General features: G+C 72.8%; 51 protein-coding genes and 2 pseudogenes (2 of these 53 cut by a window edge). 25 read left to right on the forward strand and 28 right to left on the reverse strand.

Annotated features, from left to right (window positions below):
- A protein-coding gene (locus J3486_RS16570; RefSeq protein ID WP_207821073.1) for a BMP family ABC transporter substrate-binding protein crosses the window boundary here: on the reverse strand, positions 1-703 show its 5' portion. The gene continues 305 nt to the left of window position 1, outside the view; 703 of the gene's 1,008 nt are visible here — the first part of the coding sequence; the start codon lies at positions 701-703; the stop codon falls past the left edge of the window.
- A 169-nt stretch (positions 704-872) separates the two neighbouring features.
- On the opposite strand from J3486_RS16570, the gene J3486_RS16575 reads away from it, so the two are divergent.
- Positions 873-1,592 (forward strand): GntR family transcriptional regulator, encoded by a 720-nt coding sequence (locus J3486_RS16575; RefSeq protein WP_207821074.1) that lies wholly within the window; start codon positions 873-875, stop codon positions 1,590-1,592.
- 233 nt (positions 1,593-1,825) lie between these two features.
- Here J3486_RS16575 and glsA read toward each other — a convergent pair whose 3' ends face one another.
- Complete coding sequence (gene glsA / locus J3486_RS16580) at positions 1,826-3,628, reverse strand: glutaminase A (RefSeq protein ID WP_307804835.1); 1,803 nt, start codon at positions 3,626-3,628, stop codon at positions 1,826-1,828.
- 52 nt (positions 3,629-3,680) lie between these two features.
- Here glsA and J3486_RS16585 point away from each other — a divergent pair, with 52 nt between their 5' ends.
- Positions 3,681-4,271 (forward strand): DinB family protein, encoded by a 591-nt coding sequence (locus J3486_RS16585; RefSeq protein WP_207821076.1) that lies wholly within the window; start codon positions 3,681-3,683, stop codon positions 4,269-4,271.
- Here J3486_RS16585 and J3486_RS16590 read toward each other — a convergent pair.
- The 3 genes from J3486_RS16590 to J3486_RS16600 form a co-directional block, all read right to left on the reverse strand.
- Entirely contained in the window at positions 4,259-4,690 is a 432-nt protein-coding gene (locus J3486_RS16590; protein ID WP_207821077.1) for a (4Fe-4S)-binding protein, read from the reverse strand. The two genes, J3486_RS16585 and J3486_RS16590, sit on opposite strands and share 13 nt — an antisense overlap.
- Before the next feature lie 147 nt (positions 4,691-4,837).
- Positions 4,838-5,899: a PP2C family protein-serine/threonine phosphatase gene (locus J3486_RS16595; protein WP_207821078.1), complete on the reverse strand. Its 1,062-nt coding sequence runs from the start codon at positions 5,897-5,899 to the stop codon at positions 4,838-4,840.
- A 117-nt stretch (positions 5,900-6,016) separates the two neighbouring features.
- Positions 6,017-7,813 (reverse strand): bifunctional sugar phosphate isomerase/epimerase/4-hydroxyphenylpyruvate dioxygenase family protein, encoded by a 1,797-nt coding sequence (locus tag J3486_RS16600; protein WP_207821079.1) that lies wholly within the window; start codon positions 7,811-7,813, stop codon positions 6,017-6,019.
- A gap of 186 nt (positions 7,814-7,999) precedes the next feature.
- On the opposite strand from J3486_RS16600, the gene J3486_RS16605 reads away from it, so the two are divergent.
- The 3 genes from J3486_RS16605 to J3486_RS16615 all read left to right on the forward strand — a co-directional run bounded on the left by J3486_RS16605 (position 8,000) and on the right by J3486_RS16615 (position 10,494).
- Positions 8,000-8,665 (forward strand): TetR/AcrR family transcriptional regulator, encoded by a 666-nt coding sequence (locus tag J3486_RS16605; RefSeq protein WP_207821080.1) that lies wholly within the window; start codon positions 8,000-8,002, stop codon positions 8,663-8,665.
- A gap of 142 nt (positions 8,666-8,807) precedes the next feature.
- Positions 8,808-10,163 (forward strand): MFS transporter, encoded by a 1,356-nt coding sequence (locus tag J3486_RS16610; protein WP_207821081.1) that lies wholly within the window; start codon positions 8,808-8,810, stop codon positions 10,161-10,163.
- Between the two features lie 40 nt (positions 10,164-10,203).
- Positions 10,204-10,494 carry a hypothetical protein gene (locus J3486_RS16615; RefSeq protein WP_207821082.1) on the forward strand — a complete coding sequence of 97 codons (291 nt, stop codon included), beginning with the start codon at positions 10,204-10,206 and terminating at the stop codon, positions 10,492-10,494.
- A 64-nt stretch (positions 10,495-10,558) separates the two neighbouring features.
- Here J3486_RS16615 and J3486_RS16620 read toward each other — a convergent pair whose 3' ends face one another.
- Positions 10,559-12,643 carry a choice-of-anchor P family protein gene (locus J3486_RS16620; RefSeq protein ID WP_229378100.1) on the reverse strand — a complete coding sequence of 695 codons (2,085 nt, stop codon included), beginning with the start codon at positions 12,641-12,643 and terminating at the stop codon, positions 10,559-10,561.
- 666 nt (positions 12,644-13,309) lie between these two features.
- On the opposite strand from J3486_RS16620, the gene J3486_RS16625 reads away from it, so the two are divergent.
- Positions 13,310-13,987: a TIGR00266 family protein gene (locus J3486_RS16625; RefSeq protein ID WP_207821083.1), complete on the forward strand. Its 678-nt coding sequence runs from the start codon at positions 13,310-13,312 to the stop codon at positions 13,985-13,987.
- Here the strand turns inward: J3486_RS16625 and J3486_RS16630 are convergent.
- Positions 13,974-14,264, reverse strand: a complete 291-nt coding sequence (locus tag J3486_RS16630) for a YkvA family protein (protein ID WP_207821084.1) — start codon at positions 14,262-14,264, stop codon at positions 13,974-13,976. The genes J3486_RS16625 and J3486_RS16630 overlap by 14 nt on opposite strands.
- Positions 14,265-14,368: 104 nt before the next feature.
- Here J3486_RS16630 and J3486_RS16635 point away from each other — a divergent pair, with 104 nt between their 5' ends.
- The gene (locus tag J3486_RS16635) at positions 14,369-14,539 is read left to right on the forward strand and encodes a hypothetical protein (protein WP_207821085.1); all 171 of its coding nucleotides are present in this window, start codon (positions 14,369-14,371) and stop codon (positions 14,537-14,539) included.
- A gap of 108 nt (positions 14,540-14,647) precedes the next feature.
- On the opposite strand, the gene J3486_RS16640 is transcribed toward J3486_RS16635, so the two are convergent.
- The gene (locus tag J3486_RS16640) at positions 14,648-15,187 is read right to left on the reverse strand and encodes a DUF5709 domain-containing protein (RefSeq protein ID WP_207821086.1); all 540 of its coding nucleotides are present in this window, start codon (positions 15,185-15,187) and stop codon (positions 14,648-14,650) included.
- A 348-nt stretch (positions 15,188-15,535) separates the two neighbouring features.
- On the opposite strand from J3486_RS16640, the gene J3486_RS16645 reads away from it, so the two are divergent.
- On the forward strand, positions 15,536-15,916 hold the full coding sequence (locus tag J3486_RS16645) for a Ser-Thr-rich GPI-anchored membrane family protein (protein ID WP_207821087.1): 381 nt from the start codon (positions 15,536-15,538) through the stop codon (positions 15,914-15,916).
- Positions 15,917-15,940: 24 nt separating this feature from the next.
- Here the strand turns inward: J3486_RS16645 and J3486_RS16650 are convergent, their stop codons facing one another.
- Both J3486_RS16650 and J3486_RS16655 read right to left on the reverse strand, forming a co-directional pair.
- Entirely contained in the window at positions 15,941-18,571 is a 2,631-nt protein-coding gene (locus J3486_RS16650) for an FUSC family protein (RefSeq protein WP_207821088.1), read from the reverse strand.
- The gene (locus J3486_RS16655) at positions 18,568-19,098 is read right to left on the reverse strand and encodes a MarR family winged helix-turn-helix transcriptional regulator (RefSeq protein ID WP_207821089.1); all 531 of its coding nucleotides are present in this window, start codon (positions 19,096-19,098) and stop codon (positions 18,568-18,570) included. Before J3486_RS16655 ends, J3486_RS16650 begins: the two co-directional genes overlap by 4 nt.
- A gap of 90 nt (positions 19,099-19,188) precedes the next feature.
- Between J3486_RS16655 and J3486_RS16660 the strand changes: the two genes are divergently transcribed.
- Positions 19,189-19,827, forward strand: a complete 639-nt coding sequence (locus tag J3486_RS16660; RefSeq protein ID WP_207821090.1) for a DUF6629 family protein — start codon at positions 19,189-19,191, stop codon at positions 19,825-19,827.
- Positions 19,828-20,067: 240 nt separating this feature from the next.
- Here the strand turns inward: J3486_RS16660 and J3486_RS16665 are convergent.
- Positions 20,068-20,388: pseudogene (locus J3486_RS16665) on the reverse strand (AraC family transcriptional regulator); the annotation flags it as partial.
- A gap of 358 nt (positions 20,389-20,746) precedes the next feature.
- On the opposite strand from J3486_RS16665, the gene J3486_RS16670 reads away from it, so the two are divergent.
- Both J3486_RS16670 and J3486_RS16675 read left to right on the forward strand, forming a co-directional pair.
- Complete coding sequence (locus tag J3486_RS16670) at positions 20,747-22,288, forward strand: PstS family phosphate ABC transporter substrate-binding protein (RefSeq protein WP_207821092.1); 1,542 nt, start codon at positions 20,747-20,749, stop codon at positions 22,286-22,288.
- Between the two features lie 112 nt (positions 22,289-22,400).
- Complete coding sequence (locus J3486_RS16675; protein WP_229378101.1) at positions 22,401-23,234, forward strand: hypothetical protein; 834 nt, start codon at positions 22,401-22,403, stop codon at positions 23,232-23,234.
- 25 nt (positions 23,235-23,259) lie between these two features.
- On the opposite strand, the gene J3486_RS16680 is transcribed toward J3486_RS16675, so the two are convergent.
- A complete protein-coding gene (locus J3486_RS16680) occupies positions 23,260-23,787 on the reverse strand; it encodes a helix-turn-helix domain-containing protein (protein ID WP_207821093.1) in 528 nt (175 codons plus the stop codon).
- A gap of 137 nt (positions 23,788-23,924) precedes the next feature.
- Between J3486_RS16680 and J3486_RS16685 the strand changes: the two genes are divergently transcribed.
- Positions 23,925-25,208 carry a benzoate/H(+) symporter BenE family transporter gene (locus J3486_RS16685; RefSeq protein WP_207821094.1) on the forward strand — a complete coding sequence of 428 codons (1,284 nt, stop codon included), beginning with the start codon at positions 23,925-23,927 and terminating at the stop codon, positions 25,206-25,208.
- A gap of 179 nt (positions 25,209-25,387) precedes the next feature.
- Here the strand turns inward: J3486_RS16685 and J3486_RS16690 are convergent, their stop codons facing one another.
- A complete protein-coding gene (locus tag J3486_RS16690) occupies positions 25,388-26,098 on the reverse strand; it encodes a type 1 glutamine amidotransferase (protein WP_307804836.1) in 711 nt (236 codons plus the stop codon).
- A gap of 123 nt (positions 26,099-26,221) precedes the next feature.
- On the opposite strand from J3486_RS16690, the gene J3486_RS16695 reads away from it, so the two are divergent.
- The 3 genes from J3486_RS16695 to J3486_RS16705 are packed head-to-tail and all read left to right on the forward strand — an operon-like array spanning position 26,222 to position 28,683.
- Positions 26,222-27,073 carry a fructosamine kinase family protein gene (locus tag J3486_RS16695; protein ID WP_207821095.1) on the forward strand — a complete coding sequence of 284 codons (852 nt, stop codon included), beginning with the start codon at positions 26,222-26,224 and terminating at the stop codon, positions 27,071-27,073.
- A 42-nt stretch (positions 27,074-27,115) separates the two neighbouring features.
- Positions 27,116-28,201 (forward strand): dihydrodipicolinate reductase, encoded by a 1,086-nt coding sequence (locus J3486_RS16700; RefSeq protein WP_207821096.1) that lies wholly within the window; start codon positions 27,116-27,118, stop codon positions 28,199-28,201.
- Positions 28,198-28,683 carry a carboxymuconolactone decarboxylase family protein gene (locus J3486_RS16705; protein WP_374194729.1) on the forward strand — a complete coding sequence of 162 codons (486 nt, stop codon included), beginning with the start codon at positions 28,198-28,200 and terminating at the stop codon, positions 28,681-28,683. Before J3486_RS16700 ends, J3486_RS16705 begins: the two co-directional genes overlap by 4 nt.
- 40 nt (positions 28,684-28,723) lie before the next feature.
- Here J3486_RS16705 and J3486_RS16710 read toward each other — a convergent pair whose 3' ends face one another.
- Together J3486_RS16710 and J3486_RS16715 are read right to left on the reverse strand one after the other, a co-directional pair.
- On the reverse strand, positions 28,724-30,361 hold the full coding sequence (locus tag J3486_RS16710; protein WP_207821097.1) for a GMC oxidoreductase: 1,638 nt from the start codon (positions 30,359-30,361) through the stop codon (positions 28,724-28,726).
- Between the two features lie 135 nt (positions 30,362-30,496).
- Positions 30,497-31,282 carry an SAM-dependent methyltransferase gene (locus J3486_RS16715; RefSeq protein ID WP_207821098.1) on the reverse strand — a complete coding sequence of 262 codons (786 nt, stop codon included), beginning with the start codon at positions 31,280-31,282 and terminating at the stop codon, positions 30,497-30,499.
- Between the two features lie 383 nt (positions 31,283-31,665).
- Between J3486_RS16715 and J3486_RS16720 the strand changes: the two genes are divergently transcribed.
- Positions 31,666-32,502, forward strand: coding sequence for a nitroreductase/quinone reductase family protein (locus J3486_RS16720; RefSeq protein ID WP_207821099.1), 837 nt, complete (start codon positions 31,666-31,668; stop codon positions 32,500-32,502).
- Positions 32,503-32,538: 36 nt separating this feature from the next.
- Positions 32,539-33,003: a cupin domain-containing protein gene (locus tag J3486_RS16725; RefSeq protein WP_207821100.1), complete on the forward strand. Its 465-nt coding sequence runs from the start codon at positions 32,539-32,541 to the stop codon at positions 33,001-33,003.
- A gap of 27 nt (positions 33,004-33,030) precedes the next feature.
- On the opposite strand, the gene J3486_RS16730 is transcribed toward J3486_RS16725, so the two are convergent.
- Positions 33,031-33,993 carry a D-2-hydroxyacid dehydrogenase family protein gene (locus J3486_RS16730; RefSeq protein ID WP_307804837.1) on the reverse strand — a complete coding sequence of 321 codons (963 nt, stop codon included), beginning with the start codon at positions 33,991-33,993 and terminating at the stop codon, positions 33,031-33,033.
- Between the two features lie 102 nt (positions 33,994-34,095).
- On the opposite strand from J3486_RS16730, the gene J3486_RS16735 reads away from it, so the two are divergent.
- Both J3486_RS16735 and J3486_RS16740 read left to right on the forward strand, forming a co-directional pair.
- The gene (locus J3486_RS16735; RefSeq protein ID WP_229378102.1) at positions 34,096-34,383 is read left to right on the forward strand and encodes a Rho termination factor; all 288 of its coding nucleotides are present in this window, start codon (positions 34,096-34,098) and stop codon (positions 34,381-34,383) included.
- A gap of 228 nt (positions 34,384-34,611) precedes the next feature.
- Positions 34,612-35,472 (forward strand): annotated as a pseudogene (locus J3486_RS16740) (family 16 glycosylhydrolase); the annotation flags it as partial.
- Positions 35,473-35,530: 58 nt separating this feature from the next.
- Here the strand turns inward: J3486_RS16740 and J3486_RS16745 are convergent.
- Together J3486_RS16745 and J3486_RS16750 are read right to left on the reverse strand one after the other, a co-directional pair.
- Positions 35,531-36,238, reverse strand: a complete 708-nt coding sequence (locus J3486_RS16745; protein WP_207821102.1) for a ribonuclease H — start codon at positions 36,236-36,238, stop codon at positions 35,531-35,533.
- Between the two features lie 64 nt (positions 36,239-36,302).
- A complete protein-coding gene (locus tag J3486_RS16750) occupies positions 36,303-36,695 on the reverse strand; it encodes a nitroreductase/quinone reductase family protein (RefSeq protein WP_207821103.1) in 393 nt (130 codons plus the stop codon).
- A 321-nt stretch (positions 36,696-37,016) separates the two neighbouring features.
- Here J3486_RS16750 and J3486_RS16755 point away from each other — a divergent pair, with 321 nt between their 5' ends.
- Positions 37,017-37,898 carry an endo alpha-1,4 polygalactosaminidase gene (locus J3486_RS16755; RefSeq protein WP_374194731.1) on the forward strand — a complete coding sequence of 294 codons (882 nt, stop codon included), beginning with the start codon at positions 37,017-37,019 and terminating at the stop codon, positions 37,896-37,898.
- Between the two features lie 106 nt (positions 37,899-38,004).
- On the opposite strand, the gene J3486_RS16760 is transcribed toward J3486_RS16755, so the two are convergent.
- Entirely contained in the window at positions 38,005-39,270 is a 1,266-nt protein-coding gene (locus tag J3486_RS16760) for a hypothetical protein (RefSeq protein ID WP_207821104.1), read from the reverse strand.
- A 76-nt stretch (positions 39,271-39,346) separates the two neighbouring features.
- Positions 39,347-40,681: an LCP family protein gene (locus J3486_RS16765; RefSeq protein WP_207821105.1), complete on the reverse strand. Its 1,335-nt coding sequence runs from the start codon at positions 40,679-40,681 to the stop codon at positions 39,347-39,349.
- Positions 40,682-41,201: 520 nt separating this feature from the next.
- Between J3486_RS16765 and J3486_RS16770 the strand changes: the two genes are divergently transcribed.
- Positions 41,202-41,456 carry a hypothetical protein gene (locus J3486_RS16770; protein ID WP_229378103.1) on the forward strand — a complete coding sequence of 85 codons (255 nt, stop codon included), beginning with the start codon at positions 41,202-41,204 and terminating at the stop codon, positions 41,454-41,456.
- Positions 41,457-41,548: 92 nt separating this feature from the next.
- On the opposite strand, the gene J3486_RS16775 is transcribed toward J3486_RS16770, so the two are convergent.
- Complete coding sequence (locus J3486_RS16775; RefSeq protein WP_207821106.1) at positions 41,549-42,508, reverse strand: SDR family oxidoreductase; 960 nt, start codon at positions 42,506-42,508, stop codon at positions 41,549-41,551.
- A 183-nt stretch (positions 42,509-42,691) separates the two neighbouring features.
- Between J3486_RS16775 and J3486_RS16780 the strand changes: the two genes are divergently transcribed.
- From J3486_RS16780 to J3486_RS16790, 3 genes are all read left to right on the forward strand, one after another.
- Complete coding sequence (locus J3486_RS16780; protein WP_207821107.1) at positions 42,692-44,314, forward strand: FAD-dependent oxidoreductase; 1,623 nt, start codon at positions 42,692-42,694, stop codon at positions 44,312-44,314.
- 140 nt (positions 44,315-44,454) lie between these two features.
- Complete coding sequence (locus tag J3486_RS16785; RefSeq protein WP_207821108.1) at positions 44,455-45,021, forward strand: rhodanese-like domain-containing protein; 567 nt, start codon at positions 44,455-44,457, stop codon at positions 45,019-45,021.
- Positions 45,018-45,287, forward strand: a complete 270-nt coding sequence (locus J3486_RS16790) for a metal-sensitive transcriptional regulator (RefSeq protein ID WP_207821109.1) — start codon at positions 45,018-45,020, stop codon at positions 45,285-45,287. The genes J3486_RS16785 and J3486_RS16790 overlap by 4 nt, the downstream gene beginning before the upstream one ends.
- Positions 45,288-45,351: 64 nt before the next feature.
- Here the strand turns inward: J3486_RS16790 and J3486_RS16795 are convergent, their stop codons facing one another.
- Genes J3486_RS16795 through J3486_RS16810 form a run of 4 tightly spaced genes read right to left on the reverse strand, consistent with a single transcriptional unit; the run spans position 45,352 to position 49,997 of the window.
- A complete protein-coding gene (locus J3486_RS16795; RefSeq protein WP_207821110.1) occupies positions 45,352-46,716 on the reverse strand; it encodes a GH1 family beta-glucosidase in 1,365 nt (454 codons plus the stop codon).
- A gap of 41 nt (positions 46,717-46,757) precedes the next feature.
- On the reverse strand, positions 46,758-47,657 hold the full coding sequence (locus J3486_RS16800) for a carbohydrate ABC transporter permease (RefSeq protein ID WP_207821111.1): 900 nt from the start codon (positions 47,655-47,657) through the stop codon (positions 46,758-46,760).
- Complete coding sequence (locus J3486_RS16805) at positions 47,650-48,663, reverse strand: carbohydrate ABC transporter permease (protein WP_207821112.1); 1,014 nt, start codon at positions 48,661-48,663, stop codon at positions 47,650-47,652. Before J3486_RS16805 ends, J3486_RS16800 begins: the two co-directional genes overlap by 8 nt.
- A 17-nt stretch (positions 48,664-48,680) precedes the next feature.
- Positions 48,681-49,997, reverse strand: a complete 1,317-nt coding sequence (locus J3486_RS16810) for a sugar ABC transporter substrate-binding protein (protein WP_207821113.1) — start codon at positions 49,995-49,997, stop codon at positions 48,681-48,683.
- A gap of 227 nt (positions 49,998-50,224) precedes the next feature.
- Here J3486_RS16810 and J3486_RS16815 point away from each other — a divergent pair, with 227 nt between their 5' ends.
- Positions 50,225-51,517 (forward strand): ROK family transcriptional regulator, encoded by a 1,293-nt coding sequence (locus J3486_RS16815; protein ID WP_207821114.1) that lies wholly within the window; start codon positions 50,225-50,227, stop codon positions 51,515-51,517.
- Positions 51,518-51,532: 15 nt separating this feature from the next.
- On the opposite strand, the gene J3486_RS16820 is transcribed toward J3486_RS16815, so the two are convergent.
- From J3486_RS16820 to J3486_RS16830, 3 genes are all read right to left on the reverse strand, one after another.
- Complete coding sequence (locus J3486_RS16820) at positions 51,533-52,573, reverse strand: LacI family DNA-binding transcriptional regulator (protein WP_207821115.1); 1,041 nt, start codon at positions 52,571-52,573, stop codon at positions 51,533-51,535.
- A gap of 58 nt (positions 52,574-52,631) precedes the next feature.
- Positions 52,632-55,064, reverse strand: coding sequence for a beta-glucosidase (locus J3486_RS16825; protein WP_207821116.1), 2,433 nt, complete (start codon positions 55,062-55,064; stop codon positions 52,632-52,634).
- Between the two features lie 69 nt (positions 55,065-55,133).
- A protein-coding gene (locus J3486_RS16830) for a discoidin domain-containing protein (RefSeq protein ID WP_207821117.1) crosses the window boundary here: on the reverse strand, positions 55,134-55,976 show its final stretch. 921 nt of this gene lie beyond the right edge of the window; the window shows 843 of its 1,764 coding nt (coding positions 922-1,764); the start codon falls outside the window, past its right edge; its stop codon occupies positions 55,134-55,136.

Consider the following 55,976-nt stretch of genomic DNA (forward strand, 5'->3'; position numbering starts at 1 on the left):
CGAGGTTGAGGACCTGGCCGAGGACGTCGGCGCCCGCGCCGTAGTCGGCGAGCGCGGACTGCTTGGCCTTGGCGGCGTCGTTGAAGTCGCCGACGTACTGCGGCGCGAGGACCTTCACCTTCGGGTCGGCGGCCTTGGCGCCGCGCGCGAACTCCTCGGCGGCGTTGACGATGGCGGGCAGTTCGGCGCCGCCGACGAAGCCCACGGTGTTCTTCTTCGACAGGAGTGCGGCCGCGGCGCCGGACAGGTAGGCGGCCTGCGCCTGCTGCGGGTCGTAGAGGGCGAGGTTCGCGGTGGGCTTCGCGTCGGCCGGGCCGCCGATCTCCGCGAACTTCACCTTCGGGAAGCGGGCGGCGACCTTGCGCACCGCCGCGTCGGTCTGCCCGCCGAGCGAGATCACCAGGTCCGACGAGGTGGCGAAGCGGACGAGTGCCTGCTCGTAGTCGGCGGCCTGCACCTGCTCGACCTTGCTGAACGCCACCTTGCCCGCGTGTGTCCTCGCGGCCCGCTGGTAGCCCCGGTAGGCGGACTCCATGAACCCGTCGTCGGAGAGCGAGCCGGGGAAGAGGACCCCGACCTTGAGGTCGCCACCCGCGTCCGCCGAGTCGTCCTGCGCGGAGGACGCGCCACCGCATCCGGTGAGCAGGAAGAGACAGGCGCCGGCGGCGAACGCGCCCGGGTGAAGGAGAGGGGTGAGTGCCACTGAGGTGCCTCCAGAGGGAGGGGCCCGCGAGCCCGCTAGCGGTATACCGTTACGCGCCCTCAGTCTGGGAGCCGCATGTTGCCCGTGTGTTAGCTGCCGGTTAGCACTGCGCGCACTCCCCCGCGGTCCGCTTACTGTGAGAGCAGGATCTGAGCGGAGGAAACCCTTGGTGACAGCGGCACAGGCGGCGGGCGCGGGACGCGGTTCGCTGCGCGACCGTGCGTACGACACGCTGCGACGACGCATCGTGGACGCCGAACTCCAGCCCGGGGAAAGGCTGGTGGAGCGGGACATCGCCGCGGAGCTGGAGGTGTCCCGGATCCCGCTGCGCGAAGCCCTGCGCCGGCTGGAGGCGGAAGGGCTCGTGGTCCTGGTGCCGCATCGCGGGGCGCTCGTCTCCCCGTTCACGCCCTCCGACGTCCGCGACCTGTTCGACGTACGGGAATCGCTGGAGTCGCTCGCGGCGCGGCTGGCCGCGGAGCGGGCGGACGCGGAGGGTCTGGCCCGTCTGGCGAGCCGGCTCGACGCGGCGCGCAGGGCGACCCGGCGCCGGGACCGGGCCGCGATCGCCGCCGCCAACGCCGGATTCCACACGGACATCGTGGAGCTCGCCGCGAATCCGCTGCTGACGTCGATGATGCGGCCGCTGGAGGCGCGCACCCTCTGGCTGTTCCGGCTCACCGCGCAGCGCGATCCGGCCCGGCAGTGCGCCGAGCACGAGGAGTTGTACGAGGCGATCGCCTCCGGTGACGCGGACCGTGCGGCGGCGCTCGCGCTCGGCCACGTGGCCGACGGGCGCGCCGAGTCGCTCGCGCTGGCCGAGGCGTGGTCGCATCCGGCGATCGACCCGGAGGAGGTCGCGGCCCGCAGGCGCAGGCGCGCCCCTTAGGCCCTGTCGCGACACTCCCGTCGTTAGCCTGTCGTCACACTCCTGTCGTCGCCTGTCGTCACACTCCCGTCGTCGCCCGGAGGGCGGCCTCGCGGCGTCCGGTGCGTGCGATCGCAAGGCGCCGGAAGGTCCTGGTAGCGGAGCTGCTCGGGCCTTCGGCAACGCCGCGAGCTCGCGTGCCGGACGCCGCGAGGCGGACAGGCATGTGACGACAGGCCCCAGCGGCGTCGGCGCTATCCGGCGTCCGGGCGGTCCACGGTCTCCGCGCCCTCCAGCGGCGCCCGCTCCAGGAACGCCACCGCCTCCGGCACCCGGGCCCGCAGCCGCATCAGTCCTGACGCGGTGAGGGTGCGGCAGACGCTGTCGCGTTCGGCCAGGACCCGGCGGGTGATGCGGGCCGGGAAGTCGGCGGGCGTGAGCGCGGCGCCGGGCCCCGCCGACCAGGTGCGCAGGGCGGGGACGGGCTTCGCGGTGTCGGCGCAGACGGCGAGTCGGCCCGATTCGACGTACCAGAGCACGATGCGCTCGCGCAGCTGCCGTGCCGGGGGCTCCACCGTCTCCCCCTCCGCGAGACGCAGGGTGTCGAAGGCGTCGGTGAGCGCGTCGCGCAGGTGCGGGTCGGCGCGGCCGAACAGATCGCACTCGGCGAGCGGCACCGGCGCGTCCGGGTCCAGACCGAGGTCGACGAGGAGGGCGTCCTCGCAGGTCTCCAAGGCGCGGCCGAGGTCGGGGAACTCGTCGGCGGTGCGGGCCATCGCCTGGCGCTGATCGGGGTCGGCCAGCACCATGCGGACCCCGCGCCCGCGCAGGTTCTCGCCGAGCGCGCGCAGCAGATCGGCGGCGACGGGTTCGATGCGCCCGACGCGCGTGAGGTCGAGGGCGAACCAGCCCACGGACGGGGCGAGTTCACGGGCGGCGCGCAGGGTCTGCTCGGCGGTGGCGAAGTCGAGGTCACCCTGGAGCACATGGACGCGGATGCGGTCGGGGTGGGCGTCGAGCGCGGCGCGCTGGTCGCGGGGGCGGTGGCGCAGGGAGCGCAGCGGCGCGGGGTGCAGGGAGCGGGGCGGCAGCGGCCGCCGCTCGGGCACGCTGGCGCGCATCAGGTGCAGCCCGAACTGGTCGGAGAGCAGATGGCAGGCGGCGATCCCGCGCACGCTGTTGCCCTTCTCCTCCAGCGGCGGGCTGAACACCCCGATGCCGAACTGTCCCGGCAGCGCCACCCCGATCGCCCCGGAGACACCGCTCTTGGCGGGCATGCCGACCTGGAGCATCCACTGGCCCGACGCGTCGTACATGCCGCAGGTCGCCATGACCGCGAGGACGTGCTGGGCGTGGCGCGGGGCGACGACGCGGGTCCCGGTGACGGGGTTGACGCCGCCGGCGGCGAGGGTGGCGTGCATGACGGCCAGGTCGTCGCAGGTGACGAGGACGGAACACTGCCGGAAGTAGACGCCGAGCTGCTCCTCGACGTCGCCGGTGAGGGAGCCCGCGTTGTGCATGAGGTAGGCGAGAGCGCGGTTGCGGTCCCCGGTGGCGCGCTCGGAGGCGTAGACGGCCTCGTCGACGGTGAGGGAGCGGCCGGCGAAGGCGCCGAGCCCGTCGAGGATGCGGTCGAAGCGCGCCTCGGGGGTGTCGCCGGTGACCAGCGAGGTGGTCACGATGGCGCCGGCGTTGACCATCGGGTTCGGCGGCCGTCCGGTGCCCGGTTCGAGGCGGATGGAGTTGAACGCCTCGCCGCTCGGTTCGGCGCCCACCCGGGTGAGGACCTCCTCCAGGCCCCGGTCGGCGAGGGCGAGCGCGAACACGAACGGCTTGGACACGGACTGCACGGTGAACGGCGCGGTGGTGTCGCCGCTGCCGTAGACCTGGCCGTCGAGCGCGCACAGGCTGATCCCGAACAGATCGGGGTCGACGCGGCTCAGCTCGGGGATGTAGGAGGCGGGCATACCGTCGTCCAGGTCGCGCAGGCTGCGCCGCACCTGGTCGAGGAGGCCGGTCAGAGGGTCGCCGGTCCGGTCCTGCTGGTCGTGTCGCACGCGTCCATCGAAACGCATCGGGCGCCCGGCCGCGCCCCGGCAGACTGCTCGCATGACCGAAACGGATCACAAGAACGACCTGCTGCGCTATCTGCGTGAGGCCCGCGAGGCGCTGCTGTGGAAGCTCGACGGGCTGAGCGAGTACGACGTACGGCGCCCGCTCACCGGGACCGGAACCAATCTGCTGGGCCTGCTCAAGCACCTGGCCGCCGTGGAACTCGGCTATCTCTGCGACACGTTCGACCGCCCGCACGGCGAGCCGCTGCCGGACTTCAAGGACGGGGCGGATCCCAACGCGGACATGTTCGCCACCGAGGACGAGTCGCGCGAGCAGATCGTGGAGCGCTACCGCAGGGCCTGGGCCTTCGCGGACGCCACGGTCGAGGCCCTTCCCCTCGACACGGTGGGCACGGTGCCGTGGTGGCCGAAGGAGCGTGCCGAGGCGACGCTGCACCATCTCCTGGTGCGGGTGCTGTCGGACACCCAGCGGCACGCGGGCCAGGCCGACATCCTGCGCGAGAGCCTGGACGGAGCGGCGGGCCACCGGCCGGCCGACGACAATCTGCCGTCGCCCGATCCCGGCTGGTGGGAGGAGTACCGGGCCCGCCTGGAGCGCATCGCGCAGCGGGGTCAGCCTTCCTGACCGCAGGGCCCCGAGTGGTCGCAGTACGGCTGACGGGCGCTGGCCGCGCAGCCGCAGAGCAGCGCGCGGGTCTCCCGGCGCGGACCGTCGGCCGTCTCGACCGCGAGGTCGCCGCGGACGGCGAGCTGGCCGGAGGCGGTCCGGGCGACGCTCGTCGGCTGCTGCGGCGTCTCGGCCGTGCCGTCGGTGAACCGGTAGGTCAGGGCGCCCGAGGGGCAGCGGCGCACGACCTCCGCGACCTGGTCGGCGTCGGCCGCCTCCGGGGTGATCCAGGGACGGCGGGCGGTGTCGAAGACGGCGGGCAGCCCGCCCACGCACTCGGCGGCGTGCAGACAGCGGCGCGCTTCGAAGGTGACCTCGATGTCCCGTCCTGGGTAGGTCTTCCGCACGGGGCGGGCGGTCTCGCGATCGGCGGCCATCGGCTGCACTCCAGTCCTGGCGGGGGGAACAGTGGATGAAGCGGCCATTGTCAGCGCGCGGACGGCCCGCCGCCCCGCCACGGCGGCGGCGCGTCCGCGGACATCACTCGGCCGGTCGCGGCGCCTGGCCCGTTCAAGGACAGGCTCTCAGTCCTCGCGGTGACGCAGCAGCAGCATCGCGGCGTCGTCGTGCAGGGGTCCTGCCGCGTGGTCCACGAGGTCGGTGCGCAGCCGCTCAAGGGCCGCCTCGGGGTCGGTGTCCTTGAGGAAGAGCACCCGGTCCTCCAGCGGGTAGAAGGTGCCCGTCTCGTCGCGGGCCTCGCTGACGCCGTCGGTGTACAGCAGCAGCTGGTCGCCGGGCTGGAACGGCACCGCGTACGGCACGGGCGCGTCGCCGCCGTGCACGCCGAGGCCGAGCGGCAGCGCGTAGTGCGGCGGTTCCGGGAACTCGGTGGTGCCGTCGGCGCGGGTGAGCAGGGGTGCCGGGTGCCCGAAGTTGAGGAACGTCGCCTCGCTGCGGCCCTCCGCGACCTCGACCAGGAGTGCGCTGACGAACCGCTCGCCCAGCAGCTCCCGCTCCAGGGCGCGCTCCAACCGGCCGCCGAGACCGGCCAGTTCGGGCTCGTCGTGGGCCGCCTCGCGGAACGCGCCGAGCACCCGCGCAGCCGTCTCGACCGCCTCCAGGCCCTTGCCCTGGACGTCGCCGATGATGGCCCGGGTGCTGCCCGGGGCGACCACGACCTCGTACAGGTCGCCGCCGATGCGCGCCTGGGCGACGGCGGAGGTGTAGGAGACGGCGACGCGCAGCTTGCCCGCGACGCGCGGCACCGGACGCAGCAGGACGCGCTGGGCGACCTCGGCGATGGAGCGGACGCTGGCCAGTTCGGCGTCGCGGCGCTCACGCATCGCGACCGCGCCGAGGGCGGCGGCGGTGACTCCGGCGACGCTGATGGAGGCGATGTAGACGCGCCGGTGGCTCAGCGTGCCGTCGGACGCGGCGAGCACGACGCACAGCAGCAGGGCGACGGCGCCGATCCGGGCGGTGCGCCGCTTGCCGCCGCTCAGCCCCGCGAACGCCGGGCCGAGCGACATCAGGGACAGCAGCCCGAAGCCGGTGGGCGTCACCAGTTCGGCGATGACGACGAGCCCCATCACCCCGTAGGGCAGGGCGGCGAGGGCCCGGCCGGCCCGGAACTTCGCCTGCGTCATCGCTCTCCCCGTCAGGACGGCACGTCCGCGTTTGGTTCTGTCGCGCCTTGAGCGTATGCGGGGTTTCTTGACAATGGATGAGAACGCGGCAATTCCGCGCCCTCAGGTGACTCTCCGTCAGCCGGACGTGCCGCCCGTCCCGTGCTGGGCGGCGAGGCGCACCGGCGTGTTCTGCGCGCCGTAGCCACGGTAGCCGCCATCGCGCTGGACGAGTTCGAAGAAGACCCGCCCGACGGTCTGGGTGTAACAGTGCCGGAAGGTGCCGTGGCCGTCCTCGTCGTAGAGGATGCCGAGTTCCCGGTACGTGTCCAGCTCGCCCGGGGCGAACGCGTGCCGGGCCGCGAGGTCGTCGTAGTAGTTGGCGGGCATGGCGAGCAGTTGTCCGCCGGCCGCGCGGAAGCGGCGTGCGGCGGTGACGACGTCGTCGGTGACGAGGGCGATGTGCTGGGCGCGGTCGCGGTCGTCGCCGGGCCCGGGGCCGACCCCGAGGGCGATGCGGACGGCGCCGTCGGGGGTGGAGAAGGCGCGGCTGCGCAGCAGTCCGTACGGGTCGGCGACGTCGACACTGCCCTGCGCGTCGAGGCCGAGCACGGAGCGGTGGAAGAGCGAGGCCTCGTCGAACTGGTGCCAGGGCTGGGTCAGCGCGAGGTGGTCGATGCGGTGGACGGTGCCGGGCACGGGCCGCTCCGGCCCGGTCGGCTCGAAGTCCCTCTTCCAGTTGGGGAGTTCGGGCCTGTCGGTGGCGCAGAAGAAGAGTTCGGTGCCGTCGGGTGCGGCGACGGCGTCGAGGAGGACGTCGCCGGTGGCGCGGCGGCGCGGCAGGACGGGGGCGAGCAGGGCCTCGGCGCGTCGGGCCGCGTCGGCCGGGTCCGGGCTCTCCAGGCCGACGGCGGCGAGAACGGTGCCGTCGCGGCGCGCGGCGGGCCCGGTGTTGAGCAGGACGCGGGCCTCGCCCTGCTCCCACAGGTCGACCGGCTTGCCGCGGTGGCGGCCGGTGCGGGTGAAGCCGAGGGCGGTGAGCAGGGCGGTGGCGGGGGCGATGTCGGGCGTGACGAGTTCGGCGAAGGCGACGCCCGTGGGGACGACGGGTGCGGGCAGCTCCCCCTCCCCCACGGCTTCCTGGAGCACCAGGAGCGAGCGCAGGGCGTCGACGGCGGCGGGCCCGGCCTCCGCCTGCCGGAACACGTCGTTGAAGACCTCCAGGGACAGCGGGCCGCGGTAGCCCGCGCGCAGCACGTGCCGGAGCAGCCCGGCGACGTCGAGGTCGCCCTGGCCGGGGAAGCAGCGGTAGTGGCGGCTCCACTGCAGGACGTCCATGGCGAGCTGCGGCGCGTCGGCGAGCTGCAGGAAGAAGATCTTCTCGCCGGGGATGTCCTCGATGCCCTTCGGGTCGCAGCCGCGGGCGAGGATGTGGAAGCTGTCGAGGCAGGTACCGAGCGCCGGGTGGTCGGCGGCCTCGACGATCCGCCAGGCGTGGTCGTACGTGTTCACGTGGCGGCCCCAGGCCAGCGCCTCGTAGGCGACCTTGATGCCGGAACCGGCCGCGCGGTCGGCGAGCAGGCGCAGCTGGTGGGCGGCGAGCGCGTCGTCGTCCTCGGCGTGCGGCGAGACACTGGAGCAGACCAGCACGGTGTCGGCGCCGAGCCGCTCCATCACGCGGAACTTGTGCTCGGCGCGGCGCAGATTGCGCGCGAACACGTCGCCGGGCACGGCCTCGATGTCGCGCAGCGGCTGGTACAGGTCGATGCTCAGGCCGAGGTCCGCACAGAGCGCGCGCACGTCCTCGGGGGTGAGCGGGCTCGCGAGCAGGTCGTTCTCGAAGATCTCGACGCCGTCGAACCCGGCGCGGGCGGCGGCGGTGAGCTTCTCGGTGAGCGATCCGCTGAGCGAGACGGTGGCGATGGAGGTACGCACGGCGGACTCCTGCTCCTTCGGCACGGCATGTGATGCGCGAAACTTAATGTACGAACTGGTTCGTTACTCATATCAGGCCCGCCACCTCCTGTGAAGGACCGCGGCACTTCTACAATCACCCCAGCAGCACGGCCCAGCAGCACAGGCCGGCGTCCGCCCGTCCGTCCGCGCGAAGGATCGATCCTCATGACCACTGTCGAAGAGCCGGCCCGACGCGAGGTCCGCACCCGGGACGCGGCGCGCACGAAGGCCGAGATCCTTGCCGTGGCAACCGAGGAGTTCGCCCGCGCCGGGTACACGGGCGCCCGGGTCGACGAGATCGCCGCCCGCACCCGGACCACGAAACGGATGATCTATTACTACTTCGGCGGCAAGGAGCAGCTGTTCACCGCGGTCCTGGAGCGCAGCTACACGGTGATCCGGGAGGCCGAGCAGGACGTCGACGTCGAGCATCTCGACCCGGTCGCCGCGATCCGGCGGCTCGCCGAGCTGACCTTCGACCACCACGAGGCGCACCCGGACTTCATCCGGCTCGTGTCGATCGAGAACATCCACGACGCCGAGCACATCGCGGCGTCCGAGACGCTGAGCTCCCTCAACTCGCCCGCGATCGACGTGATCCGGCGCATCCTGGAGGCGGGCCGGGCCGAGGGCGTGTTCACGGCGGAGGTGGACGCGGTCGACCTGCACGCGACGATCAGTTCGTTCTGCTTCTTCCGGGTCTCCAACCGGCACACCTTCGGCGCCCTGTTCGGCCGCGACCTGACCGCGGCCGACCGCCGTGAGCACTACCGCACGATGCTCGGGGACATGGTGATCGCGTACCTGACGGGCGCGCGGGCGGACGCGTAGCGGCCCGACGGGGCGCGGCCCACCCCTTGACAGGTCGTTAACACCGGCGCAACATCCCTAGCCATCCACTACTAACTATCCAGTGGGTTAATTAGCAACCGGATGCCGAGCCGAGTGCTTCCCGTCCCCCGAAGGAGCCCGTGTGTCCGTCCCCGCTCCCCCGCCGTCGCAGGGCCAGCCGCGCAAGGCGGCGCTGGCCGCCTGGATCGGCAGCGCCCTGGAGTACTACGACTTCTTCATCTACGGCAGCGCCGCCGCGCTCGTCTTCCCCAAGGTCTTCTTCGACGAGTCGGACCCCGCCGACGCGGCGCTGCTGTCCCTGGCCACGTTCGGTGTCGCCTACGCCGCCCGCCCGGTCGGCGCCCTTTTCCTCGGGCACATCGGTGACCGGCTGGGCCGCCGCAAGATCATGGTCTTCACGCTGGTACTGATGGGCCTGTCGACGTTCCTCATCGGCTGTCTGCCGACGCGCGCCCAGGTCGGCGGCCTCGCGCCGCTGTTCCTCGTGCTGTGCCGGGTGCTGCAGGGCATCTCGGCGGCGGGCGAGCAGGCCAGTGCCGGTTCGATGTCGCTGGAACACGCACCGGCCCGGCAGCGCGCCTACTTCACCAGCTTCACGCTCAGCGGCACCCAGGCCGGTCAGCTCCTGGCGACGCTGGTCTTCCTGCCGATCGCCGCGCTGCCGGAGGACCAGCTCCTGTCGTGGGGCTGGCGGATCCCGTTCTGGCTGAGCGTGGCCGTCGCGGTCGTCGGCTATGTCATCCGGCGCACGCTGGAGGAGCCGCCGGAGTTCGCCCGGCAGGCGGCGAAGAGCGGACGGGCCGAGCGGCTGCCGCTGGCGGTGCTGCTCACGGAGCACTGGTCGAGCCTGCTGCGGGTGATCGGAGGCGCGCTCGTCGCCTCGGTCAGCACGATCTTCACCGTGTGGGCGCTGTCGTACGCGACGAGCGACGCGGTCGGCATGGACCGCTCCGGCATGCTGTGGGTGGGTGCCGTGGCGAATCTGGTCGCGCTCGGCGCGATTCCGCTGTGGGCGCGCCTCGCCGACCGGATCGGGCGCCGCCCGGTGTACCTCATCGGCGCCGCGGGCAGCGCGCTGCTGATGTTCGGCTACCTGTGGGCGATCTCCACGGGCTCCTACCCGCTCACCTTCGTCCTCGGCGTCCTCGCGTTCGGCGTCGTGTACAGCGCGGCCAACGCGGTGTGGCCGGCCTTCTACGGCGAGATGTTCCCGACCCGGGTCCGGCTGTCGGGCATGGCGATCGGCACCCAGATCGGGTTCGCGGTGGCCGGGTTCGCGGTGACGTTCGCGGCGCAGATCGCGGGTGACGGCGGTGACGACTGGTTCGCGGTGGCCGTGTTCACGGCGGCCCTGTGCGTCCCGCCGGTGATCGCGGCGCTGACGGCTCGCGAGACGTTCCGGGTGCCGACCGAGCGGCTCGGTGAGCGGGACGCGGCGCCGGTCGCGGTGGAGGGTGCGCAGCGGGCGACGATCTGACGGCGCGGCACCGGGGAGGGCGGAGCGTAGGCTCGGGCCCGTGACGGCCCTTCTCCCCTACCTCGCCCTCCTGGCCTTCCTCGCCCTGGCCGTGGCCTGCCTCGCCCGGCTCGCCGCGCGGGTGCGCCGCCGGGGCACGGCGGGCGGCGCGGTGACGGCGGCGCTCGCCGCCTACGAGGAGGCGTACCGCGTGACGTCGCACGAGGCGTACACCGAGATGCGGGCCCGGGCCGACCGGCTGTCGCCGCTGGAGTCGCCCGACGGCCACTGGCGGTCGGGGCGGACCCGCCGGTCGCGTCGACGTTTCTCACGTGCGCGACGGGTCCGCTGACCGCTCGCGACCCACGGGCAGGTGCCCCGGCCGTCCGACGACGACCGGGGCACCTGCCCGTCCGTCAGCCGCAGTTGTGCGCCGCCGCCGTGCTGGAGGCGACCACGATGTCGACGGCTCCCGCGAGGGCCGTCAGATGCACCGCGTCGACCGTCAGTCCGTCACCGGACCTGGTCTGCTCGTTGACGACGAGCCTGGCACCCGCGCCCAGGTCGACCACCGCGTTCGGCTCGTCCCCGACGTCGACGGGGAAGCCGCCGACCCTGAGCGTGAGACCCGTGCCGCCGGTCGTGGCCGAACAGGTGCTGTGGACCTCGGACCTGACGCCGGACAGTTCGACGACGGGGAGTCCGGTGAGGCCGATGCGCACCTTGTCGACGGTCGCGCCGGCGCTCGCGCCGCTCGGTCCCGTCGTCGTCGTGACGTCGGCGCAGAGCGCCGAGGCGGACAGGACGACGGCGTTGACGCTCGCCGTGCAGGGCGGGATCTTCTTCGTCGCACCCGCCGTGCGCACCGTGCCGGTGTCCGGGGCCGGGCCGATGCTGACGGGCAGGCCGAGGGCGGACACCTTGGCGTTCAGGCCGTAGGCGCGCCCGGTGACGTACTGGAGTTTCAGCAGGGCCTCGGCCTGCGACGCCTTGTAGGCGTCGTCGCCCGCGAAGGACGCGGTGAGCGGGACCGTCGCGTCCGCGGTGAGCGGCTGGTCGACCGAGGCGACGGTGCACCTCGCCGCGCCCTGGGCGTCGGTCTTCGCCGTGCAGGTCTGCGCCGTGTCGCCGCCGAGCGCGAAGGCGACCTCCCGGTCGGCGACGGGAGCGCCGCCGTCCTTCTCGGTGAGGGTGGCGGAGAGTTCGGCGGGCGACCCGTCGGAGAGGGACGTCGGGCCGGTGTAGGTGAGCGCGGTGTCCTTCTGCTGCGGGGGCTGGACGACGCCCTGGCCCACGTCGAGCAGGTCCGCGTCGATCGCCATCGTGACGCCGCCGTAGGTCTCGGTGACATCGCCCGAGTACTGGCGGATGCGCTGGTGGTCGGCCCACATGTGGTCCGGGATCTGCGGGTCGCCGGTGTCGGCCGGCGGTTCGCCCGCCTCGCCCCCGGGAGCCACCCAGCGCGCGAAGTCGATGACGTCGGGCTGCACGTAGCCCGTGCCGTCCTGCGCCACCAGGTCGGTGATGAGGGACGAGACGCTGCCGTACACGCCGGAGACGTACCCGAGTTCGTGGAGCGTGGTGGTCCAGGACTGGATGAACGCCAGCACCCGGTCGCTGACCGCGCCGCCGCGCGTGTACTGCTCCATGTTGAAGTAGAGGACCGAGCCCTTGGCGAAGCCGAGGCTCTCGGCCTGGGCCGCCGCGTCCCGCGCCGAGGCCGCGCCCTGCGGCACCGGGTCGGTGATGACCTCGCAGTCACCGGTGCAGCTGCCCGCGCCGCGCTCGGCCTGCGGTCCCACGTAGATCGGGAAGAACCGCCAGCCGTTGTCGTACTGGGTCTGCACCCAGGCCGCGTCGAAGGAGGGCGGGCAGCCCGCGTTGACGCCGCCGATGTAGACGCCGACGGCGCTGTACGGGGAGGCGTCGTGCCAGGCGTTCAGCTGGGCGGTGGAGGGCGCGTCACACTTGTCGAAGCCCTTGCCCTGGAAGGACGTGGCGTCCGTCGGGACCGCCTTGACGGCCGGGGCGGCGCCCGCGGCGGGAGCCTCGGTGGCGTCGTCGACCGGCAGGTCGGCGCTGCGCAGCACGTTCTGCACGGTCTTCTTGTCGCTGCCGTAGGCGGCGGTGACGGTGAGGCCGTCGGCGTCGGCGCGGTAGGTCTTCGCCGTACGGTTCTCGGTGACCTGGCCGGCGGCGGAGCTCCTGCCCCGCTCCGGCTGGATCAGGACGGCTTCGGTGCGCCCCAACTCCTTGGCGGGACAGTCCTGTTGCGCGGACGGTGTACCCAGGTACACGGCGTGCCGGTCGAAGCGGACGCAGGTGTCGGGCGCCTTCGCGAGGTCGACGACGGACCAGGAGGCGGGCACGGTGAACGTGCGTCCCTGGTACGTCACTTGAGTGGTGCGAGTCTGCTCGGCCGGGGCCGCCTGGGCGGTTCCCGGGACGGCGGCCGCGGTGAGCGCGGCGGCCCCGGCGAGGGCGAGAAGGGTGGCGCGCAACGAGGTGCGCGCGCCGCGAAGTGGTCTGAGCCGAATGATGGTTCCCCCTGAGACCGGCGCCGACGGCGCGGGCCGGCGCAACTCCATCATGACGTCGGCGACAGTGCGGCACCGGCGTGGCCGCGTCAATCGAACGGGACACGTGGGGCACCCGAACCGGCCGTGGAAACAGGGGAGTTACTGCCGCGCCACCTGGGGCGGTGCGCGCAACGTGTTCGGAATGTGGTGTGAGGGCCCGGTGAAGCGGCGGGTCAGCGGACGGCCCGCCGGGCGCCCTGCGCGCGCCGCACACAGGGCTCCCACGGCGTCTTCACGCCGCCGGTTGTCCGGATCGCGGCGGCGGTCGGAGCCGTTCCGCCTCCACGAGCGCCGCGGCGGCCAGTTGCTCCCGGACCGTGCGCCGCGGGTCGCGTGTGTCGTGCTCCTGGGCAAAGCAGCCGAGACGCAGTCCGTGGCGATGACGCTCCGAAAAAGCAGAGGGACACACTTCCGGCGTGGAAGCGGGTCCTCGGCCAGGAGATTCGGGGCGTAGACATGCGTCCGCCGTGGCGGGAGCGGCTACGGCGCTGTCCAAGGGTTTTCGGCGAGCAGGCATGGCCGAAGGTCGCGGGGCCCGCGACTTTCGGCCGAGGCGGTGGGCGGGGCGGCGTCCGTAGCGTGGTCGGCATGGACATCGACGTACGACACAACCCCTCCTTCGCGGTGGCCCGCGTGCACCTGGCGCCGGGCGAGTCGGTTCGGGCCGAGTCGGGGGCCATGATGGCGACCTCGGGCGGGATCGCCGTCGAGGCGAAGGCGGACGGCGGCCTGATGCGGGGCCTGAAGCGGAGCGTGCTCGGCGGCGAGTCGCTGTTCGTCACACGGTTCACGGCGGGGTCCGAGAGCGGCTGGGTGGATGTCGCGGCCCAGTTGCCGGGCGATGTGACCGCGGTCGACGTCGACGGCGGGCTGAATCTGGCGCGCGGGGCGTGGCTGTGCTCGTCCGACGGCGTCGACCTGCAGACGAAGTGGGGCGGGTTCAAGAACCTGGCGGGCGGCGAGGGCGGGTTCCTGGTCCGCGCCGAGGGTCGGGGCCAGGTGCTGGCCGCCTGTTACGGCGCGCTCGACGAGGTCGAGCTGAAGGCCGGTGAGCAGCTGGTCCTGGACTCCGGGCACCTGGTCGCCTTCGACGACGGCGTGTCGTACACGACCCGCAAAGTGACGCGCGGGCTGATGCAGACGCTGAAGTCGGGCGAGGGGCTCGTCTTCGACTTCACCGGCCCCGGCCGGCTGTGGACCCAGAGCCGCAACCCGGGCGCGCTGGTCACCTGGCTGACCCAGAAGCTGCCGTTCAGTCGCGGTTAGCCCGTTCCAGGCCCGCCTTCTGCGCGGCGGAGTGCAGGGCCTTGAGGGCGACGAGCAGCACCCCGATGTCGTCCAGGTAGATCGGGTCGGGCAGCAGGTCGACGGGCGAGATCGTGTAGACCACCGCCGTCCAGAACAGGGCCTTGTTGCGCAGCGGGATCCCGGCGTCCATCAGCAGCCGCCGGGCCTTGAACACGCGTACGAGCAGAACCGCGGCGGCCACCAGCATCACCGCCGCGGCGATCGTCGCCAGCACCAGCCAGGTCTGTCCGTCCATACGTCTCCTTCGTGGCCGTGCCCGCCGCCCGGGTGCGCCGTGCCGTCCGCCACGCGAGGATGGAGGCCGGCCCGGGTTCCGGCCCGCACCAAGGAGGACGGTTCGTGCTCATCTACGTGGCGATGTTCCTGGGAGCGGTCAGCGTGGTCTGCATAGGTATCACGGCCCGCCAGTTCGTGGCGGACCGTGTCGCTCTCGGAGCGCCGATCGCGGCGCTGTCCACCGGATTCGTGTCGGCGGCTCTGATGCTGGCCGCGGCCGCCCTGGGGCAGTGATCACACGGCCGCACCGCGGCCCCCGCCCTCTCCCGCCGCGCCGGCCTCGAACCTCTCGAGAACGGCGACGACCACGACGACCGCGACGAACTCAATGATCCCGATGACCTAGGCGTCCTTGTCATACGCGTCGACCTCATACGCGTCGTCCTCGTACACGTCGTCCTCGTCGACCAGGTGCACAGCGGCCTCCTCCGCCGAGGCGGCGCCGCCGCCGAAGCCCACGTCCGCGGCGAGCATGTCCTTCTCGGCGTCCTCGTGGGCGCCCTCGTCGGGTGCGACCAGGCGTCCCGCCCGGCGTCCGCCCACCTCGAGGTCGACCGGCTCCCCCTCGCCGCCGCGCAGATCGCCGATCCCGTCCGCGTCGTCGTCGCCCGACTCCAGCGCCTCGTACGCGTCGATCACCGGATCCGGGCGCTCCTCCGCGAGACGTTCGTCCAGGCTCTCGCCGTGCAGCCGCTCGGCCGCCGTGACGCCCGTGTGCTCGACGCCCAGGGGCCGCTCGGGCGGTGACCAGCCCTCGTCGTACGGGTCGACGCCGCGGTCGTTGAGGGTGTCCTCCACATCGAGGATGCCCTCGTCCTCGTGGGCGTCAGGATCGCCGGGCTGGTACACCTCGTCGCCCATGCCGTCGCTGCGCTCGGTCATCCGGTCCCACCTCGTTTCCGGTCCCCCGTCGTCCTCCGTGCCTGGTTTCGGCCGGAGCTCGCGTCTGTGTCGCGTTTCCAGTCTGCGCCCGATCACGCTTGTCGGCCGTACGGAACGACCGAATCGCGGGCGCGCGGGCGCGAGGATGCGCGCGTGTCCGGGTGCTGTCCTGTCGATTCCGCCGGTTCGGGGACAGTGCCGTCCCCCATGGGGTGGGGCTGTGCGACGGCCCCTTTCGTGATCTTGTCCGGGTGGCAGACCTCTGATGTCCGTCCTCCGCTCCGCACCCGACCGTCACGGGGCGGAGGATCCGCCGTCCTGTCGTCTCCCGCGTCATGAGGTCGTCGTATGCGCCGCACCGGAATTCTGTCCCTGGCCGCCGTCCCCCTGCTCCTTCTCGCGTCCGCGGGCGCGGCCGTTCCCGACGCGGCACTCACCGTCACCGCGCCGGCCGCGGGCTCCGTCCATCAGGCGGGCGGCAGCGTCTTCGTCACGTGGCGCAACGCCACCGGGCAGGAGCTCGACATGTGGCTCGTGCACGGGGACGAGGGACGGGTGGCGCAGCTCGCGGCGAAGCTGGGGGCCGCGCCCGAGGGCGAGACGGCCACGGTGCTGCCGACCATCGTGAACGGCGAGGGGTACGCGATCGAGATGGCGGGACGCGACGGCGCCGCCAGCGCCTTCAGCGGCGAGTTCACCGTGACCCCGCAGGTGCGGGCGGCCCGCTGAGGCGCGGGCCGCCCGCCGTCCGCGTCAGCGCGCCGCCGCGATGTCGTGCCGTACGGTCCCGGACGCCGGGTCCACCGTGACCAGTTCGGCGCGCGGGGCGTGCCGGGCGGCCGAGACGACGAGTGTGTGGATGCCGGCCGGCAGGCCGTCCACCGTGTAACTGCCGTGGTGCGCCTGGGACTTGGCGAGGCGCTTGCCGCGGGCGCTGATCACGGTGATCCAGGCGGGGCAGCCCTCGGGGTGCGTGTCGCAGTGGACGGTACCGGTGAGCCGGGCCGTCGCCGTGGTACGGCCGCGGCCGTGCGGTTCCCCCCAGGCCGCCATCACCGCACGGGTGGTGCGCTGCATCGGCGAGGCCGCGGCCGGCGCCGCGCGCCCGGGGGCGGCGACCGGGAGGCCGACCTGTTCGGCGTAGGCAGCCATGGTCTCGTCCAGCGCGGCGAGTTCCCGCAGGGCGGTGCGCAGCCGGTCGGCGCGCGGTCCCGGCGCCGCGGGGGCGAGCTCGGTCTCCAGCTCGCGGACAAGCGGGCTGACGCGGCGCCAGGCGCCCTCGGGTTCGCCGGTCGCGTAGCACCGGTCGAGTTCCCTGAGGGACGCGACGAGGGTCTCGGTCACCAGGCGGGCGCGTTCGGCGAGGCGCGGCGGCAGGTCCACGTCGATGTCGGCGGCCGCCGCGAGGGTGCGGGCGTGCCCGGTGGCCGTGGCGAGCAGCGCCACCCGGTGCTCGGCGGCCGGGCCGCGCACCCCGACCGGCATCCGCACCAGGGGCCGGGCGATGCCCTGCACCTGGAGCAGCGCGGCGTCCACGGCGCGGGCCGCGCCGCGCAGCCGCACCGGGGCCTCGGGTCCGTCCCAGCGCTGCTCGACCTGGCGGATCACCTGGGCGAGTGCGTCGACGTAGCCGCGCTCGGCCTCCCTGACGACGGTGCGGCGCGAGAGCGGGAAGATCAGCGCGGCGCAGGCGGTGGCGACGAGGACACCGATGCCGTTGTCGAGGATCCGCTCCCCCAGCAGGTGGTCCATGCCGCTGTCGGGGGTGGTCATGCCGTAGAGCTGGGTGAGGGCGACGACGAGGCCGACGACCCAGCAGGCGTACGCGCGCTGCATGCCCCAGGCGCCGAAGGCGAGACCGGCGACGATGACGGCGAGCGTGGCGTAGACGTGGTCGCGGCCGACGAGGTGCAGCAGCGCGATGCCGAGGACGGCGCCGAGCGCGGTGCCGATCATGCGGTGCGCGAACTTGCGCAGCCGTTCGTGGGTGGTGTTGGTGCCGAACAGCGTGATCATCACGCCGACCAGGCCCCAGTAGAAGCGGCGCGGGTCGATGGCGTCGGCGATGGGGCAGACGACGGCGGCGGCGATCGCGGCGTGCACGGGGACCCGGATGTACGGCACGGCGCGCCGCCAGCCGGATTCCGTGCCGGCCGCGAGGACCCGGCGGGCGGGGCCCGCGGAGCCGGGCAGCCGGTTGTTCTCCAGGGCGACGGTCGGCTGGAACGGCACGTCGGCGGCGCTCGCGCAGCTGCGCCGGCCGAGTTCGAGCCAGTTGCGCAGGGCGTCGGCGAGGGTGTCGAGGAGGTCGCCGACGCGGCGGGCGAGGACGGCGGCCTCGACGTCGTCGGCGGGGGCGGCCGGGTCGCGCAGGATCGCCTCGGCGCGCTCCTGGATGTGCGCGGCCGCTGGGCGCAGGCCCTCGGCGCGGCCGAGCGGGGTGTCGCGGGCCAGGGCCAGGCCGACGGCGAGGGCCTCGCGCAGCGGCGCGGGGACGGGCAGCCTGGTCAGGTCGGCGGCGGCCTGGCCGATGCCGCGCAGGGCGAGCTCGGCGTCGAAGAGGTGCCGGTGCAGGAGTTCGGCGACGACGGGGTCGGCGGCGACCTCGGGCTGGGCGAGGCGCCCGTCGATGGTGACGGTGGTGATGTTGAGGCGGCGCAGGGCGCGGGTCATCCGGCGTACGGCGCGCTGCTGGTCGGCGTCGGGGTCGAGGGCCTCGACGGCGGCGTCGGCGACGCGCCGGGCCTCCACGACGAAGGCCCGCTGGGTGCGCAGCAGGTCCTCACGGGGCATCGGGAAGCAGAGCAGCAGCCGGGTCAGCAGGACGGCGGCCGCGGCGACGAGGGCGACGGCGAAGGTCTTGCCGACGAGGGCGGCGGGGATCCCGGCGAGCATGCCGACCATCAGGCCGTTGAACAGCATCATGCCGGTGACCAGCGCGAAGGGGCCGAATCTGGCGAGCAGGAAGGTGAGGGCGAGCGCGGCGACCATGAGGACCATCTGCGCGGTGCGGTGCCCGTCGAGGGTCGCGCACACCCACAGCACGGCGCTGTAGGGGAACGGCATCCACAGGATGGCGCGGGCGAGCCGGTCCCAGGTGTTCTCGGCGACCGCGAACGCGCTCATCAGGCCCATCATCCCGGCGACCATCATGCCGATCATGTCGGGGATGGCCAGCGCCTCGGCCATCCAGTAGCCGACGGCGAGCGAGGTGACCATGGCGACCAACGCCCGCCAACCCGACTGGTGTTGACCGAGTCCGGGGTCGGCGGCGAGCACGCCGTCCCACCATCTGCGGGGTCCGGCGACACGGTGCGGGGCCAGGCCCGCACCGGCGGGTTCGTTCGAGGTGGACAGGTCCGGCAGGGTGCCCGGGGTGGTCAACTGGCCTCCGATTCAACGGTGTTCCTGTGCAGGGCATCCACCAGGGGCATGATCGCGGCCCGCGCGGCGGCCACCGCGCGCTCCGAATCCTCGACGCCGCCGTCGAGGGCGCCGAGCAGGGCGACGGCCATCCGCTGCCTGCCCCGCTCCATCAAGGCGTGTCCCGCGTCGGTGAGCGTCGTCTCCACGGCACGCCGGTCGTCCGCGCAGCGCCGCCGCTCGACGAGTCCCGCCTCCTGCAACTGCTGCAGGATGACGGTGACCCGGGGCTGCGCCATGCCGGTGCGCACGGCGAGCGCAGTCACCCGGCACGGCCCCGACTCCAGGGCGTCGAGCACCGAGACCTGGCTGCGGGTGTACCCGAACTCCCCTGCCCTGAACAGGGCTTGGGACAGTTGCGCGATCCCGCGCAGCAGACCTCGGGCCGCGCCTTCGATGCGCCCCGTCGCGGCGATGCCGGCCGCATCGCCGGACACCGACCGGGCCGCCGCCGGCTCGTCGGCCGCCGGATCTCCAGATAGATGCATATGGAAAGAATATACATGCCGCCTACATCGACCATGGGGCGGGGCGCGCCCCGATGTCGTCGCGGGCCTCGGGAACGTAGCGTGGCCGGCATGTGCTGGAGTGCGACGGCCGATCTGGTGGCGGGCGGCGCGATCACCGCCGTGGGCATCGGCTGCGTGTCGCGCGCGGCCCGGACGCGGCGCGCCGCGCTGCCACTGGCGACGCTGCCGCTGCTGCTCGGGGCGCACCAGATCATCGAGGCGGTGATCTGGAACGACGGCGGCGGCAGCGGGCCCGCGACCATCGCGTGGGCGGTGATCGCCCTGCCCCTGCTGCCGCTGTGGGTGCCGGTGGGCGTGCTGTGCGCGGCGCCGCGGCGGGCCCGCGGCCGTCTGTGGGTCCCGCTCGCCGTGGGCGTGGCCACATCGGCGGCCCTCGCGTACGTCCTGGCGACGCGTACCGTCACGGCCGAGGTGCGCGGCCACACGATGGGGTACGCGATCGGGCTCCCGCACCCCGCCTGGCTGCTCGCCGGCTATCTGCTGGCAACGATCGGCTCGCTGCTGCTGTCCGGCGAGGCGGGCCTGGTGCTGCTCGGGGTGCTCGCCGGGACCGGTGCGGCGGTGTGTGCGGCCCTGTGGCGCTGGGAGTTCATCTCGACGTGGTGCGCCTGCGCGGCGGTGTGCTCGGTGGTCCTCTACGGCTGGCTGGGGCGCGACACGACAACCCGGCGGCCGGCGGTCGGCTGAAGCTGCGCCGGTAGGCCTGCGGGCTGACCGCCCGCGGTCCGCTTTAAGCGGTCGCGGAACGCGGTCGGCGAGCCGAAGTGGTCCGCCTGAAGCGGTCGCGGAACACGCTCGGCGAGCCGAAATGGTCCGCCTGAAGCGGTCGCGGAACACGGTCAGCGAGCCGAAATGGTCCGCCTGAAGCGGTCGCGGAACACGGTCAGCGAGCCGAAATGGTCCGCCTGAAGCGGTCGCGGAACACGGTCAGCGAGCCGAAATGGTCCGCTTGAAGCGGTGGCGGAACACGCTCGGCGAGCCGAATCCGACCTGCTGCGCGATCCGCTCGACGGGATGCCCGGCGGGACGCCCGATGGGATGCCCGACAGTCTCCAGCAGATGCCGGGCCTGCCGCGCCCGCGCCCGGTGCAACCCTTGCAGCGAAGTGGTGCCGGCCTGTTCCCGGAAGCGCCGCATGAGCGTGCGGGCGCTGACGCCGGCGCGACCGGCGATGTCGGCGAGGGTCAGGTCGCGGCCGAGGTGGTCCTGCAGCCGGCCGAGCAGCGGCTCGAACGTGGCGCTCTGCGGGGCCGTCGTGTGCGCCGTCCGCTCCCCGCGCTGCGCTTCGCAGACCGAACCGGCCTCCCTCGTAGCCCTGATGGCCCATCCGTCCACGGCGCACCTGCCGCAGCTCCCGCCCCCGGCGGGTCCGGTGCACGGCTGCGCCTGTCCGTTCACCGTCACCGCGGCCTCGCGGCACCGGCGCGCGGACCCCACCGCCAAGGCCCTCGCCCTGCTCCCCGGGGTCGGCGGGCTGCCGGCCGGGCGTCGGATCACGGCCGCGGCCTCCTCTGCCCCAGAGCCGAGTTGAACGCCCGACGAACACTGGACGAAGGACGGTTCCGGACTCTCCTGGTCTCCCGGGAGAGTCCGTACGGTCGGGGCCATGGGGTGGCTCGACATCATCTTCACCGTCGCGGGCCTGGTCCTCGGCGTCGTCTCCATGGTCATTCCGTTCGCCGCCGACCTGTGGGCCCGGCGCAGCAGACGCATCGGCTTCCGCAAGCAGATGGACATCGCCATAGGGCACAACGGCCCGGCGGACGCGGAGGATCCGCGGCTCGGGCTCTTCAACGACCTGCCGGCGATGCGCGACGCCACCCTGGTGCTGCTGCGCATCGAGAACGACGGCACCCGCCACGTCGAGGAGTCGGACTACATCCATTCACCGCGGGAGTACGGCCTGACCGCCGAGTTCACCGGGCGCCGCATCCAGGCGCAGGACGTCACACTGCCCGAGGAACACGCCAATCTGATGGGCTACTTCGAGAACGAGCCCGGTCTGCACGTGGTGGGTCCCAGCACCCTGCTCATCCCCCGGGTCCCGCTGAAGCCCGGCGCGTTCTACAAGATCCTCGTGCTGCTCACCGGCGGCCAGGAGGGCGACAGGGTCACGGTCACCGGCGACGTCCGCGACGGCACGCTGCACGAGAACCACAGCCTCACCCCCGACGAGAAGCCGCCGGTGTTCAGCACGAAGGCCCGCTGGACCACCATGGTGCTCGGCCTCGCGCTGATCGCCGCGGTGAGCCTGCCGCTGCTGCTGCCGGCCCCGCTGCCCGCCGACTGCGAGACGGGCTCGCTGCGGCTCACCGGGTCCACGGCGTTCGAGCCGGTCATGAAGGAGCTCGCGCAGAAGTACCGGGACCACTGCCAGGGCCGGCCACGGATCACGGTCGCCGCCGACGGCAGCCGCACCGGGGTGCGTGAACTCGCCCTGTCCGAGGGGGAACCGCAGCAGGGAGCGAGTGTCGTCGCGTTCTCGGACGGGCCGCGTCCGGCGAGTTACACCCGGCTCAGCGAGAGCCGGATCGCGGTGTCGCTGTTCACCCTCGTCGTCCACGACGACGTACGGCTGACGAACCTGTCCTCCGCCGACGTGCGCCGCCTGTACCGCGGCGAGATCCGCGACTGGTCGCAGCTCGGCGGGCCCCGTCTGCCGGTCGTGCTCGTCAGCCGCACCTCCGGCTCCGGCACCCGGTCCGCGCTGACCAAGCGCGTGCTCGACGGCGCCGACGAGCCGCCCGCCACGTCGGACGACTGCGTCAACCGCACCTCGCGCACGTTGTCGGTGCTGCGCTGCGAACTCGATTCGACCGAGCAGGTCCTGGAGACCGTCGCCCGGACCCCCGGCGCGCTCGGCTACACGGAACTGCGGGCCGCGTCGCCGCCGGACGCCCCGCACGGTCTGCACCGGCTCGCCCTGGACGGCCGCACCCCGGATCCGGACCGGCTCGACGCGGGTGGCTACCCGTACCGGGAGATCGAGTACGCCTACACCTACGGCCGTCCGCCCGCCGACTCGCCGGCCTCCAGCTTCCTCGCGTACGCGGTCGACAACGGCACCGGCAAGGGTGTCGTGGCCGCGCACGGGCATCTGCCGTGCGGGACGCCGGTGGGGTTGCGGGTGTGCGGCAAGGACGACTGACGGGCGCCCTCGCACCGGGCCCACCGATGCGACACCGGCGAGGTGACGAACGTAGAATCTAAGGGCATTTCGGGCATCAGGGCGTGACGGTCCGGGACGGCGAGGTGACGTCATGACACCCCTACCCACAGCAGCCGGAGCAGGGCGGACGCGCAGAACACGCGGGGCACGGGGCACGGCGGCCGCCGCCTTCGTGTGCGCGAGCGTTCTCGCGCCGCTCCCGGCGTTCGCCGACGGCGGCGGCGCCTCGGACCTCAGCGCGCAGCAGCTGGCCGACGCGGCGAAGAAGGAGCTCCTCGACGCGCACTCCCTGCACATCACCGTGACGAACCGGTCGGACACCGAGCGGGACACGCGCGTCCCGGCCTCGTTCGATCTGCGGCTCGACGAGGACGGCAACTGCGCCGGTTCCCTGCGGATGGGCGTCGGCGGCGCCGACGGCGGCAGCGTCGCCCTCGTCAAACGCGGCGACGAGGTGTGGATGAAGCCGGACACGACGTTCTGGAAGACCCAGGTCGGCGGCGGTTCGGGCGCGCTCGCGGCACAGTTGTTCGGGGACCGCTACGTGCACGGCACCACCGACGACCCGATGCTCGACGGGCTCGCCCAGACCTGCGATCTCGACGCTTTCCGGGGCCAGTTGGAGGGCGGCTCGGCGAGCGCGGCGCAGGAGAACCTCACCAAGGGCGACGAGACGAAGATCGCCGGTACGGGCGTCGTGCCGCTCACGGGGCACGAGGGCAGCAGCACGGTCACGCTGTACGTGACGTCGGACGACCCGCACCGCCTGGTCCGCGCGACGGAGAAGGGCGGCGACAAGGACGTCACGATGACGCTCGGCGACTACGACAAGCCGGTGCCCGCCAAGACCCCGTCCGCCGACGAGTCGGTCGACATCTCGCAGCTCCAGGACGTGAACCCGAACCCGTCGCCGCCGCAGTCCTGACGTACGGCCGGCCGACCGGCCGGAACTAGCCCTTCGTATACCGCACGAAGAGGATCCCGTGGACCTCTCCGTGCGGTGCGCTGTACACGTGCGGCGCGTCGGCCGGCCAGTGCGCGTGGGCGCCGGGTCCCGCGGCCCGCAGCGCGTCGGGCGGGCCGACGACGGCGGTGCCGGAGAGCACCATCAGGCTCTCCGTGGTGCGGGCGACATGCGCGGCCGACTCCTGGACGGCGCCCTCGGCGATGGTGATCCGGAAGACGTCGGTGGCCGCGTCCGCGTCCTCGTACCGCTCGATCAGGACCGCGGTGACGGCGCTTCCGGAGACGCCCTCGGTGGCGCCGTGCGGCGGGTCGTCGAGGACCGCGCTGAGCGGGCGGCCGAGCACGGTGGTCAGGGCGTAGAGGGTCTCCAGGGTCGGATTGCGGCGGCCGCTCTCCAGTTCCGAGAGGGTGCCCTTGCCGACGCCCGAGCGGCGGGCCAGCTCGGACAGGGTGAGACCGGCGTCCTGACGCAGCCCCTTGAGCCTGCGTCCCACTTCGTCGTTCAGGCCCATCGCCGCGGCTCCCGCCCGTAGCTGAACAGCTGATCCCGTATCCGGTTGACGGGCCGTCGCCCGCGTCCCTAGTGTTCCACAAACAGAACGTTCCGTTTATGGAACACCTGCCGTACGCCCCTGAAGGTGATGCTCGTATGCCCCCGCCCCTCTCCCCGCTCGCCCGCATACGTGCCGTCGCCCCGCCCACGGCCGTCGCGGCGGGGCTCATCGCCGTGCTGGTCGGCGTGACGAGTTCGGCCGCGCTCGTGTTCACGGCGGCGCGGGCCGCCGGCGCGGACACCCGCGAGACGTCCTCGTGGATGCTGGCGATCGGCGTCGGCGTGGCCCTGCTCTCCGTCGGTCTGTCGGTGCGGTACCGGGCGCCGATCGTGACGGCCTGGTCGACGCCGGGTGCGGCGCTGCTGGCGACCAGCCTGGCCGGGGTGTCCATGGCGAAGGCCGTGGGCGCGTTCCTGTTCTGTGCGGTCCTGATGATCGTGAGCGGGGTGACGGGATGGTTCGCGAAGGCGATGGACCGTATCCCGGTACCCCTGGCGTCGGCGCTGCTCGCCGGTGTGCTGCTGCACTTCGGTACCGGCCTGTTCGCCGCCATGGACGGCAGTTTCGCCGTCGTCTTCCCCGTGTTCGCGCTCTATCTGCTGGCCCGGCGGCTGCTGCCCCGGTACGCGGTCCTCGTCGCGCTCGGCGCCGGCGTCGTCGCCTCGGTCCTGGCGGGCGGCTGGCATCTGGAGCGGATCCGGCTGTCGCTCGCGCAACCGGTGTTCACGACCCCGGCGTTCGACTGGAAGGTGTTGATCAGTGTCGGTGTGCCGCTGTTCGTCGTGACGATGGCGTCGCAGAACCTGCCCGGTGTCGCGGTGCTGCGCAACTCCGGCTACGACACTCCCGTCTCGCCGATGATGACGTGGATCGGCGTCGTGCAGGCGGTGCTCGCGCCGTTCGGGGCGTTCGGGCTGAATCTGGCGGCCATCACCGCCGCGATCTGCACCGGCGAGGAGGCGCACCCCGATCGCGGGCGGCGCTATCTCGCGGCCGTGTGGTCCGGCGTCTTCTATCTGTGCGTGGGACTGCTCGGCGCGACGGTGGTCTCGCTGCTGGCCGCGATGCCGCACGCGCTCGTCATGGCCGTCGCGGGCGTCGGTCTGCTCGCCACCATCGAGGCGTCCCTGGCCACGGCCCTGAGCGATCCGACGGCGCGCGAGGCGGCGGCGGTGACGTTCCTCGCCACCGCGTCCGGTGTGACGCTGCTCGGGATCGGCTCGACGTTCTGGGGCCTGCTCGCCGGGGCGCTGACCAGCTTCGTCGCATCGGCATGGCGGCCGGGTCGCAGGCCCGCACCGGTCCCGGCGCAGAGCGAGGCCGGCCCGGAGCGGCGCACCGGACACGGGCTGCGGCCCTCGCGGCGCGCAGCGAGCTGATCCCCTGCCGAGCGACGCCGTCGCAGGAGCGGGTCAGCCCCGACGCACCCCGGCGATCAGAGCCTGTCTTTGAACCCCCGTCGTCCGCCCGGAGGGCGGGCGCAGCGGCGGTCGGTGCGTGCGATCGTCGTGCGTCGTGCCGGGCGTCGGGGCGCAGGCGGGGGTTCAAAGACAGGCTCTCAGCCCCGGCACACCCCGGCGAACCGCTCCGTGAACACCGACCACGCCGCGACGGCCGCGTCCTCGTCGGCGGCGGCCCGCGCGTACAGGCGGTCGGGATCGACGCCCCGCGCCACCAGCCCGTCCCGGTCCCAGGCGGCGACCCTGTCGGCGCCCACCTCGGGATGGAACTGGACGCCCCACGCCCGCTCCCCCACCCGGAACGCCTGGTGGGGGCAGTCGGCACTGGACGCCAACCAGGCGGCGCCCGGCGGCAGTTCGGTGATGGCGTCGACATGCCGCTCGACGGCGGGCACCACCGGGCCGAGCCCGTGCAGCAGCGGATCACCGGCGGCCTCGGGACGCAGCCGGATGTCGGTGCTGCCGAACTCGGGCGTCCCGTGCTCGCCCTCGACGCTGCCGCCCGCGACCTGCGCGAGCATCTGCCCGCCGAGGCAGATCCCCAGCAGCGGGCTGCCGTCGTCGAGGGCCTGGGCGACGAGGCCCCGGGTGGCCGGGAGCCAGGGGGCGCGCGCGTCGTCGTCCGGGAGGTAGCCGCCCCCGAGCACCAGCAGCGGCCGCCCGTCGAGCGTCTCCGGCAGCGCCTGGCCCGCGTACGGGCGCACGACCTGTACGTCGAGTCCGGCGGCCCGCAGCCAGTCGCCGACCCGTCGGAGGCCGCCCGCGGGCGTGTGCTGCACCGCGAGCACGGCATCGCGTCCATTCGGCACTCTGCTCAACTCCCCAGGCTTACGGTCGCGTTGATCACCCTGCAGCAGATCAGGGCGCGGCCCGGCCCGTCAACGCCCCGGCCGTCCGCCGATCCCGGCGCCACCCCCTCTACGCTGAGCGGCATGTCCGACGCCTCGACCGTCGCGGAGCAGTTCACCCGGTTCCCCGCCACCGGCGAGCACCGGCTCTCCGCGCATCTCGCCGAAGTCACCCTCGCCGACGGGCGCACCGTGATCGCCAAGTCCGCCGACGATCCGGGCGCCGCGCGGGCGGAGGCGGCCGGGCTGCGCTGGCTCGCCGCGGCGGGCGCGGTGCGGGTGCCGCAGGTGCACGGGCACGACGGGCGCTGGCTGGTGACCGACCGGGTCGAGGCCGGGCGGGCGAGCGCCGAGGGCGCCGTGCGGTTCGGGCGGGCGCTCGCGCGGCTGCACGCCGCGGGCGCCCCCGCCTTCGGCGCGGCGCCGCCGGACGGGCCCGTCGACGCGTACATCGGGCTCGCGCCGATGCGCAACGAGCCGGGCGACACGTGGCCCGCCTGGTTCGCCGAGCATCGCGTGCTGCCCTATCTGCGGCGGGCCGTGGACGAGGGGACGCTGCGCCCCGCCGAGGCGAAGCCCGTCGAGCGGGTCTGCGAGGCGCTGCCCGAACTCGCCGGGCCCGCCGAGCCGCCCGCCCGGCTGCACGGCGACCTGTGGAACGGCAACGTCCTGTGGGACACCGACGGCGCCGCCTGGCTCATCGACCCGGCCGCGCACGGCGGGCACCGCGAGAGCGACCTGGCGATGCTGGACCTGTTCGGCGCGCCGCATCTCGGCGCGATCCTGGCCGGGTACCAGGAGGTCGCGCCGCTCGCCGACGGCTGGCGCGAGCGGATCCCGCTGCACCAGCTCTTCCCTCTGCTGGTGCACACGGTGCTGTTCGGGCGTGCATACGCGGAGCAGGCCGTCGCCGCCGCGCGCTCCCAACTGACGTGAAGACTCTATGAACTGACAGACCATCAGGTTACGCTCCGGCGCATGACTTCCACGGTGGTCTGGGGTACAGGCAACGTGGGCCGCGCGGCGATCCGGGCCGTCGCCGCCCACCCCGCGCTCGCCCTGTCCGGTGTGCTGGTGCACGACCCGGCGAAGGAGGGCCGCGACGCGGGCGCGCTCGCCGGGCTCGACGACGTCCTCGGGGTGGCGGCGACGACGGATGTCGAGGGGGTGCTCGCGGCACGGCCCGGTGCGGTCGTGTACGCGGCCTCCGGCGAACTGCGCCCCGACGAGGCGCTCACGGACATCTGCCGTGCGCTGCGCGCCGGGGCCGTCGTCGTCACGCCGTCCCTCTATCCGCTCTACGATCCGCCGAGCGCGCCGCCCGACTTCACGGACCCGGTGCGCGCGGCGATCGCCGAGGGCGGCGGTTCGCTGTTCGTGTCGGGGGTCGACCCGGGCTGGGCCAACGACGTGCTGCCGCTGCTCGTCAGCGGTCTCGGCACCCGCGTCGACGTCGTCCGCTGCCAGGAGATCTTCGACTACTCGACGTACGACCAGGAGGACTCGGTCCGGCATCTGGTCGGCATGGGGCATCCCATGGAGTACGAGCCGCTGATGCTCGCCGAGTCGGTGCCGACGATGGTGTGGGGCGGCCAGATCCGGCTGCTCGCCCGCGCTCTCGGGGTCCGGCTCGACGAGATCCGCGAGACGTCGGAGCGCCGCGCGCTGGAGAGCGACGTGACGACGGCGACGATGGGCGACTTCGCGGCGGGCACCCAGGGCGCGGTCCGGTTCGAGGTGCAGGGCGTCGTCGACGGGGACGTGCGCCTCGTCGTCGAGCACGTCACGCGCATCCACCCGTCCTGCGCGCCGGACTGGCCGTCGCCACCCGGCGGCGGGGCGGGTGCGCACCGCGTCGTCATCGAGGGCCGTCCGCACATCGAGGTGACCGTGCAGGCCACCGACGAGGGCGGCAACCACTCGGCAGGGGGCAACGCGACCGCGGTCGGCCGGCTGGTCGGCGCGATCGAGTGGCTGGCGGCGGCGCCGCCCGGACTCTACGACGCGCTCGACGTGCCCCTGCGTCCCGCGACCGGCCGGCTCGGAAGGAAGCAGCAGTCATGACCCTGCGCATCGACATACCGGACGACAACGAACCGATCCCGTACGTGTGGGGCGAGCTGGTGCCGGGGATCGGCCCCGCGGCCGCGCAGTTCTCGATGTCGGTCTACGACCACTCGACGCTCGGGCTGCGCGAGTTCGAGGCGGCGCGGCTACGGATCGCGCAGATCAACGGGTGTCTGTTCTGCCTGGACTGGCGGACCGAGCGGGACGGGGAGAAGGTCGAGGAGTCGTTCGCCGACGCGGTCACCGAGTGGCGCACCACGGTCGCCTTCGACGAGCGGACCCGGCTCGCCGCCGAGTACGCCGAGCGGTACGCGCTCGACCATCACGGTCTGGACGAGGAGTTCTGGCGGCGGATGACCGCCCGCTACAGCCAGCGCGAGATCGTGGAGCTGAGCATGGCCATCGGCTCGTGGCTGGCGTTCGGGCGGCTCAATCACGTGCTCGGTCTCGACGCGGTGTGCGTCCTGCCCAAGCCCTGACCCCCGTGCGGGCGGCGGTACCCGGGCAGGACGCGCCGGCTCACAGGTCAGTGGCGACGATGCGCGCGATGTTGCGCTCGGCGAGCGCCGTGATGGTCACGAACGGGTTCACGCTGGTGTTGCCCGGGATCAGCGCGCCGTCGATGACGTAGAGGCCCGAATAGCCTTGCAGGCGGCCGTAGTTGTCGGTCGCCTTGTTGAGGACGGCGCCACCCAGCGGGTGGTACGTGAGGTGGTCGCCCCAGATCTTGTACGTGCCGAAGAGGTCGGTGCGGTAGATGGTGCCCTCGGTCGCGTTGATCTTGTCGAAGATGGTTTTCGCGGCGTCGATCGACGTCTGTTTCCACGCCTTCTGCCAGTCGAGGTCGACACCGCCGGTCGTCGGGTTGTACGTGAACTGCGCGCGGTGCGGGGTCTTGGTGATCGACAGGTAGAACGACGCGTAGGTCTCGATGCCGGTCGGCAGCGGGGCGACCTCGGCGAAGGCGCCGCCCGCGGCCCAGTTGTCGATGCCGCCCGTGGGGATGGACGCCTGGAGCGCGCCGGTGGGGTCCCAGAGGTGGTTGGCGCGGCCGCACATGACGTTGCCGTTGTCGCCCCAGCCCTTGCCGATCTCGTCGTTGAGCGCGGGCAGGGCTCCGGTGGCCTTGAGCCGGGTGAGCAGTTTGCTGGTGCCGACGCTGCCCGCGGCGAAGAAGACCCGGTCCGCGGTGATCTCCTTGGTCGCGGTGGTGGCGCCGGTGGTGTCGAGCTGGTCGATGCGGACCGTGTACCCGCCGCCGGCCGCGGGGGTCACCGAAGTCACCTTGTGCAGCGCCGATATGACGACCCGTCCGGTTGCCTTCGCCCGCGCGAGATAGGTCTTCTGCAGCGTCTTCTTGCCGTAGTTGTTGCCGTAGAGGATCTCGCCGGCGAGCGCCGACTTCGGCACCGTCCCCGCGGCCTCCTGTTCCATGTAGTCCCAGTCGTACACGTCGGGCACGAACACGAACGGGAAGCCGGAGCGCTGCGCCTGCTTACGTCCGACGCGCGCGTACTGGTAGCAGTCGGTGGTGTCGAACCAGGCCGGGTCGATGGTGCCGGTGCCGAGGCCCGCGTTGGCGCGCGGGTAGTACGTGTCGTACATCTCGGCCGGGTCCACGGACGGCAGGATCGCCGCGAAGTTCTCCCGCTTGGGCGTGACCGCCATCCCGCCGTTGACCAGCGAGCCGCCGCCGACGCCGCGGCCCTGGTAGACGACGATCCCGGCGAACTCCTCGGCGTCGAGGATGCCGGTGTGGCGGGGGACGTCCTTGTCGATCGGGAAGCCGAGGAAGTTGCTGATCGGTTGTCTGGTTCTGGTCCGCAGCCAGAAGGATCTGTAGTCGGGCTGGGTGGTGTTGGCGAAGATCTTGCCGTCGCTTCCCGGGGTGTCCCAGGCCATGCCCATCTCCACCATCTGCACGTCGACTCCGGCCTCGGCGAGCCGCAGGGCGGCGACCGAGCCGCCGTAGCCGGTGCCGACGACGAGCGCGGGGACATGGGCGCCGTCGGCGACGGCGGCCGTGGCGGTACGGGGCTGGGCCGCCGCCGCACGCCCGGTCAGGGTCGCGGCACCGAGAAGAGAACTTGTTCCTACGAGGAATCCGCGGCGGGTCAGCCCGTTGCGGGCGACTTCAGGGCGGGTGGCATCGGTCATGTCCGGTTCCTCACTCTCGTTGGAGGGGGAACGAGTTCTACTGCCGAGCGCTTGTGAAGTCGATGAAAACCCACGGGTAATCACAGTCCGTTTCCAGCCTGATTCTCCCGATCTTGAGGGCCCGCGCCCCGGGGGTCAGGGAATCCGCGCGACGGCCCCGTAGACGCCGCTGGCGGTGTCCTCGGGGTCGGGCGCGTCCTCGCCCCGGTGCCACTCGGAGACCATGACCAGGCCCGGGCCGACGAGGTCGAGTCCCTCGAAGAAGCGGGCGACCTCCTCCCACGTGCGCAGGGCGAGCCGGATGCCCGCCTTCTCGTACGCCTCGTCGACCTGCCGGGACAGGTCGGGGGCCCAGTCGGAGGAGGCGTTGGTGAGGACGAGATGGCTGCCCGACGGCAGAGCCGAGACAAGCCCGCGCACGATGCCGTACGGGTCCTGGTCGTCGGTGACGAAATGCAGCAGCGCGATCAGGGACAGGGCGACGGGCCGGTCGAAGTCGAGCACCGTGCGTGCGTGCTCGAGGATGGCGTCGGGCTCGCGCACATCACCCATGATGTAGTCGGTGGCGCCCTCGGGGGTGCCGCCCAGGAGCGCCTGCGCGTGCCGCAGCACGAGGGGGTCGTTGTCGGTGTAGACGACCCGAGCTGACGGCAGGACGCTCTGCGCTATCTGGTGCACGTTCGGAGCGGTGGGGATGCCCGTGCCGATGTCGAGGAACTGGTCGACGCCCTGTCCCGCGAGCCAGGCGACGGCGCGCTGCATGAACTCCCGGTTCTGCCGGGCGGCGTCGCGGGCGAGCGCGGGCAGCTTGCGGCCGACGGCCTCGTCGACCGGATAGTTGTCCTTGCCGCCGAGCAGCCAGTCGTAGACACGGGCGGGGTGCGCCCTGCTGGTGTCGATGCGGGATGCGGATGACGTCATGGGCGGGCTCCTTCGTCGCGAGGCGGGGTTTTCCGGGGGTGATCCGCCGGCAGTCTGCCACGCCAACTCCCCGTCATGATCGCTGCGTTGGGAATGTCTCCGGACACGGACTTGGCAGCGGGCCGTGTCGTCTGTTTCCATGACGGCGGTGCCGCGTGGCCCCGGCCAAAGAGAAATGGGCCGGCCGGACGCCGGGCGAGCACCCTGTCACTCAGGGACGACCCCATGAGTTCTTTCACCGCGCGGCACCGACCGCGACGTGTGCGCGCCGTCTGATCTCCGCCTCGGCCTCACGCCCACCGCCTTCCTTCGGCATCGCCTTTTTGCCGCTTTCCTCGTTCCGTTCCGGCCGCGCGCCGTTCTGTCTGGAGATCCGACTCCGCATGCCCGAAACACCTTCTTCCGCCCTCCCCCACCGCACCTCAGGTCAACTGCTGCTCACCACGACGGGGGCCCGCTCGGGCCGCCCGCACACCGTTCCGCTCGGCTGCGTCCGGCACGCGGGCCGGCTGCTCGTCGTCGCCTCGAACCTCGGCTCCGACCGGCATCCGGACTGGTACCACAACCTGCTGGCCCGCCCCGTCGTGACCGTCGAGGCCGACGGCGAGACCTTCCAGGCCGTGGCGCTGCCCGCACAGGGCGCCCGCCGCGACGCCCTCTTCGCGGCCGTCGTCCGCGCCGCTCCCGGGTACGCCGTCCACCAGGCGGCCACCTCCCGCACCCTCCCGGTGGTGATCCTCGACCGCCCCGCGACGAAGGCGACCACGACGGTGACGACGCTCGCCGGGAAACTGCTCCAGGTGCACATCTGGCTGCGCGAGCAGCTGGAGCGCGTACGCGAGGAGACCGATGCGCACTTCGCCTCACCGGACGCCTCGGTGCCGGGCCTCGGGCTGCAGATCCGGCAGCACTGTCTGGCGTTCTGCCAGTCCCTGGAGTTCCACCACGACAGCGAGGACGGGCACCTGTTCCCCGGGATCGCCCGGTGGCACCCGCGGTTGGCGGACGTCTTCGAGCGGCTGCGCGCCGAGCACGTCGAGGTGGCCCGCATCCAGCGGTCCCTGGCGGCCCTCCTCGACGACGTGGCGAACGCCGACCCGCGTGCCTTCCGCACGGAACTCGACCGGATGACGAAGGAACTGACCGCGCACCTCGACTACGAGGAGGAACACCTGCTGCCCGTGCTCACCGACGTGCCGTGGCCCCCGCGGGGCGCCTAGGCTCGCGGTGACGACGATCCTTCGGGAGGAGCCCCCTTGCGTGACTGGCAGACCGAGCTCGGCCTCGAACCGCACGGCGAGGGCGGCCACTTCCGGCGGATCTACACGGCCCCCGGGCAGATCGCGACCCCGCACGGCCCGCGCGCGGCCGCCTCGTCGATCTACTACCTGCTCGACGAGCGGCAGCCGCGCGGGCTGCTGCACCGCAATCGCAGCGACATCCTGCACTTCCTGATCGACGGCGGCCCGCTGGAGTACGTCACCGTCGACCGGGAGGGCACGCTCTCGCGCACCCTGCTCGGGCCGGACGACGAGCGGTTCCTGCTGGTGCCGGGCGGCTGGTGGAAGGCGTCACGCCTGGTGGGGCCGGCCCGGCTCGGGCTGGTGGCCGAGGTGGTCACGCCCGGGTTCGACTACGCGGACCACGAGTTCGCGACGGCCGCGGTGCTCGACGCGTTCCCCGGCCTCAGTGACGTACTGGAAGAGTTCGTACGCCGCTGAGGCCGCGGGGACGACGGGCCTTCGCCGTCAGCCGAGGATGCGCACCGGGCTGCCCGCCACATACGCCTCGATGTCCTCGACGGCGCCACGGAAGTACCCCTCGTAGTTGCGGCGGGTGACATAGCCGAGGTGCGGCAGGCCGAGGAAGTTCGGCGCGGAGCGCAGCGGGTGGTCGAGCGGGAGGGGTTCGGCCTCGAAGACGTCGCTCCCCGCGCCCGCGATCCAGCCCTCGTTCAGGGCCTGGACCAGGGCGTCCTGGTCGACGATCGCGGCGCGCGAGGTGTTGACCAGGTAGGCGGTGCGGCGCATGCGCTTCAGCTCGGCGGCGCCGATCAGGCCGCGGGTGCGCTCGCTCAGCACGAGATGCACGGAGACGAAGTCGCTGGTCTCCAGGAGTTCCTCCTTGGAGGCGGCGAGGCTCGCCCCCGCCTCGGCGGCGCGCTCCTCGGTGAGGTTCCGGCTCCAGGCGGTCACGTCCATGCCGAAGGCCGCGCCGACCCGGGCGACCTTGGTGCCGATCTTCCCGAGCCCGAGGAGTCCGAGGCGGCGGCCGTGCAGATCGGCGCCGAGCGTGGACTGCCAGGGGCCGCCCGCGCGCAGGCTGTCGTTCTCGGTGACGACACCGCGGGCGAGGCCGAGCAGCAGGGCCCAGGTGAGTTCGGCCGGCGGCTCGGAGTTGCTGGGGGTGCCGCAGACCGTGACGCCGTGCGCGGCCGCGGCGGCCAGATCGATGGCGGCGTTGCGCAGGCCCGAGGTGATCAGCAGGCGCAGCCGGGGCAGCCGGGCGAACAACTCGGCCGGGAACGGGGTGCGTTCGCGCATCACGACGACGATCTCGCAGTCGGCGATCTCGGCCACGAGGCTGTCGTGGTCGGGGATGTACCGGTCGAGGAAGCGGACGTCGACCCGGCCCGCGAGGCTCTCCCAGTCGGCCAGCTCCCCGGCGACGTTCTGGTAGTCGTCCAGCACGGCGCAACGCAGCGTGGTCACCGGTACTCCCTGTTCACTCGGCTCATGTGATCGCCGAGCACCCTAGTACGGCGCTCGTGTGGCGGTCGTGCCGCACCCGGGGTACCCAGGAAGGAGCAGCTCATGACCCGACCCCCACGGGAGGTGGCGGCTGTGCCCCGAGCGCAGATCAAGGACGAGAAGACGTATCAGGCCCTGCGACGGGAGGGGGCGAGCAAGGAGAAGGCGGCCCGGATCGCCAATGACGCGGCCCGATCGTCACGCTCCGCTACCGGCCGCAAGGGCGGAAAGGCGGGCGCGTACGAGGACCGGACGAAGGACGACCTGTACCGCGAGGCCAGGAAGATCGGCATCGACGGACGCTCGCAGATGACCAAGGACGAGCTCATCAAGGCGCTGCGCGACCACTAGCGCGAACCTCTCCCGAGCCCCGGACGCCCCTGGCGTCCGGGGCTCTTCGTCGTGCCCGACGGAATGCCGTGGGGCGGAAGTCGGTACGGACGAATCCCTTGACGCCTCTTCCACGCACCCCTTAAATCAACCCTTGAACTCATCGCACCACGCGCACCTCCCTTGTCTTCACTTTCTGGCGTGTCAGAGACAGGCACGATCCCCCTACCCGAAGTGACGTGATGCCTCATGCGCAGTTCACACCGTTCCCGCAGCGCCCTGCGCCGCAGGATTCCCCTGGGCGCGGCCGCGCTCCTGTGTCTCGGCGCGGGGCTCGTCCCCGCCGCGAACGCCGCGAACGCCGATGCCGCGAAGGCGGCCGCGGTCACCTTCTCCGACGACTTCGACGGGCCCGCGGGCTCGGCGGTCGACGGCTCGAAGTGGCAGATCGAGACCGGCGACAACGTCAACAACCACGAACGGCAGTACTACACGGCGGGCAACGCGAACGCGGCGCTCGACGGCCAGGGCCATCTGGTCATCACGGCCCGCAAGGAGAACCCGTCCAACTACCAGTGCTGGTACGGGACGTGCCAGTACACGTCGGCGCGGCTCAACACGTCGGGGAAGTTCTCCACGACGCACGGGCACGTCGAGGCGCGGATGAAGATACCCCGCGGGCAGGGCATGTGGCCCGCGTTCTGGATGCTCGGCGACGACATCGGATCGGTCGGCTGGCCGAACTCGGGCGAGATCGACGTGATGGAGAACGTCGGCTTCGAGCCGTCCACGGTGCACGGCACGATCCACGGCCCCGGCTACTCGGGCTCGGGCGGGATCGGCGCGGCGTACTCGCTGCCGGGCGGCCAGGCGTTCGCCGACGACTTCCACACCTTCGCCGTGGACTGGTCACCGAACCAGATCAAGTGGTCGGTGGACGGCACCGTGTACCAGACGCGGACCCCGGCCGACGTGGGCGGCAACCAGTGGGTCTTCGAGAAGCCGTTCTTCGTGATCCTGAATCTGGCGGTGGGCGGCTACTGGCCGGGGGATCCGGATGGCAGCACCCAGTTCCCGCAGCAGCTGGTCGTCGACTACGTCCACGTCTCGAACGGCTGAGACGACGCACGCGTGAGGGCCCGCCGCACCGGCGGGCCCGCATCCGCGCTCAGGCCGACTCGCGGCACTCCGGGTGGCCCCAGCCGTCGGGGTTCTTGGCGATCTGCTCACCGGCGGCGTACGAGCGGCCGCAGCGGCAGCGGCCGGGGAACTTCGCCTTCAGGGTGCGCGAGGACGACGAGGAGGCCGAACCGCTCGCGCCACCGCTCGATCGCCGGGCCGTCTTCGGGCGGGCCGGCTTGGCCGACGAGGGCGCCGACGGCGGCGGCTCCGGGGAGCCAAGGGCGCTGCCCGCGTCCTGCTGGACGACCGCGGCCTGGCTGGCGGCGCGGTCCGCGAAGTCGTTGAGCGGGTCGCCGTCGACCTGGTGGGCGGGCACGTACGTGAACTCGACCTTGCGCCCCTGGAGCAGTTCGTCGATGCGGGCGACGAGCTCCTGGTTGGCGACCGGCTTGCCCGACGCGGTCTTCCAGCCCTTGCGCTTCCAGCCCGGCAGCCACGTCGTGACCGCCTTCATCGCGTACTGGGAGTCCATCCGGACCTCCAGCGGGACATCCACCGGGACCGTACGCAACAGCCGCTCCAGGGCGGTGAGTTCGGCGACGTTGTTCGTCGCGGTGCCCAGCGCACCGGCCTCCCACTGGACGACCTTCTCGTCGCCGTCGGCGATGACCCAGGCCCAGCCGGCGGGCCCGGGGTTTCCTTTGGACGCGCCGTCACACGCGGCGATCACACGTTCTGCCATGCCCCCGATCATGCCAGGGCCCGGAACCGATCCCGTACAGCTGTCGTGTCCACGCTCAGTTCGGGCGGTGTCGCGGTCAGTCCAAGTCGACACGGATGGTGAGAAGTTCGGTGCCCAGGGCGCGTACGGCGGCGCTGTTGAGGAAGGGCAGCGTCTTCAGGCGGGCCCGGGCGTCGTCGTCCGGCAGGAGGTGGGCGACACCGTGGTACCAGCGGCCGCGGATCCTGACCCGCACCTTCGGGTCGGCCTGGATGTTGCGCACGTACTGGGACTTGAGGCCGAACTCCGAGACGATCCAGAACGAGTCGCCGATGCGCCGCCCGCCGACCGGGGTGCGCCGGGGCTGCCCCGAGACCCGGCCGGTGGTCTCCACGATCATCTGCCCCGGCAGTCTCCTGGTCAGCGGATTGGCGATCCGGCGCTGGAACGTGGTGACGAGCCGGTGTTGCGTGTACTGATCACGGGCCATGCCCCCGCACTGTAGTCGCCCGCGGCCGGATCGGACATGGGTCGATCATCGTCCGGCGCGCGGCAGAAGGAAGCCCCGACCGTGACGGGGGACCACGGCCGGGGCGGCTCAGGGTGGGCACGGATGGCGGTCGCCTCTCGGCGGGGGGCTCCGCAGGGCTTCAGCCGAACGATCTTCCCTGCGGGCAATAGGTGAGGCCCGGGGACACTGTTCCATCCGTGTCCACGGTGGGTTCAACGGGCAAGGCCCGCACATTGTTCCCGGCGTTGCCGGAGCGGGGCGTGAGGTGGGTCACGGCCCGGCGGCTCATAGAGTGCCGGGGTGATCTGCGCCCCGCTCGCCCACCGGTCGTCCGTCGGGCTTCCCCTCGGTCTCCCCTTCTGCCTCCGCCTCGTTCTCGCCGCTGCGCTCCTCCTGTTGGCCGCGTGCTCCCCCGGCTCCTCCTCTGCCCCTTCCGCTTCCTCTTCGGACGGCGGCGCGCGGCACGTCGTCCGTCCGACGCCGAACGTCGGCTTCGACTACCAGATCGGCGGGGCGTACCGGCCGCCCGCCGGGGTGCGGGCCGTCTCCCGCGACCGGGGCGCGGCACCCGCGAAGGGCCTCTACAACGTCTGCTACGTCAACGCGTTCCAGGCCCAGCCGGACGCGCTGCGCCGATGGCAGCGCGACGATCCCGATCTGCTGCTGCGCGACGCGCACGGGAAGCTCGTGATCGACGAGGACTGGGACGAGGCCCTGTTCGACATCTCCACTCACGCCAAGCGGACCCGGCTCGCGACCATCGTCGGCCGCTGGGTCGACGGGTGCGCGGACGACGGTTTCCAGGCGGTCGAGCCGGACAACCTCGACTCGTACGCGCGCTCGCACGGCCTGCTCGACGCCGCGGACGCCGCCGCCTTCGCGCGGCTCGTGGCGGAGCGGGCCCACGCGGCGGGCCTCGCGGTCGGCCAGAAGAACACCACCGACCTCCTCCCGAAGCGCGCCGCCATCGGCTTCGACTTCGCCGTCGCCGAGGAGTGCGGGCGCTACGACGAGTGCGGCGCGTACGCGGCGGCGTACGGCGGCCGGGTCTTCGCCGTCGAGTACCGCAGCGCGGACTTCGCCCGGGCCTGCCGCGCCTGGGGCAAGCGTCTGTCGATCGTATTGCGGGACATGGACGTGCGGCCCGCGGAAGCGAAGGGGTATGTGCGCCGGGCGTGCTGAGACCCGTGCGCCATGGGCCTCGGAGCCTGTCTTCGAACCCCCGCCGTCCGCCCGGAGGGCGGGGGTTCGAAGACAGGCTCTCAGCGCGCTCTCCGCGCCGTCTCCCCTAACCCGCGGCGGATGCCGCTCCCAGTGCCTCCAGGCGGCGCCGGATCGCTTCGAGCGCGCCGGGGCGGCGGCCCTCGACCTGGCGGCGCAGGGCCGTGAGGGCGGCGGCGTGCGCACGGGCGGCGGCCGGGTCGGCGAGCTGTTCCCACTGGTGGTGGGCACGGTCGACGGCCGCCTCGACGTCCTCGTCGGTGGCCGACTCGCCGCGGGCGAGGCGGGCCCGGGCGACCTCGGTCCACAGCGTGCAGCTGCGGCTCGGGTCCTGCGCGAGACGGGCCAGGTCGGCGCGTACCTCCAGCCAGTGGATGGCCTGCGGGGATCCCGCCCCGTGGGCGCGCAGCGCGGTGCGCTCCCAGTGCTGCGCGATGGCGGCGGCCTCGTCGTGTCGTCCGGCCTGCGCGGCGGCCAGCATCGCGGGGTGGGGGTCCTCGACGGGCGCGGCGGCGGGCGGCGCGGCCGGGACGGGCGGGATGGGCGGGATGGACAGGGGCGGGCCGGCGGCCGGCGGCGCCGGGGCGGCGGGGCGGGCCGCCGGGACGGGGGCGGGCGTCGCGGTCCCGGTCCCGGCCCCGGCCCCGGCCCCGGCCCCGGCCCCGAACGTCGTGTCCATCGCCAGGTACAGGGCGTCCACCGGAGCCGAGTGCTTGACCGCCGTCTCGTGCAGGTGGGGCAACTCGGGGCGGGCCCCGGTGCGCCAGACGTCCGCGTACGTCTTGAGGTACGCGGAGGTCAGGACCGTACGGCGCGGGGGTGGCGGAGCGACACGGCCGAACAGACGGATTCCGTGGCCGAGGCCGACGCCGCCGGCGCGCACGTGCTGCCAGGCGCTCGGGTCGGCCACGAGGTCGAGGACGACGGTCGTGGTGTGCGGGCGGCGCAGAGCGAGCTCGCCGGTCAGCCAGTGCCAGGGAAGTGCCGTGTAGCGCAGGGTCGATGGGGTGGTGCGGGCCAGCGCCAGATGGAGCAGGCGCTGGCGCGGGTCGAGGTGGAGCTGCCCGGTGACGTACACGTACAGGGGGCCCGGCAGGGCGGCGGCGGTACGTATGCGGGTGAGCACGGCCTGCGGGTCGACCGGGTCGGCGAGTTCGACGACGGTGGCCGCCGCCGTGCCGGTGAGCGCGCTGGGCGGGACCGCGGCGAGCGCGGGCAGCACTGCGGGCGCGTCGATGAGACACCCCTTCCCGGCGGGGGCGGCCGCGAGCAGCAGCGCGGTCCCCGGCTCGGCGGGTTGTGCCTGGTTGTCGCCTTGCGCATTGATCACCACGAGAGCACGGTAACCGGAATCCGCACCCTCGGGTGACCGCACACCGGACCCCAACTGGTCCGGCTACGGGTGGTTTTCAGCCTCTTTCGCCCGCCGGGTGCGGACAGCGCAGCGTGTCCCCGGTGACGGGGGCGCCCTCCACCATGCTGCGGTCGTACGTCACGCGCGTCACACCGCGGTCCGCGCTGCCGACGACCACCCGGAACACGGGTCCGGTTCCGGCCACGGGGCGCAGCTCGGCACCCGGTAGCGCGGCCGCCAACGAGGGTGCGTACCGGGCGCGTTCGGGCTCGTAGGTGACGACGGTCGGGCCGCTCGGCCGGGCGCCCGGGGCCGCGGTCGGGGTCACGTCGAAGCCGCTGGCGCGCAGGGCGTCGGCGATGCGCGGGTCGTCGACGGCGACCCGGGTCTCGGACGGCGGCATGCCCACGGGCACGGCCCCGTCGGACGGGAACAGGCCGATGAGCGGCCGGTCGGCACGGAGCGCGGCGAACATCTGCTCCGCGCGCCGCTCGTCCCAGAGCAGCGAGGACCCCCACTGCGGCACGCGGTGGTCGAAGTCGGAGACGGGGACGGTCGCGAACTCGGCCTGTTCCGGGGCGAGTTCGCGCAGGGACCGGGCCAGCGAGACGAGGGTCCGTGCGTCGGTGTGGCCGTCGGTACGCACCTGGGCGAGCAGGGCGCGGGCGGTGCGGGCGGCGGCGACCGGGTTCCGGAAGAGTCCGGCGTCGGTCATCCGCGCCAGCATGCCGAGCAGCAGCTTCTGTTGGCGGCGTACGCGGCCCAGGTCGCCCGGCGGAAGGAGGTGGCGGGCGCGGACGTAGCGCAGGGCGTGCCGGCCGTCGAGGGTGTGGGTGCCCGCGGGCAGTTCCAGGCCGGAGTTCTCGTCGGTGAGCGGCACGTCGGTGCATACGTCGGCGCCGCCCAGATCGTCGACGGCCGCGGCGAACCGGCGGAAGTCGGTCTCCAGGTAGTGGTCGATGTGGAGTCCGGTGGCGCGTTCCACGGTGCGGACGGTGAGGTCGGCGCCGCCGTGCGCGTACGCGCCGTTGATCTTCCCGCTGTGGGCGGGGTGGTCGTGCGGGGCGAACGGCACGTAGGAGTCGCGGGGCAGCGAGACGATGCTGAGCCGGTGCCCGTCGGCGGCGAGGTGGACCAGCATCAGGACGTCGGTGCAGCCGCACTCCTGGCCGCCGACGTGCAGCCGGTCGATCTCCTCGCGGGTCAGGTCGCTGCGCCGGTCGAGGCCCGCGACGAGCAGGTTGGTGCCGGTGCCGAGTCCGGCCGCCGCGCCGTCGCCCGGGGCGGGTGCGGGGCCGGGGTCGGCACCGGCGAGCCCGCCCCAGGCGCACGCCGTGGTCAGAAGGGTGGCGGCCAGGACGTGGTGGCGACGGGGGCGGTGGGGACGCATGGATGTACCTCTGCGGGGAGCGGCCGGGGACGGGGGACGCGTGACGGCTGAGGACGTATGTGTCCCGTCGCGCCCCTCGCGTCCCGCCCGCCCGCGGTGATTCACCGATTCACCGGCGTGCCCGGGGCCCGTTCCTCACCCGGACGGCGTCAGCCGCCACAGCGAGGTGAACTCGGCGGCGCGTGCGGCCCGCAACAGGTCGACACCGGTCCCGGGCACGCGGATGCCCGGGACCGGTGTCGACCTGTCCCGCGACGCGCAGCCCCGCCGCGGCGAAGGCGTCGAGCAGGCCGGCGCGGCAGCGCAGGCCCAGGTGTGCGGCCAGGCCGGCGTGGATCAGCCGGCCCTCGCCGCCCGGCGCCAGGTGGTCCGCGAGCCCGTCGAGAAAGCCGCGCGGCATGCGGCTGCCCGGGTCGTATCGGGCGCGTGTGCGCCGCGCCGCGGTCGCGCCTGGATGAACGGGCCGATGCTCGTACGGCGGCGACATGCGGCGGCGCGCCGTCACGAGGAAGCTGGGCGCATGAACGCAGAAGAAGGCCTGGGCGGCCTGGGCGGATACCCCACCGTCGTCGTGCACGCGGCCCAGCCCGGCGGGCGCAGGGTCCACATCAACGGCGAGGACGCGGGTCTGGCGACCTCGCTGGCCGACGTCGTGGAGTTCCTGCGCCGCGCCGGCCTGGAGGACGCGCCGCTCGACGATCCGAACGTCGTGGAGTGGCGCGGCGGCGGCAGCGGCCTCTGGCCGGCGCGCGTCGTCGACCCGGACGACTATTAGGCCGTGCCCGCCGGGTCGTGTCCCACCCTGGTGACCAGCGGTACCCGGAGGTGTCGGCCGGCTTGCCCGCCGGGTCGGGTCCGCCCTGGTGACTAGCGGTACCCGGAGGCGTCGGCCGGCTTGTCCGCGTCCTGCACCTCCACCAGGTACCGCCAGCAGTCCGGCCGGCTGCCGTCGAGATCGGTGAAGCCGTAGACCCGGGCGAGGCCGCCGCTGGACTGGGAGGTCCCGTTGAACCGGGCCACGTCAGGGTCGGCGGCGAGCGCCGCGACGGCACGGCCCGTGTAGCGCGGTGTCTCGGAGATGGCGAAGTGCGGCTGCGCCGTGAGCGCGTCGCGCCAGGTCTCCTCGGTGACCTCGAACGCGTCGAGCATCATCTCCGAACGCATCCAGCCGGGCGTGAGCGCCACGGCCGTCGCGCCGCGCGGGCCGAGTTCGTGGCCGAGCGCGAACGCCATGCGCAGCACGGAGCTCTTGGCGAGGTCGTAGAAGAAGGAGTTGCGGTAGTTCACCGCGTTGTACTCGGCGGTGCCGTCCGTCATCTCGACGACCAGTCCGCCGGGCGTGCGCAGCAGCAGAGGCAGTGCGAAGTGGCTGGTGATGGCGTGCGTCTCGACGGCGAGGCGGAGCAGCCGCAGCCCCTTGTCGAGGTCGTGCTCCCAGACCGGGTCGTCCCAGCCGAAGAGGTGCTCGCCGCCCCAGATGTCGTTGACGAGGACGTCGAGGCGGCCCTGTTCGGCGTCGATGCGCTCGACGAGGGCGCGCACCCGCTCCGGTTCGAGGTGGTCGGTGGGGACGGCGATGCCCCGGCCGCCCGCCGCGCTCACCAGGTCGGCGGTCTCCTCGATGGTCTCGGGGCGGTCGTACTCGGAGCGCCGTTCGCGTGTGGTGCGTCCGGTGACGTACACGGTGGCGCCGGCCGCGCCCAGTTCCACGGCGATGCCGCGGCCCGCGCCGCGCGTGGCGCCCGCGACGAGGGCGACCCTGCCCCGCAGCGGCCGCTCCCCCGCCCCGCCCTGCTCCTGCTCCTGCTGTTCCCGCTGCTCCGACATGGGCTGCCCTTTCGTGTCGATCCACCCGGTTCACTCCGAGCATCCCCGCGAATCCCGACACCTTCTGTCTGCCTTCCCGTGCCCTGTCGTGCGATCACACCCGACATGCCCGATTTGATACCCCCACGGGTACAGCTGATACCCTCGGGGGTATTGATGCCGAGGTGGGACCCGGAGGTTCTCGTGAAGGTCGTGATCGTCGGTAGCGTGGCGGGCGGCATGTCCGCGGCGACACGGTTGCGTCGGCTGGACGAGCAGGCGGAGATCGTCGTGCTCGAGCGCGGCGCCCATGTCAGCTACGCGAACTGCGGCCTGCCCTATTTCCTGGGCGGTGTCATCGAGGACCGCGACGCCCTGCTCGTACAGACGCCCGAGGCGCTGCGCGTCCGGTTCCGGATCGACGTACGGGTGCGCAGCGAGGCCGTCGCCGTGGACACGGCGGCGCGGACGGTGACGGTGCGCGACCTCGACGGCGGGGCGGAGTACACCGAGGTCTACGACCGTCTGGTGCTCAGCCCCGGAGCCCGGCCGTTCGTGCCCCGACTGCCCGGCGTGGAGAGGGCGTTCACCCTGCGGGACGTGTCGGACACCGACCGGATCTCGGGCGAGCTGGCGGCGGGCGCGGGCTCGGCCGTGGTCGTCGGCGCCGGGTTCATCGGGGTGGAGGCGGCGGAGAACCTGCGCCACCGCGGTCTGGACGTGACGCTCGTGGAGCTCGCCGATCAGGTGCTGCCGCCGCTCGACCCGGAGATGGCCGCACCGCTCGCCGCCGAGCTGCGCGCGGGCGGCGTCGACCTGGCCCTCGGCACTCAGCTCAAGGAGGTGCGGGAGCACGACGTCCTCCTGGACGACGGCCGGACCGTCCCCGCCGACCTGGTCCTCATGGCGATCGGCGTCCGCCCCGACGTGGACCTGGCGCGCGCCGCGGGCATCGCGATCGGCCCGCGCGGCGGCATCGCCGTCGACGACAGCGGCCGCACCAGCGACGAGGCCGTCTACGCGGTGGGCGACGCCGCCGAGAAGCGCGACGCCCTCAGCGGCGAGAGCACCCTCGTCCCGCTGGCCAACCTCGCCAACCGGCACGGACGGCTCGTGGCCGACGCCATCGCCGGGCGCCCGGTGTCGGCGCGGCCCGCGACCGGCACCGCGGTCGTCCAGGTCTTCGGCCTGACCGCGGCGGCGACCGGGTGGAACGAGAAGCGGCTGCGCGCGGCGGGCCGCCCGTACCAGGCACTGCACCTGCACCCCGGTTCGCACGCGGGCTACTACCCGGGCGCCTCCCCCATCGCGCTCAAGGTCCTCTTCGACCCGCGGGACCTGTCCATCCTCGGCGCGCAGGCGGTCGGCGCGGACGGCGTCGACAAGCGCGTCGACGTGCTGGCCACCGCCATCGCGGGCGGACTCACCGCGCCCGAACTCGCCGATCTGGAGCTGGCGTACGCGCCGCCGTACGGCTCGGCGAAGGACCCGGTGAACATGGCGGGGATGATCGCCGAGAACCTGGTCACCCGTACCGACCGCACCGTCCAGTGGCACGAGCTGGAGGCCGTCCGGGAAGCGGGGGCCGCGCTCGTCGACGTCCGGACGGCGGCCGAGCACGCCCGGGGCGCCATCCCGGGCGCGGTGAACATCCCGTTGGACGAGCTGCGCGAGCGGGCGGCCGAACTGCCCGAGGGCGATCTCGTCGTGCACTGTCAGGTCGGTCTGCGCGGCCACACAGCGCTGCGACTGCTCGCCGGAATCGGCCGGGACGCCGCCAACCTCGACGGCGGGTACGCCACCTGGTCGGCGGGCCGGGCCGCCTGACCCGGCTCGCGCACGACGCTCGCGGCACACCGGTGCACACCAGTGCACGTCGGCTCCAGAACTCGACACCACACCCTCGTGGCTCACGCGCCCCGCTCGTGGACCACACTGACTCGTACACCACGCACCCAGGGAGAACCATGAGCACCACCCTTGCCCCGGCGGAGCTCCACGCCCGCCCCGTCGACAGCACCCTCGTCGTCGACGTGCGGGCACCCGGCGAGTTCGCGGCCGGCCATGTGCCGGGCGCGGTGAACGTGCCGGCCGACCACCTCGACGCACTCCTGCCCGACCTGCGCGCCGCGGCCGAGCGGCGCCGGATCGTCGTGGTGTGCGCGGCCGGTCAGCGCTCCGCCGCCGCCTGCGCCAAGCTCGCCGACGCCGGCGTGGAGGCCGTCGGCCTCGACGGCGGGACGCACGCCTGGACGGCCGAGGGTCTGCCGGTCGACACCGCGCCGCGCGAGGGCCGCTCCGTGTGGGCGATGGACCGCCAGGTCCGCTTCACCGCCGGTGCGCTCGTGCTGGCCGGGCTCGCGCTCGGCACCCGCGCGCCGAAGGGCCGGCTGCTCGCGGCGGGCGTCGCCTCGGGCCTGGTCTACTCGGGCCTGAGCAACACCTGCGGCATGGCGGCCGTGCTGGGCAAGCTGCCCTTCAACCGGCCCGCCCCCGACGCCCTCGACGCGGCCCGCGCCGCGCTGCGCGCATGAGCGGCGTCACCCCTGAGGCGACGGACGCCGTGCTCAAGCGGCTGCGCCGCGCGCAGGGCCAGCTCGCCGGCGTGATCGCGATGATCGAGGCGGGCCGCGACTGCAAGGACGTCGTGACCCAACTGGCCGCCGTGTCCCGGGCGTTGGACCGGGCCGGCTTCAAGATCATCGCGTCGGGCATGCGTGAGTGTATGAACGCGGCGGACGACGAGCAGCCGCCGCTGAGCGAGGACGAGCTGGAGCGGCTGTTCCTCTCCCTCGCCTGATCCCGGGCACACTGCACCGTCCCGGTGGGGCCGCTTCCGGTCGGCCCCACCGGGACGGCGTCTTTCAGGCGGCGCTGCGCACCCGCGCCCCGTGCCGACGCACGATGTCCGCGTAGCGGTGGCCGCTTCCCTTGATGGTCCGCACCTGCGTCTGGTAGTCGACGTGGACGAGGCCGAACCGCTTGTCGTAGCCGTAGGCCCACTCGAAGTTGTCGAGCAGCGACCACGCGAAGTACCCGGCGAGCGGGGCACCCTTGCGCACGGCGCGGGCGCACGCGGCGAGGTGGTCGACCAGGTACTGCTGGCGCTCGGGGTCGTCGACGGTCCCGTCGGGCCGCACGACGTCGGGGAACGCCGAGCCGTTCTCGGTGACGTACAGCTTCCGGGCGCCGTACTCGGAGGTCAGACGGAGCAGCAGCGACTCGATGCCCTCGGCGTCGACCTCCCAGTCCATGCCGGTGCGCGGCACACCGAGGCGGCGCACCGACGTGGCGTACGGGGCCGGGCCCGCCGGGTGGTCGGCGACGACGGACGGGAAGTAGTAGTTCAGGCCCAGCCAGTCGAGCGGCGCGGCGATCGTCTCCAGGTCGCCGGGCTGCTGCGGGAGTTCGACGCCGTAGACCTCGACCATGTCCTCGGGGAAGCCGCGGCCGTGCACCGGGTCGAGCCACCAGCGGTTGGCGTGGCCGTCCATGCGGCGGGCGGCGGCGACGTCCTCGGGGCGGTCGGTGGCGGGCAGCACGTGGGCGAGGTTGAGGACGATGCCGACCTCGGCGTCCGGCACCGCGGCGCGGATCGCCTGCGTGGCGAGGCCGTGCCCGAGCAGCAGGTGGTAGGAGGCGGGGACCGCGGCCTCGATGTCGCTGAGCCCCGGCGCCATCCGGCCCTCCAGGTGCCCGATCCACGCCGAGCACAGCGGCTCGTTGAGCGGCGTCCAGTGCTTGACGCGGTCGCCGAGCCGCTCCGCGACCACGGACGCGTACTCCCCGAAGGCGAGGGCGGTCTCGCGGGCCGGCCAGCCGCCGCGGTCCTGCAGCGCCTGCGGCAGGTCCCAGTGGTAGAGGGTGGCCATCGGGGTGATGCCGTCGGCGAGCAGGGCGTCGGTCAGCCGGTCGTAGAAGTCCAGGCCCTTGGCGTTGACCGGTCCGTCGCCGTCGGGCACGATGCGCGGCCAGGCGAGCGAGAAGCGGTAGGCGTTGGTGCCGAGGCGCTTCATGATGTCGAGGTCCTCGCGCCAGCGGTGGTAGTGGTCGCAGGCCACGTCGCCGGTGTCACCGTTGTCGACCATGCCGGGGGTGTGCGAGTACGTGTCCCAGATGGAGGGGGCCCGGCCGTCCTCGGCGACCGCTCCTTCGATCTGGTACGCGGCGGTGGCCGTGCCCCACAGGAAGTCGTTCGGGAAGGCGGCGAGGTCTAGGGGCTCGGACACAGGGTTCCTTTCACAAGTACGGGCGGTGGTACGGGAGTCGGTCACTTCACGGCACCGGCGGTCAGGCCCGTGACAAGGTAGCGCTGGAGCAGCAGGAAGCCGGCCACGACGGGCACGCTGACGACGAGCGAGGCGGCCATGATCTGGTTCCAGTACACGTCGTTGAGGTTGGCGTAGGCACCGAGGCCGACCGACAGCGTGCGGGTGTCGTCGTTCGTCATCACGGAGGCGAAGAGCACCTCGCCCCAGGCGGTCATGAACGCGTAGACGGCGACGGCCACTATGCCGGGGATGGCGGCCGGCACGATGATCCGGAACAGGGCTCCGAGCGGTCCGCAGCCGTCGACGAGGGCGGCCTCGTCGAGGTCGCGCGGCACCGACTCGAAGTACCCGATGAGCATCCAGATCGAGAACGGCAGGGTGAACGTCATGTACGTGAGGATCAGTCCGCCGCGCGAGCCGAACAGGGCGATGCCGGTGGCGTTGCCGATGTTCACGTAGATGAGGAAGAGGGGCAGCAGGAAGAGGATGCCCGGGAACATCTGCGTCGACAGGACCGTCACGGTGAAGACGCGCTTGCCGCGGAAGCGGTAGCGGCTGACCGCGTACGCCGCGAACACCGCGATGATCACCGAGCAGACCGTCGCCGCGCCCGCCACGATGAGCGAGTTCACGAAGTACTTCGCGAGCGGGACCGTCTTCCAGATGTCGATGTACGGACGGATCGTCAGCCCGCTGGGGATCCAGCGGAACTTGCCCTGGACGTCCGGGAGCGGCTTGAGCGAGCTGGAGACCATGACGAACACCGGCAGCAGCACGAAGCCGGTGAGCAGTGTCAGGAAGATCCGGCGGGTCCACAGGAAGGACTGCGGCGCCGCCATCGGCGACTTGACGTGCGGCCGGCTCACCGGGCGCACCGGGCGCACCTGCGTGTCAGACATCGGACGTCTTCCTTCCGCGCGAGGTCATCGCCAGGTACACACCCGTCACGACGAGCAGGAACAGCAGCAGGAGCACGGACATGGCGGAGCCGGTGCCGAAGTTCCAGGTGACGAACGAGGACTGGTAGATGTGGACGGAGATGATGTCCGCCGCTTCGGGCGCCGCCTTGCCGAACATCACGTACGGCGTGTTGAAGTCGTTGAACGTCCACAGGAACAGCACGAGGACGAGGACCTGGTTCACGGGGCGCAGGGACGGCAGGGTGATGCGGCGCAGCTGCTGCCACAGTCCGGCGCCGTCGAGGGCGGCGGCCTCGTACATCTCCTTGGGGATGTTCTGCAGTCCGGCCATCACGATGAGGAAGGCGAACGGCCAGCCCTTCCACACGGACACGGTGAGCAGCGCGACGAAGCTGTTGTCGCCGATCAGCCAGAAGGACGGCTTGTCGGTGAGGCCGAGCTGGTCGTGCAGGACGTGGTTCACCAGGCCGTTGTCGTGCTGGAACATGAACACCCAGGTGATCACGGCCGCGTAGACGGGCAGCGCGTACGGGATCAGGAACAGGGCGCGCAGGATGCCGCGGCCCTTGAACGTCTCCTGCATGAAGACCGCGGCCGCGGTCCCGATGGCCCAGCACAGGCCGACCGAGAGCAGGGTGAACATGCAGGTGACGAAGAACGAGTGGAGCAGCGCCTGGCCGACGGGGGCGTCGAAGTCGACGGCGATCTTGAAGTTGTCGAACCCGGCCCACGGGGCCGTGCTCCAGTCCCGGATGTAGAACTGGGTGAGCTCCTTGAAGCTCATCACGATGCCGATGACCATCGGGATGAGGTGGACGAGGAGTTCGAGGACGAGCGCGGGCAGGAGCAGCAGGTACGGCAGGCCGATCCGGCGGATCCGCCCGGGGCGGCGGCCCTGACCGCCCACCGCCCCGGGGGAGCTCTTGCCGACGGCCCGCCCCTCCCCCGCGGCGGCGGGGGAGGTGGCGGTCGTGGAGGCAGTCATCAGAGGGGACTCCGTGCTCACTGGTTCGGCATCGACTGCTGCGCCTTGCTCAGCGCGGCCTTCACGGACTCGGTCGTGACCGACTTGCCGGCGGCGGCGTCGGCGAACAGCTCCTTGACGGCCGTACCGACGGCGGTCTCGAACTGGGACTCGTCGGGGACCTGCGGCAGCGGGGTCGCGCTGGTGGCGAGGGTCTGCTTGAGCACGGCGGTGGCCTGGGTGCTGAAGGCCGGGTCATCCTGCGCGGCCTTGACGGGCGGGATCGAGCCGTAGGTCTTGTTGAGCAGCTTCGACTCGGCGTCGCTCGTCATGAACTTCACGAACTTCGTGGCGCCGTCGAGGTTCTTGGTGTTCTTGAAGACGGCGATGTTGATACCGGCGACCATCGAGTTGGCCTGCTTGCCGGTGCCGGGGGTGCCGGACTGGACGGGCGCGGGGGCGATCCCCCACTCGTCCTCGGACATGCCCTGCGCCTTGAAGGTGGAGGCGGCGGCCTGCCACAGGACCATCGCGGTCTTGTTCTTGGAGAAGTCGCTCATGGACTGGTTCTGCGCGTACTCGGCGTTGCCGGGCGCGATGATCTTGTCCTTGGCCATGAAGTCGACGTACTGCTTCACGGCGGCGACCGCGCCGGCCGAGGTGAAGTCCGGCTTCCCGTCGGCGGTGAACCAGTCGGCGCCGCGCTGCTTGGCCAGGATGAAGATCTGGTGGATGTTGTTGGAGAGGTTCGAGCCCTCGGCCGCCAGGCCCCACTTGCCGTCCTTGGAGAGCTTCTTGCCGTCGGCGACGAGCTCGTCCCAGGTCGCCGGGGGCTTGCTGATGCCGGCCTCCTTGAACATCTTCTTGTTGTAGTAGAGGGCGTACGACATCGAGTACAGCGGCACCGCCGCCGGGTCCTTGCCCTGGGCGCCGGCCGCGCCGAGCGCGGAGTCGACGAACCGGTCCTTGCCGCCGATCTTGTCGAACTGCTTGGCGTCCCACGGCAGCAGCGCGCCGGTCGCCTGCAGCGAGGCGCTCCAGGTGTTGCCGATGTTGAGGACGTCGGGGCCCTGGCCCGAGGTGGTGGCCGCCATGATCCGGTTGAGCAGGTCCGACCAGGGGACGACCTCGAGCTTGACCTTGATGCCGGTCTGCTTCTCGAACTTGTCGAGCTCCGGCTGCAGGACCTTCTTGTCGACCTGGATGCTGGCACCCTGGTTCGACGCCCAGTACGTGAGGGTCTTCGGGGAGTCGTTGGACCCGCCGCCCGAGGAAGTGCCACCGCCACAGGCGGTCGCGGCGAGGGCGAGCGACACGGTGACGGCACCGACAGCGGCGGCTCGGATTCTGCTCATGGCTCCAGGTGTCCCTTTCCGGAGGAAGTCGTCGAGGGAGGACGTGAAGGTGACCGGGACCCGGCAGACGGACCGGATGCGGCCCTGCTGCGGCGAGCAGGTCGCCAACTTCACTTCTTGAACGCCCTCACGACTTAATTTAGGACGTGAGTTAAACCGCACGAGAAGGTAGCGTCAAGGGGGTCGGAGCTAACAACTTCGAGTCGGACGAGGCCGGGAGGAGACACATGGCCGGGCGGCGCGGTGGACGGACGGTGCACGACCTGCGAAGGGAGAACCGGGCGGCCCTATTGCAACAGTTGTATTTCAACGGCCCCATGAGCCGGAACGAGCTGGGGCCGGCCATAGGGCTGAGTTCAGGTTCCATCAGCAACGTGGTGGCGGAACTCGCCGCGGACGGGCTGGTGGAGGAGGCCGGCAGCGTGGAGTCCGAGGGCGGCAGACCCCGCACACTGCTGCGCATCGTGCCCGCTTACGGGCGGCTGATCGGCGTGGACGTCGGCGAGACCCGGATACGGGTGGAGCTGCTCGACCTCTCGCTCACCGAACTGGCGCGCGCGGAGCGGCCGTTGGACCTCAAGGGGCATCCGGTCGAGGGCGTCGCCGAGCTCGTCGCGTCGGCCGTGCACGAGGTGCTCGACGCCGGACGGTCCCATCCGGGCACGCTCCTCGGGGTCGGCATCGGCGTGCCCGGGATAGTCGCCCGCACCGCGGAGGGGGCCGTGGTGCACGGCCAGACGGTCGGCTGGGGCGCGGTGCCGCTGGAGTCGGTGCTGCGCCGCGCCTGCCAGTTGCCGCCCGAGGTCGGCTACTTCATCGACAACGGCGCCAAGACGCTCGGCCAGGCCGAGATGTGGTTCGGCGCGGGCCGCGGCACGCAGAACGCGGTCGTGGTGCTGTTCGGCTCGGGTGTCGGCGCGTGCGTGGTCCTCGGCGACGCGACGCAGGTGCGGGCCGTCGAGTGGGGCCATCTGACGGTACGGGTGCAGGGGCGCCGCTGCCGCTGCGGCGCCCTGGGCTGTCTGGAGGCGTACGCGGGCGCGGAGGCACTGCTCGACCGGTGGCGGGAGGCGGGCGGGCGGCCGCCGCACGGGGCCGACGAGGAGACGGCGCTGGCCGCGATGATGGACGCCGCGCATCCGCGCGAGCCGGGCCGGGAGCCCGATCCGACGGCGACCGCGATCATCGAGGAGACGGCCGAGTACCTCGGTGCGGGCCTGTCCGACCTGGTCAATCTCTTCCAGCCGGAGCGCATCCTGGTCGGCGGCTGGGCGGGGCTCCAACTGGGCGAGCGGTTCCTGGGCGCGGTGCGGCGCCATCTGCCGACGTACGCGCTGACCTATCCGGCGTCGCGGGTCTGCGTGGAACTGGGCAGGCTCGGGCCCGACGCCGTGACCGTGGGCGCGGCGACGCTGCCGCTGGCGGCGTTCTTCGCCCGCGGCGGGCGCCCGCCCGAGGCGCCGCGGGCAGCCGAACTGCCGGCGTGGCACGGCGCGTTGCAGGACCGCGCGCTGAACTGATGGAGGACACGGCCGTCAGGCGGACTCGCGGATCACCAGCTCCGGTTCGAAGATGCGCGAGGTGGGCTCGGTGCGCCCGCCCCGGACGAACTCGTGCAGCAGCTCCGCCATGGCCGCCGCCATCTCCTCGACGGGCTGGCGCACGGTGGTCAGCGGCGGGGTGCAGGTGATCGCCGCGCTGGAGTCGTCGAAGCCGACCACGGCCACGTCCTGCGGCACGCGCCGGCCGCGCTCGCGCAGGACCCGGCAGACGCCCTGCGCCATCAGGTCGTTGGCGGCGAACACCGCATCGATGTCGGGGTGTTCGTCCAGCAGCCGCTCCATCGCCGCGACACCACTCGCCAGAGTGAATCCCCCTTCCGCTATCGGGACGTACGGCACGCCGCCGCGCTCCATCCCGTCCCGGAACCCGGCGAGCCGCTCCTGCCCCGCGGGAACGTCGAGCGGCCCGGCGACGGTGGCGGGTCTGCGGCAGCCGCGGTCCAGCAGATGCCGGGCGGCGAGCAGTCCGCCGTCCCGGTGCGCCAGGTCGACGTAGCTGATGGGCGCGGGCACGGCGGGCCGCGCGAAGCACACGGCGGGCAGCCGCTCGGCGGCGAGCTGCGCCGGCAGCGGGTCCTCCGCGTGCGTGGAGACGACGAGCGCGCCGTCGGCGCTGCCCTGGCGCAGATAGTCGACGACCTGACGGCGTGCGCCGTCGGAGTCGGCGAACATCAGCACCGGGTGCATGGAGCGCGGGCGCAGGAATCCGACGACGCCGGTCACCACACGTCCGAAGAACGGGTCGGCGAACACCCGCGCCGTGAACGCGTGCTGCTCGTCGTCGCCCTCGTCACCGGCGCCGGACACCACGAGCGCGATGGTCTGCGCCCGCCGGGTGACCAGGGAGCGGGCGGCCTGGTTGGGCGTGTAGCCGGTCCGCTCGACGGCCTTGCGGACCACGTCCTGGATGCCCGGGTCCACGTTCCGTACGCCGTTGATGACCCGGGAGACCGTGGCCCGGGAGACGCCGGCCTCCCGCGCCACGTCCTCCAAGGTCGGCACGCTTCTGCTCATGGCCGACACCCTAACCGCCGGCCCACGCCCTCGTGGAGCGCTCTCCCGTACTCGGCGGCTAGCTCGTCGGCGCCACCTCCACCTCCGTCACCAGGGGGGTGTCCACCGCGGAGCGTCCGATGTGCAGCCGGTACGTCCCCGGTTCGGTGCGCCAGGCCCCCGCTGCGGGCGACCAGTGGCGCAACACCCGTGCGGGGACGGTGACTTCGACGGTGGCCCGGGTGCCGGGGCGGGCCGTCACGGCCGTGTACCCGGCGAACCAGCGCGCGGGGCGTTCGACGGCCGAGTCGGGCTTGGCGAGATAGACCTGGACGACGTCGCGGCCGGTCCTGGTGCCGGTGTTGCGGACGGTGACGCGGACCGTGAACCCGTCGGGTCCCGGCTCTCCGATGATCTCGGCCTTCTCGTGGCTCCAGGTGGTGTAGCCGAGCCCGTGGCCGAACCAGTAGGCGGGTTCCCGGCCCGCGCGCAGCCAGGCGCGATGGCCGATGTGCAGCCCTTCGGTGTACTCAAGCACCCCTTCCTGCGAGCGAGTTCGGGTGACGGGCGCGTCCGTGAGCCGGGCGGCCCAGGTGGTGGGGAGCCGGCCGCCGGGTTCGGCGCGGCCGAAGAGGACGTCGGCGAGGCCCGCGCCCGCTTCCTGTCCGGGGAACCAGGTGAGCAGCAGCGCGCCGACGTCGTCCCGCCAGGGCAGTTCGACCGGTCCTCCGGAGTTGACGACGGCCACGGTGCGGGGCTGCGCCGCGGCGACGGCGGCCACCAGGGCGTCCTGGTGGCCCGGCAGGGCGAGGGTCGTGCGGTCGTGGCCCTCGGACTCGCTGCCCTCGGTGGTACCGACCACGACGACGGCGACGTCCGCGGCCCGTGCGGCGTCGACGGCGCGGGCGAGCGCCGCCTGCGGGTCGGCCGACGGTGGTGCGGCGGTCAGGAGGGTGGCGCGGCCGGTGTCGGGGTCCAGGGTGCGGCGGGCCACCACCTCGACGGCCCGGCCCTGTTCCAGGTGGATGCGCCCGTGCCGGCAGGGCGGCCCGACGTGCACAACGGCCGGGTCGTCGGTGTGCCGGGGGTACTGTCCCGCCACCAGCACTCGTCCGTCCACCACGAGTTCAAGGTTCCCGAAGCCGCCGACACCGAAGGTCCACTCGCCGCCCTCCTCGGGTCTGAGAACCGCGCCGAGCTCCACCGTGTGCGCGCCGGGGACGAGCGTGGGCTCCAACAGGCGCCCGGTGAGGCGGTGTTCGGCGTACAGCTCGTGGCCGGCGCGGTCGAGGACGCGCAGCAGCAGTCCCGGCTCACCGGTGCGTGGGTCGGTGCAGCGGTCCGCGTCGAGGGGCCACGGCGGCTCGGCGAGGGCGGGTCCCGGGGCGTGCACGACCTCGGCGGTGCCGCGCAGCGCGTGCCGGATGCCGTCCAGCGGCGTGACCGTGTACAGCGGGAAGACGCCCGCGCTGCCACCGCCCTGCAGCCGGGGGCGCGCCGCGTGGCCGCCGATGACCGCGACGGTGCGCACGGTGTCGGCCGACAGCGGCAGCAGGTCCCGGTTGGCGAGCAGGACGGTGCTCGCGGCGACGGCCCGGCGCAGCAGGGCGCGGGTCCGGCGCGGGTGGTGCCGTCGGGGTCGCATCGGTTCGCACTCCCCGAGGGCGCCGACGCGTCGGGCGAGCCGCAGGATGCGGCACACCTTCTCGTCCAGCGCCGACTCCGGTACGTCGCCGTCGCGCACCGCCCGCAGCAGCGCCTCGCCCCACACGCTCTCCGGTCCCGGCATGGCGAGGTCCTGGGCGGCGAGCGCCGACGCCACCGTGGTGCGCACGGCCGCCCAGTCGGACACCACGACGCCGTCGAACCCCCACCGCTCCTTGAGCGGGTCGCAGAGGAGTGAACTGGCCGTCATCGTCGAGCCGTCGACGCCGTTGTAGCCCGACATGACGACCTGGACGCCGGCCGCGACGGCTGCTTCGAAGGGGGCCAGATAGACCTCGTGCAGGGCGCGTTCGGGGACGCGGACGTCGACGGTCAGGCGCTCCGTCTCCGAGTCGTTGGCGACGTAGTGCTTGGCGGTCGCCGCGACGCCGCCCGACCGGATGCCGCGGATGAGGGCGGCGCCGGTGCGGCCGGTCAGTTCGGGATCCTCGGAGAAGCACTCGAAGTGCCGCCCGCCCAGCGGTGAACGGTGCAGGTTCAGGGTCGGCCCGAGCACCACGTGCACCCCCTTGGCGCGGGCCTCCTCCGCGAGCAGCGCGCCGAGCTCCTGCGCCAGTTCCTCGTCCCACATCGCGGCGACGGCGGTGGCCGCGGGCAGCAGGGCGGAGGTGCGCCGCTCGTCCCATGCCTCACCGCGGACGCCGGCCGGGCCGTCCGACATCACCATCTCGCGCAGGCCGACCGCGGACTCCGCGGCGGTGCGCCAGGTGGTGGCGCCGGTCAGCAGCCGCACTTTCTGCGTGAGGCTCAACTTCTCGACGAGTCGTCCGAGTTCGTCGTCGTCCATACGGGTCCCCTCCCCGGAAACACGCCTGCGGCCCCCGCCGTGCGCAGCGCGCGGCGGGGGCCGGTCCGATCAGTTGTAGACGCCGAACTCGTAGAGCGAGTAGCCGTATCCGGTGCCGCGCGCGGTGCCGTTGATCCGGATGTAGCGGCCGGTGCCGGTGGCGTCGAAGTCGTCGATGCCGCCGTTGCCGTCGGTCACCTCGTGGACGGTCCGCCAGTTCTGGCCGTCGTCGGAGGTCTGGACGGTGTAGGCCTTCGCGTACGAGGTCTCCCAGTTGAGCTGGATGTGCCGGAAGGACTGGCTGGAGCCGAGGTCGACCTGGAGCCACTGCGGGTCGCTCCAGTCGCTGGCCCAGCGGGTGTCGTTCTTTCCGTCGACGGCGGCGGAGGCCAGGCACGGGCAGTCGCCGTAGTCGCTGGTCTGCTGCGAGGACGCGGTGGCGGTCCTGCCCTGCGCGAGGTTCGTACCGTTCACCGGCGGCGGCACCACGCGCACGGAGCGCGTCTCGACGCCGACGTTGCCCTTTCCGTCGGTGGCCTTGACGTAGATCTTCCACACGCCCGGCTTGTCCGGCGCGGTCACCTTCAGCCGTCCGGACCCCAGGTCGGTGGCCTTGAGCGGGGTCAGCTCCTTGCTCTTGTCGATGTACATGCTGTTGGCGAGGACCTCGTACGAGATCTGGTCGCCGTCGGGGTCGGTGGCCTGGGTGGCCAGGGTGAGGTCGCCGCCCGCGGGCACCTGCGACGCGTCGCCCTCCACCTTCATGGAGGAGATGACGGGCGGCGTGTCGTCCCCGGCCGTGCTCGCTCCGTACGCCTTCTTCACGGCGTAGTACGACAGCCGCTTCTGTCCGGCGGGCAGCAGGTTGAACCAGATGCCGCCGAAGTCGTACTCGGTGCCGTAGTGGAACAT

The organism is Streptomyces sp. VRA16 Mangrove soil, from assembly GCF_017377775.1.
Lineage (GTDB): Bacteria > Actinomycetota > Actinomycetes > Streptomycetales > Streptomycetaceae > Streptomyces.

Coding starts and splice junctions, on each gene's coding strand:
- J3486_RS16585 (WP_207821076.1), top strand. CDS start 3,681: ATGACCGAAACGGATCACAAGAACGACCTGCTGCGCTATCTGCGTGAG.
- J3486_RS16590 (WP_207821077.1), bottom strand. CDS start 4,690: ATGGCCGCCGATCGCGAGACCGCCCGCCCCGTGCGGAAGACCTACCCA.
- J3486_RS16595 (WP_207821078.1), bottom strand. CDS start 5,899: ATGACGCAGGCGAAGTTCCGGGCCGGCCGGGCCCTCGCCGCCCTGCCC.
- J3486_RS16605 (WP_207821080.1), top strand. CDS start 8,000: ATGACCACTGTCGAAGAGCCGGCCCGACGCGAGGTCCGCACCCGGGAC.
- J3486_RS16625 (WP_207821083.1), top strand. CDS start 13,310: ATGGACATCGACGTACGACACAACCCCTCCTTCGCGGTGGCCCGCGTG.
- J3486_RS16630 (WP_207821084.1), bottom strand. CDS start 14,264: ATGGACGGACAGACCTGGCTGGTGCTGGCGACGATCGCCGCGGCGGTG.
- J3486_RS16640 (WP_207821086.1), bottom strand. CDS start 15,187: ATGACCGAGCGCAGCGACGGCATGGGCGACGAGGTGTACCAGCCCGGC.
- J3486_RS16645 (WP_207821087.1), top strand. CDS start 15,536: ATGCGCCGCACCGGAATTCTGTCCCTGGCCGCCGTCCCCCTGCTCCTT.
- J3486_RS16655 (WP_207821089.1), bottom strand. CDS start 19,098: ATGCATCTATCTGGAGATCCGGCGGCCGACGAGCCGGCGGCGGCCCGG.
- J3486_RS16660 (WP_207821090.1), top strand. CDS start 19,189: ATGTGCTGGAGTGCGACGGCCGATCTGGTGGCGGGCGGCGCGATCACC.
- J3486_RS16670 (WP_207821092.1), top strand. CDS start 20,747: ATGGGGTGGCTCGACATCATCTTCACCGTCGCGGGCCTGGTCCTCGGC.
- J3486_RS16675 (WP_229378101.1), top strand. CDS start 22,401: ATGACACCCCTACCCACAGCAGCCGGAGCAGGGCGGACGCGCAGAACA.
- J3486_RS16680 (WP_207821093.1), bottom strand. CDS start 23,787: ATGGGCCTGAACGACGAAGTGGGACGCAGGCTCAAGGGGCTGCGTCAG.
- J3486_RS16685 (WP_207821094.1), top strand. CDS start 23,925: ATGCCCCCGCCCCTCTCCCCGCTCGCCCGCATACGTGCCGTCGCCCCG.
- J3486_RS16695 (WP_207821095.1), top strand. CDS start 26,222: ATGTCCGACGCCTCGACCGTCGCGGAGCAGTTCACCCGGTTCCCCGCC.
- J3486_RS16700 (WP_207821096.1), top strand. CDS start 27,116: ATGACTTCCACGGTGGTCTGGGGTACAGGCAACGTGGGCCGCGCGGCG.
- J3486_RS16705 (WP_374194729.1), top strand. CDS start 28,198: ATGACCCTGCGCATCGACATACCGGACGACAACGAACCGATCCCGTAC.
- J3486_RS16710 (WP_207821097.1), bottom strand. CDS start 30,361: ATGACCGATGCCACCCGCCCTGAAGTCGCCCGCAACGGGCTGACCCGC.
- J3486_RS16715 (WP_207821098.1), bottom strand. CDS start 31,282: ATGACGTCATCCGCATCCCGCATCGACACCAGCAGGGCGCACCCCGCC.
- J3486_RS16720 (WP_207821099.1), top strand. CDS start 31,666: ATGCCCGAAACACCTTCTTCCGCCCTCCCCCACCGCACCTCAGGTCAA.
- J3486_RS16735 (WP_229378102.1), top strand. CDS start 34,096: ATGACCCGACCCCCACGGGAGGTGGCGGCTGTGCCCCGAGCGCAGATC.
- J3486_RS16745 (WP_207821102.1), bottom strand. CDS start 36,238: ATGATCGGGGGCATGGCAGAACGTGTGATCGCCGCGTGTGACGGCGCG.
- J3486_RS16750 (WP_207821103.1), bottom strand. CDS start 36,695: ATGGCCCGTGATCAGTACACGCAACACCGGCTCGTCACCACGTTCCAG.
- J3486_RS16765 (WP_207821105.1), bottom strand. CDS start 40,681: ATGCGTCCCCACCGCCCCCGTCGCCACCACGTCCTGGCCGCCACCCTT.
- J3486_RS16770 (WP_229378103.1), top strand. CDS start 41,202: ATGAACGCAGAAGAAGGCCTGGGCGGCCTGGGCGGATACCCCACCGTC.
- J3486_RS16775 (WP_207821106.1), bottom strand. CDS start 42,508: ATGTCGGAGCAGCGGGAACAGCAGGAGCAGGAGCAGGGCGGGGCGGGG.
- J3486_RS16785 (WP_207821108.1), top strand. CDS start 44,455: ATGAGCACCACCCTTGCCCCGGCGGAGCTCCACGCCCGCCCCGTCGAC.
- J3486_RS16790 (WP_207821109.1), top strand. CDS start 45,018: ATGAGCGGCGTCACCCCTGAGGCGACGGACGCCGTGCTCAAGCGGCTG.
- J3486_RS16800 (WP_207821111.1), bottom strand. CDS start 47,657: ATGTCTGACACGCAGGTGCGCCCGGTGCGCCCGGTGAGCCGGCCGCAC.
- J3486_RS16805 (WP_207821112.1), bottom strand. CDS start 48,663: ATGACTGCCTCCACGACCGCCACCTCCCCCGCCGCCGCGGGGGAGGGG.
- J3486_RS16810 (WP_207821113.1), bottom strand. CDS start 49,997: ATGAGCAGAATCCGAGCCGCCGCTGTCGGTGCCGTCACCGTGTCGCTC.
- J3486_RS16815 (WP_207821114.1), top strand. CDS start 50,225: ATGGCCGGGCGGCGCGGTGGACGGACGGTGCACGACCTGCGAAGGGAG.
- J3486_RS16820 (WP_207821115.1), bottom strand. CDS start 52,573: ATGAGCAGAAGCGTGCCGACCTTGGAGGACGTGGCGCGGGAGGCCGGC.
- J3486_RS16825 (WP_207821116.1), bottom strand. CDS start 55,064: ATGGACGACGACGAACTCGGACGACTCGTCGAGAAGTTGAGCCTCACG.